Genomic DNA, 57,671 nt, shown 5'->3' with positions numbered 1-57,671 from the left:
AAAAGTTACGGGGATAAACCGATGACCATATTATGGAAACTCAAACATAAAATACCTCAGGAACTAATATATGATTTATATGAATAAATATAAGAATTTTATTATTTTTAAATGATTTGAATAAAAAATCTTTTTAAAATTAAAAAATATTATTTTCCATAAAATTAAAATGAAAAATAATTTTAGGCAAAATATATAGAAAAAGGATTATACGTTATCTTTAATTAACGTAAATTTATTGTATAAAGGAGAAAAACGGTTTTAAAGAAATTCTTATTTTCAAAACTGTTTAACAAAAAATTGAAATTTGAAACATTTTTAATAATATGTAATTATGTAGGAACTGTAGCGTTTGCAGCTTCAGGAGCATTAAAAGGAATAAAACATAATCTTGATATATTTGGTATAACTTTACTTGCTATACTTACAGCTTGTGGTGGAGGGATTTTACGTGATATATTAGTAAATCAGATTCCTGACGCTCTTGTAAATCCTGAGGCATTATACATAGCTGTCATATCTTCAGGAATAATTTGTGTATTTATGAATAAAATAAAAAAACGAATAAAAATATCTTGGCAGAAAAAAATAAAACTTTACAGGTTAGTTATTATTTCAAATCTTATATTTGATTCAGTAGGGCTTGCTGCATTTACACTGATAGGTGCAAATAAAAGTATAAGTATGGGGCTGAATATAGTAACAACTGCTACTTTAGCTGTACTTACAGGAGTAGGAGGAGGAATAGTCAGAGATTTACTTGTCACCGAAATTCCTATAGTATTAAAAGAAGATATTTATGCAGTATTAGCTTTTGGCGGAGGAATAGTTTATCATATATTTGTAATAAAATTTAAGTTTTTAAGAATACCGACAATGATAGTTTTATTTATTATAATTTTAGTAATAAGATTGATAGTTATAAAATATAAAATAAATTTACCCAAAACTAAAATAGAATAATTTAAAATATAAAATATTATCGGACTTAAATAAATGACATAAAACTGGAGAAATAAATTGGAAATCAAAATAAGATACACAAAAACAGGAAAAAAAATAGAAATATATAAATTTTATGCTAAACTTCACACCGAAGTTATATTAAATAAAAAACAATTTGAAGAGCATATTTTAAAAAAACATTCTAATATAACACTTGAAATTATAAGTAATGTTTTAATTAATCCTGATTATGTGACCAAACGGTCTAATTCTAAAAAAGAACATTTTTATCAAAAAAAAATAGAAAAAAATTATTATTTTGTAGTTGTATCAAATCAAAAAAATGTACGTCGTACAAGATTCATTTTGACAGCATTTTCTGTAGATGATATAAATTTTTTAAAAGAAAAAAATATTTATTATAAGTATATAAGAGATAGCAAAATTAATTTATAAATTATTTTTTACATATTTTTAAAGATACAAACGACATATATTGAGAAATTTAAAAGGCGAATTAGAATTTTGGAATTAAAAAAAATTTTATATTTTTATATAATATTTTTGATAATATGATAAATTAATTTCCAAAATGGACAGATATAGTTTTAAAATAAAAATGAATGTAACTAATAAGAAAATATTATAAGAAGTCTTTTATATTTAATGTTAATTGAGTAAATATGATAAATTGATTGTTAATATAAAATTTTTATTTTAGGTCCGATAATATATGTTATGTATAAAACGGATTTAAAACTAAAAATATAAATCAAAATATCTATATAAAATTACTACCCTATTTCAATAAATTATATTTCTACCGGAATACTATCAGATTCCAAATATAAAACAAATATCTTCCAAAGTGGAAACTAATTGTAAAACGTTATACTTATGTTGACCAAAAGCAATATACTTTTTTCTTCATAAACTCCTTTTTGAGCCCTTCGGGGCTCTTTTTTCACTTTTAATTAAAAATTGATAATTAAGTTTATATTGTTATTGCTTCATCTTTGTGATATAATAACACTTGTTATACTATAAGGATGAAGGATAAATATGACTAATATTAACCTATCTAATTTTACTTATAACAATTATTTCATATAAATTGAAATTATAAAGTCTGTTAAATAATAAAATTTACTTATTAACTTAGCAGATACACTATTTGTACAGGGAGGTAATAAAATGCTTAATTTAATTGATGAAGCTCTTGTAAAAATGAATACTAATGAGTTTCTGAACAATATAAAGAAAGCTTTTAATGATATATTTTCAGCGGAAAATATGGAAAAAATAAATTTAATGAACTATTTACCTGAAGATAAATGGCTCTATATAAAAAAACATGGATTACTTTTACCCTTTTTGACTGAAAAATTTGGAGGAAGAAAAGCAAATCAATTTGAAATTCAGGAAGTATTGAGAATTGCAGGAAATTATGGAGTTCCTGTAACATTAAGAACCGGAATTGAAGGGGCGTTGGTTCTTCAACCACTTACCGAATTTGGAAATTCTGAACAGATCACAAAAGGACTTGAACTAATATTTAACGGTGAAGGTGGCGGACTTGCCATAACTGAACCAGAAACATCAGGCTCTGCCATTGCTAAAGAAATGCAGTCATATTATGAATATGTTGATGAAAATACTGTTCGTTTAAAATCTACTAAATATTGGCAGGGTAATTCCCAAAGTGATTTTCTTCTTGTTGCAGCCAAAGAAAAAAAAGACGGGAGAATTTCAAAGGCTATAAGCCTTATATTTGTACCTAAAAAATATATAAAATATGATGTACTGAAATCGGAAGGTTTGAAAGCTGTAAGATATGCCGTAAATAAAATTGATGCTCTTATACCTTCAAAATATATTATTCAGCTTTCTGACTCTAGAGCTAATTCATTAAGGGAATTTCAGAATATATTTATAAGAAGTCGTCTACAGCTTATCGGAATGACACATGGAATAATGGAATATATTTTAAAAAATATAAAAAAATATTCAAGAAGTGAGATAAAATTTGTAGAAAGAGAAATTGAAGAAATTCGAAAAAAATATGCTGCTTCTCAAGTTTTATATAATTATACTTGTAATAATATTTCTCCTGATAAGTCGGTAGCTGATAAACTTATGGAAGCAAATATAATTAAAAGCTTATCAACGGATTATACTTATGAAGCTGCAAAAACAGCTCAGAAATTATTAGGTGCCAAAGGATTTGAGTATGGCCATCCGATGAGTAACATTGCAATTGATTTTAGGCCTTTTACTATTTTTGAAGGTCCTAATGATATGCTATATGCAGAAATTTATGATCAATTTTCCAAAGCTACTGCCGAAGAAAAGAAAATGGGAGTAAAAATTAACAAAGAACTGACTATTTATGATAGATTTATATCTGATAAAAGATTTAAAGTGCTTTCCGTTTCTACAGAAAATATAATTCAAAAAATAGATGACATTATATCTTTTATGAAAAAATATTCTTTAAATGAAATAGACCAGATAAAGAAAGTATTTACAGGGAAAATTATATCCAAACTTTTTGTTCTAATTCAAACAGAACTTCCAGATTTATCAGAATTTCTTATTAAGGATATAAAAAAGGATATTTTAGATTTTGAATATTGCTAAAAATTTAAGAAAAAAGCTATGCATAATCCGGTTTATTATAAAAAATACTGTTTTATAAGTGAAAAATAATTTTCCAATTTTAATAACATATTTTTTAAGTTACATTTGAATAAATATAAAATTACAAATAGGAAAACTGTTTAATTTATAAAACAGTTTTTTTATTTTTTAAAATTTATATTATTAAATATCAATTTTCACCTCGCAAAGAATTTGAAATCATATTTCCGATGATTTTAAAATTAAAAACATTTCTATATATTTTGCCTTATAGATATTATAAAAAATAATTTTATTAGATTAAAAACACTTCTCTAATTATATATAAAATTAAAAACTTAATATTTTTACTAATTTTATAAAAATTAAAAAATCATAAAATTTATAATATATTTTTTTATTCAATAACTTGTTGAATAATTTTTTAAAATTCAGATTAACATTTTATTTTAAACTTGTACTGTAATTTTTTAACCTTTTTTATTTTGAAAACTATTCAAAAGTTTTCCACATTTCCTACATAAATATGTTGCTTTTGTTTTTTTAATACAGGAAAATTTAAAGTAAACAAATAAATGCAGTGTATTTTTTAAAAAGACACACAAAAAAAATATCTACTTTTCCACATTTTTAAAATAAACTATAATCAAGATTAAAATAAACCGTTTAAAAGTTTATTGAATAAACCGGAAACAAGTTTACCCCTTTTTTTTAAATAATCTTCTGCATTTATTATCTGTATTTTTTATTTAACTCAAATATTAAATGTATATTTTTTCAATTTATTATTTTTTCTTACTTTTACAATTATTTGAAATTTAAAAATACTTTGTAAAATAAAAAATCACTGCTCTCATAAACAGTGACTAAGTTTCATATTTTATTTTCTTTTTGATCTTTTTATCATTATTAATATTATCCACATACTCAGATATAAGACAGCAAATGCTGCTATATTAATTAAAATACTGAATTTTCCTAAATAAGGGGTATTTATCTTATTTGAAATATAATAAGCAGTAAGTGATGTTACTGACGAGAGAAAAAGAAATTTCAAATAAATCATTTTATTCAACTTAATATGCCTTTTATTTAAAGAAATAAGTAATATTATATAGTTTATCATAGCTGAAAAGGAGGTTGCAATTGTAAGTCCCACATGGGCATATTTTTTATATAAGAGAAAATCCAATAAAATATTTATAAAGATTGCGGTAAATGATGAAATCACAGGTAATATTCTGTCTTTATATACATAATGGCTTCGTGTCAGCAAATGTATTGTAGAAAAAAATAAAAGCCCTAAAGCATAAAATTGTAGTGCCTCTGAAGTTATTACAACTCCTTTATCTGAAAAATGTCCTCTTTTATATATAAGTGTAACTATAGGCTCAGCATATCCCATAAGTATGGTCGAAGACGGAATAATAAGAAATGCCAACATATTCAGGCCTTTTTGTATAGTGTTTTTTACTTTTTTTGTCTGTTTTTTTACTACCGCTTGTGATAATGTAGGAAAAATTACGACCGATAATGATATTGCAAAGACACCTATTGGTAATAAATAAAGTCTACTTGCATAATTTAAAGCACTTGCAGTTCCCGGAGGAAGAGTGGTAGCAAATCGATTATCTACTATTTCATTAATTTGATATCCAAATATTCCTATTAATGTAGGTATCATGAGTTTAAACATTTCCTGAACATATTCATCTTTGAGATTAAATAGGAATTTATATTTTTTCATTATTTGAAAAAACTGGGGAAGCATCATCCCAAGTTGAAAAACTCCAGATAGCAGATATGCTGTTCCCAAACCATAAATTCCCCATTTTTTTGATGTAAATAAAGTTCCTATTATTATTGTCAAGTTAAAAACAAGTCCTGTAGAAGCTGCAATAGCAAATTTTTTGTAGTTATTTAAAAGTGAGGCAACTACCCCTGAAAGAGCAATAAATAAAAAATAAAATGCCACTATTTTCAGTAAATTATTTGCTATTTCAAACCTCTGAGGATCATTAAATCCTGTAGTCACTTTTAAAATTGGTCTTGAAAAAACTATCATTATAATTGATAAAGTTGATGTAAAGGCAATGATAAGGTTCAATAGGGAAAAAACAAAATCATCGGTTTTTTCTTTTCCTTTTTCTTCAAGGCCTTTATTATAAATTGGAATAAAAACCGTTCCAAGTGAGCCTTCTCCAAACAACGTTGTAAAAAAATTAGGAATCTTAGTAGCACTGACATATGCATCAGTAAATCCGGTAGCTCCAAACATACTTCCTATTATCATTTCTCTTATTAGACCGAGCAGTCTACTAAGCATATTTATGGTCATAACAATAAAACTTGATTTAAACATTAATAAAATTTACCTTTCTGTTATGATGATAACTTTTGTATATAAAATTCTTTTTCATCACTGACTATATCTATATAGCCGCTTTTAAACATTTCGAGTATACATAAAAATAACGAAACTATTCTTGATTTTGTAAATTTATTTTTCAATAATGTACTGAAACTTATCCTATTTTCAGTAATCATAATTTCATTTATTTCATCCACCGCATCTTCTGTGGAATAATCCTCTTCCAGATTTAAAATAAGCTTTTCCTTATCTTCCTCTTCCAATAACGCTTTAAAGCTGTTCAATAAAGTTTCCAGAGTCAATTTTGAGATATCGTATTCTATTAAGGCAGTTTCAATATTTTTTGTTCCTGTTCGTTTATATGGCACATTATATTCATTTTCGTATTCTGAAAATAATTCTGAAATTTCCTTAAAAAGTTTGTACTCCATAAGTTTTCTTTCAAGATCTTCTATTTTTTCATCCTTTTTTTCCTTGTTTAATATTGAATATGCCTTTATTTCAATAAGATCTGTTGCCATAATCAAAAATTCAACTTTTATTTTCAGATTTTCATTTTTTTGTTGTTTTATATAAATCAGGTAATCATCTATTATTTGTGAAATATTTATTTCAGTAATTTTCATCTGTTTTTTTTCAATTAAATGTATAAGAAGGTCAAGAGGTCCTTCAAAATTATCTATTTTTACTTGTATCGTAGTATTTTTCATCTATTCTTTTTCTCCAAGTATGAGTAGTATCCTCAATTTTTTTCATAAGTTCATCTAAGGAATTGAGTTTTACTTCATCCCTTATTTTTTCAAGAATTTCGATTAATATAATTTTTCCATATATATCTTTGTCAAAGTCAAATATATGCGTTTCTACATTCAGGCAATCACTTTCTACAGTGGGATTTTTACCGATATTCATTGCACCATGGTAAATTTTATTCTCTCCTTCGATGTGAATATATACTCCATATACTCCAAATTCAGGATAAATCCTATTTTCAAAAGTCAGATTTGCTGTAGGAAAGCCTAGAGTTCTTCCTAATTTTTTTCCATGTATGACTTTTCCCATAATAATAAAATTATGTCCTAGCAGCTCTTTCATTTTAGTCAAATCAGACTTTTCAATATACCTTCTTATCCTTGTACTGCTTATTATTTCGTTTTCATTGTCTAAGACAGGTGGTTGAACATTAAGTGCTATACTGTTGTTATACTTTTCTCTAATTATATTGTCAAGAACTTTAATATTTCCTGACTTATTTTTTCCAAAAGTAAAATTGAATCCGCAGTATATTTCTTTTGTATTTAATGTTTTAATTAAAATTTTATCTACAAATTCTTCAGGTGAAAAATTTTTCACATCTTCAAATTCATCTAAATATATGTAATTAATATCAGCTCCACTTATTAATTCCAGTTTTTCCGAAGGTGTAGTAATTCTACTTTCCTTTTTTTGAGGATATTCAGAAAAAGTATAAACTACGCTTTTATATCCTTTTAAAAGAGATTTTTTTACAGCACTGTCAAAAATTTTTCTATGTCCTTCATGGACTCCATCAAAATTTCCCAAAATAACAATATTCTGACTTTCCTTTATATCATCAGCATTTGAACAATTCATATTTCTAAATTTTAAAAATTCTTCTATATTTTTCTGATTTTTTGAAATTATTTTTATACTCATTTTCTTCAACTTCCTAAATAAAATTTATTCTGAACTATATTATATATATTATTTCCAATATTAGCAAGTATTTTATATAAATAATTTTCTCATATATTCAGGAAGAGTTTGAATTATGTGAGAAGCATTTATAATATATTGTTTTTTCAGCAATTCGTCAGCAATATATCCATGAAGAAAAGCACCTATATTGGCACTTTCTATTAATCCGTAATTTTGTCCTATAAGAGATGCAATTATCCCGGTTAGACAATCACCCATTCCTCCGTTTGCCATATGAGGATTTCCGGTACTGTTTATATAAGTTTTTTTTCCGTTAGTTATTAAAGTATTTCTGCCTTTTAAAAGCAATATAACCCCTTTGGATAAAGCAAAATTCTTACAAATTTCAAATTTATTTTTTTCAATGTTTTCAGGAGTTATTCCTGTTAACCTTGAAAATTCAACTAAATGAGGTGTTAAAACAGTTCTACCTTTAATTTTTTCAAAAATTTTTTTATTTTCTGAAAGGAGATTCAATCCGTCAGCATCTATAACTAAATTTATTTTATTGCCTTTATTATTTTTTTTGTAATTTATAATTTTTTTAAAAATATTAAAGGAATTTTCTGTCTTTCCTATACCCGGTCCAATGGCAACAACATCAGAATTTAAAATTACTTTTTCTATTTCTTCAAAGTTTTTTTTAAGGCAGCTATTATCTATTTCGATTGTCATTGCTTCTATGATAGATGAACTGATATTGTCAACAATATCAATATAAGTAAGTAAAGTGACTAGTCCTGCACCACTTCTGACACAAGAATTTACAGTTATTTTTGCAGCACCTGAAAAACCTTTACTTCCTGCAAAAATTAGTACTTTTCCAAAATTTCCTTTATGAAAATCTTTATTACGTCCGATAATATATCTTCTAATGAATTTTTTGGTAAGATAATAATCATCTGTCAATTCTGAAAAAATATTTTCATTTATACCTATATTTTCTATTTCTATATTCCCGAAACAGCTTTCATTTTTTTTATTGAAAAATCCTTTTTTATATGTAACAAAAGAAACGGTTTTAAATGCTTTTACCGCTTCTCCCATTATTTCTCCCGTATCGCCGTTAATTCCTGAAGGGATATCTACTGAATACACTTTTGCTTTAACGGAAAATTTATTTATTTTTTTAATTATATCTTTAAACTTTCCTGTAACCTCAGAATTTAATCCGGTTCCGAATAAAGCATCTACTATTATTTTACTGTTGATAAGGAGATGTTCCAATTCTTTAATATCATAATATATTTTCATATTTAATTTTTTACATATATTATAATTTATTTTACAGTCATTACTCATATTTATATTATCTACACAGAAAATAGATACATTTTTTTCTGAAACATGAAGTTGTCTTGCAATAGCATAACCGTCACCACCATTATTTCCTTTTCCACAAATTACAAGATAACTGTCGGAAGTCATATCCATATGTTTTATAAAAGAAACTGCTGCATTTTCCATAAGAACATTTCCCGGCACTCCTAATACAGTTATAGCATAATTATCAATTTTCTTTGTTGTATCATTTCCTCCTATTAACATACCGCCTCCTATTATTGATCTTTTAGTTGATAAATAACTCCGAAGTTTATGACATGATTGTTATAAAGTCTGTTTTTTTCAAAATTATATCCAAATTTGTATGTCAATGAATCATTTTTTTCATATTTTACATTTCCTCCTGTTACAAGTGTTCTATGTTTATAGGTATCATTATTGAGAGTTTTGTTATAGTTGCCTTTATCAGAAAAGACATTTTTCATATTCTGTTTATATTCAGTTCCTATTTCCCATCTGATTTTATCATTGTATTTCTGCTGGAGTTTTACTCCCGTGGAAGCTATCACATCGGAATCGGAATTTGATGAATAGCTTTTGCCGTTTTTAGATGCCATTTTTTCATTTATATTTTTCCATTCAACTCCTGCAGATGGCACGAGTTCTATATTATTTCCCAAATCTTTTTTTACTGAAATATTTCCTTTGGAATTTATATAATCATAATGACTTGAAGGGGTGTTATTTTTTATTCCTTTTTTATAAGAATGTCCTGTTCCATATTCTACCTTTCCTTTATAAATTATACCGTTTTTTTCATATTCAGTATTTACTGATACATTATTATCATCAATATTTTTTTTATGTTTTGTTTGTGCTATGTTTTGCCTTATTTCTTTATCTTTATGGTTTAGCCCTATTCCTACTTTAAGCTTTTCATCAACTTTATGATCATAGCTTGCTTTATATTCTTTTGTTCTTTTATTAAATCCATTTGAATTCAAGTCTTTACCTTTATCGCTTTTAGTATTTGTTTCCGCGATAATGGGTATCTCAAGTAAAGGTTCATTTTCAGGAGAATATACTTTTAATATTTTATTATTTTTATATGTAGTCGTATTTCTGGAAAAAGTTGTTGAATCTTTACATAAAGGTAAATTACTTTTCTTTTTTGAATTTTTGACAGTACATTTTGTTGTTTCAAGCTGTCTATCAAGTTTTTTTTCTTTTTCTTTGGTGGTTTCAAGTTCTTTTGAGACTTTTTCATAGTTTTTATTATTTTGATTTATTTTTTTAGATATATTTGCTCCGAAAGAAAAACCTTGGGTAGAAAACAGAGCAAGAAGTATATAAAATAAAATTATATTTTTCATTATATTATCTCCATAAAATTATAATTATTTTCAGTTTGACATTAATTAAAATAAAATTTATTTCTAAATAGTTGTATTATATATTATTTGAGTTCTATTTTTAAATATTTAAGTTTTATAAAAAAAACAATCATAATTTATTTAAAGCAATAAAAACTTTTTAAATATATAAAACTCAGATAAGACTGATTTTTGTAAGTTTTAAAAAAATTCAAAAATAAATCATTTCTTTATTATACCGTATTTAACTATAATGATAAACATATTTTTTTCTTATTTTTATATTTTTTATGAAAATTATATTAAAAAAGTTCCATAAAAACCTTTTTTATTCCACATTTTTTAACTTTATAATGATTCAGTACAAAAGTATGGATGCAAAAATAGAAATTTTTATGAAACATTAATAAATTTATTTTATTTTTTCATATAAATTTTTTAAATATTCTTGGGCTTTATCTTTTAATTCAGGATGACGTAGCCCGAATTCAATGTTTGCTACAAACATGCCGAACTTATCGCCTGTATCATATCTCAATCCTTTAAAATCATAAGCATATAATTTATTTCCCGATTTTTTCATATCAAGTATGGCATCTGTCAACTGTATTTCTCCACCTTTTCCGGGTTTTGTATTTTTCAAAAAGCTGAAGATTTCAGGTTCTAACACATATCTTCCCAGTGCTGCCAGTTTGCTCGGTGCTTCTTCCAGAGATGGTTTTTCAACAAAATCTGCAACTTCTACAGTAGATTCGTCTATTTTTTTTAAAGGAGAAATAATTCCATATTTATTTACATTTTTTTCAGGAACTTCTTGTACTCCTAAAATAGTCCCTCCATTTAATTGCTCGTATTTATTTATAAGCTGTTTAGTTACAGGAATTTCACCTTTAGCCGAATCAGTGTATATTACATCATCTCCGAGCAGAACTACAAAAGGTTCATTTCCTACAAATGCTTCAGCACAACCGATAGCATGCCCCAGACCTAGAGGCTTTTTTTGTCTTACATAATAAATATTTGACATTTTTGAAATATCATGTACTACTTTTAACAAATCTTTTTTCCCGTTTTCTTCAAGAGTTTTTTCCAATTCATAAGAATAATCAAAATGATTTTCAATGGAAACTTTATTTCTTCCTGTTACTATAAGTATTTCTTCTATTCCTGATTCTACAAGTTCTTCAACCAGATATTGCAAAGCAGGTTTATCCACTATTGCGAGCATTTCTTTAGGTTGAGCCTTTGTTGCAGGCAGCACTCTTGTGCCTAATCCTGCTGCCGGAATTACTGCTTTTCTAATTTTTTTCAGATTCATTTTTTCACTCCTGTTTTAAATTTTTATTTAAACAATAATTTTACGTGTTAAATTAAAATATAATTTCATCGGAATATTCTACCTGAATTCCGTTAAAAAGACCCATTTGCTCAAAAATCTGTTTTCCTTTTAAATTCACTATCATTTTATATTTGTCCGTTTTTCTGTCATATTCATATTTTCCTATGAAAAAGAAATTTTTATTAGGCTGAATTTGACCAAAAAATCTTAATACTTCCTTATCAGGTAGAGGCAAACCGTTTAAATTTTTTCTGTCAACTGTTTTTAGAAGTTCGGTATATTCAGATAGTTTTTTATAAAAATCATTTTTGAAATCATTATTTGTAGTTTGTTCTCCTATTCCGATATTTATTCCGATATTTAAATTATAGTCTCCGTTTTCTACAAGATAATATGCCATTTTTATTTCTTCACTGTCACAGAATATGTCTTGTGTTTTTTTCCCCTGTTTTATTTTTGTAATTATTCTTCCCAACAGAACATCAGGATTATTCATAAATTCACAACTTAATGATTGAATTCCTAGTACCAAAAATGCTGTTAATAATAGTTTTTTCATTATTTTCCCTCTTATTTTCCAAATTTATTTTATAATATTATTATACCACAAATATTTTATTATTTTATATTATTTTTTTTAAAATAATATTTTATTATTGCTGCAAATTCCCTTATATGAGATTTCGGAACAGAAATTAAAGGAGTTTTGGCACTCAGACCATAGGCTTTAATTCCTAATTTTTCAGCAATTTTTTTTGCCCTGTATAAATGATATTCGTTAGTTACGATAAGTATTTTAAAATTTCCATTTTTATTTTCAGTTGAATTTATTTTTTTTATACTGAATTTTAAATTTTCCACAGTTGTACGGGATTTATCTTCAGATAAAATACTGTTTTCATTTATTCCTCTTTTAATTAATTCTTTTTTTATTACTTCAGCTTCTGAAATATCTTCCCCTTTTCCTTTTCCCCCTGAAGCGACCGCTTTAACCTCAGGATGTTTCTTTAAATATTCCGCTGCTGTTTTTATTCGTTCTTTCAAAGAGGCGGAAGGAACATTTCCGTAAACTCTTCCTCCTAAAATTACGACATAATCAACTTTTTCATTACTCTCATCTTTCATTCCTGAAATAATAAGAAACTGTATAAAAACAAAGAGTATTAAAAATAAAATAAACATAATTTTCAATATTTTTTTACTTTTCGATAGCATTATAATCCTTTCATAAAGTTTTGTTATAATTGATTTGAAAAATACATAAATTTCTAATATGCTTTTATGTTTTATTCAGTGTTAAATCCTCCCGTGTAAAGTTGATAGTAAGCTCCTTTCTGTTTTAGAAGTTCTTCATGATTTCCTCTTTCAATTATTCTTCCTTGTTCAAGAACCATTATTACGTCAGAATTTTTTATTGTAGAAAGTCTATGTGCTATTACAAATACAGTTCTACCTTTCATCAATTTATCCATTCCTTCCTGAACTATTTTTTCAGTTCTCGTATCTATACTTGATGTAGCCTCATCCAGTATAAGCACAGGAGGATCAACTATTGCCGCTCTTGCTATTGAAAGCAATTGCCTTTGACCTTGGGAGAGATTTGCTCCTCCATTATTCAGATATGTGTCATATCCTTCAGGGAGATGTTTTATAAAATTATGAGCATTTGCAAGTTTTGCCGCTGCAACTACTTCCTCTTGGGAAGCATTAGGTTTTCCGTACTTTATATTATCTGAAACTGTCCCTGAAAATAAATGAATATCCTGTAATACTATTCCAAGTGATTTTCTTAAATCAGATTTTTTAATTTTTTTAATGTCTATATCGTCATATTTTATTTTTCCGCTCTGAATATCATAAAATCTGTTTATAAGATTAGTAATAGTAGTTTTTCCGGCTCCGGTTGCACCTACAAAGGCTATTTTCTGACCCGGTTCGGCATATAAATTTATATCATGCAAAATAATTCTTTCATTATTATAACCGAATTTCACATTTTCAAATACAACATTTCCAAGAAGTCTTTTGTATGTCGTATTACCATTTTTATGAGGATATTTCCATGCCCATACACCGGTATGTCTGTCAACTTCCATAATATTGTTTTTTTCATCATATTCTGCATTTACAAGAGTGACATTTCCTTCATCAGATTCAGGTTCTTCATTGAGCAGATCAAACACTCTTTGAGCTCCCGCTGCAGCCAACATAACGGAATTTATTTGATGAGTTGTTTGTGCTATAGGCTGATTTAATGTTTTTGTAAACTGTAAAAATGAAGCAAGTCCTCCTAAAGTAAATTTTCCTATACCTGAAAGAGCTAAAAATGATCCTATTGAAGCAGTAAGTACAAAATTTATATTCCCCAAATTACTTACAATAGGAGCTAAAATATTTGCATATTTATTCGCGTTATTTGAACTTATGAATACGCTTTCATTTATAATGTCAAATTTCTTTTTTATTTCCTCCTCATAAGAAAAAACTTTGACTACTTTCAGACCTTCAAGCATTTCTTTTATATAACCATTTGTAATACCTATATTCTGTTGTTGTTTCCTGAAATTTTTTCCGCTTTTTCCTGAAATTATTTTTGTAACTGTAATTATGAGGATTACCATAAAAATAGCAAAAATCGTTAAAGGAATATTTAATAAAAACATTGAAATTAACACACTTAAAATAGTTACTGCTGCTGATATTATCTGTGTAAGACTTTCTGTGATCATATCCCTTAATGCATCAATATCACTTGAATAGATACTCATTATATCTCCATGAGCATGAGTATCAAAATATTTTATCGGAAATTTTTCCATATGAGAAAATACATCATCTCTCAACTGTTTTAATGTGCCTTGAGCAGTAACTATCATAAGTCTTCCTGTAAAATAGCTGAATCCTATTCCTGCTAAATATGTTATTATCATTGAAAAAATGATTTTTAATAAAGGAGTATAACTGATATCGGGGTTTCCTATATTTGGAACAATATAACCGTCAATAAGCCGTTTTATATAAAGAGTTCCTCTGACCATGCATAAAGAGTTCAGAAATATGAATATAAGTATGGCGATAAAATGAAATTTATATAATCTGAACATATATTTTATTAAAAGCAGAAGAGCTTTGAAAGATTTTACTTTATTCATTTTTTTGTCAGTTCTACTCATTTCCGCTTCCTCCTTCTTTTTGAGAATCTAACACTTCTTTATATATTTTGCTTGATATCATTAATTCTTCATGAGTTCCCATATTGACTATTTTTCCATCATCCAGAACTATAATTTTATCAGCATCTTTAATTGAAGAAATCCTCTGGGCAATAATAATTTTTGTAATATGGGGAATATTATTTTTGAAGGCTTCCCTTATTAATTTATCCGTTTTTGTATCAACTGCACTTGTAGAATCGTCCAGAATAAGTATTTTAGGCTTTTTAAGTAAGGCTCTGGCTATACATAAACGTTGTTTCTGTCCTCCCGAAACATTGGAACCGTTCTGTTCTATATGAGTATTGTATTTATCGGGAAATTTTTGAATAAATTCATCTGCCTGAGCAAGACGGCATGCATTTACAATTTCTTCTTCCGTTGCTTTTTTGTTACCCCATAAAAGATTTTCTTTTATAGTACCTGAAAATAGTACATTTTTCTGTAATACTATGGCTACATTATCTCTTAAAGTTTTTATATCGTATTTTCTTACATCTGTTCCTCCTACTTTCACTTTACCGCTAAGAACATCGTATAATCTTGGAATAAGCTGAACAAGAGCGGATTTGGCACTTCCTGTTCCTCCTATTATTCCGACAGTTTCTCCTTGCTTTATATTCAAATTTATATTTTCAAGGTTTAATACTTCCGAATTGTTACTATAGCTGAAATTTACATTCTTAAATAAAATTGAACCGTCTTTTACTTCAAATACAGGGTTTTCAATATTTTTTATAGCAGGATCTTCATTTAATACTTCCACTATACGCTTCCCGGAAGCTTTTGAAATACTCAGTCTTACAATTATCATTGCTACCATAAGTATACTTATGAGTATATTGGAAGTATATGAAAATAAGCTCATAAGTTGTCCTGTAGTTAAATTTCCTATAACTATCATTTTTGATCCGAACCATGAAAGTAGAATAATACATGAATACATACAGAATAACATTGCAGGAGAAACAAATATTGTAATTTTTTCTGCACTTAATAGCATATTTTTTAGTTCACTTGTAGATTTTTTAAATTCATTTGTTTCATGACTTTCTCTTACGTAAGATTTTACAACCCTAATTCCGTTAATATTTTCCCGTAATTTGGAATTTAATTTGTCATATTTTCTCATTACATTGGAAAATATAGGATACACTTTAAAAATAACTACAATCATTACGATTCCTAAAATTGCGGCTGCTCCGAGAAATATAAGAGATAATCCTGCATTTATGTAAATGGTCATCATTATTGCAAAAATAAGCATTAAGGGAGCTCTGACAAAAATTCTCAGAATCATTTGATATGAAATTTGTAAATTTGCAATATCTGTGGTAAATCTTGTTATAAGTCCTGCGGTAGAAAATTTGTCTATATTTCCAAAGGAAAATTCCTGTATTTTGTAAAAAACTGCCTGTCTTATATTTTTTGCAAATCCTGCTGAAGCTTTTGCGGCATATCTTCCGGCAACAAATCCTGCAAAAAGGGATATTATAGCTACTATAAAAGTTATAAATCCTATAAAATATATATGTTTCATATTTCCTTTACTAAGTCCGTCATCTATTATTGATGACATCAGGAACGGAATTAATATCTCCAGCATAACTTCCACTGAAATGAATAACGGGGATAAAATTGATGCTTTTTTATATTCTCCTACATATGAAAATAATTTTTTCAACATATTTTCATTTTCCTTTCCATAACATAATTATTTAATATTATGCCTATATTTTATTTATCAGATTACTTTTCATTTAAATTATTCAAATTTTTTTGAAAAATATAGTTTCATTGAATAATACTGAGAAATATTTATTTAGTTAACAGTATTGAAAAAAATTATAAGACATATAAAATTAAAAGCACAACAATTTCTTTCAAATTGAAAGATTTGTTAATGCTTTTAAGATTTTCTTATATAATTCACAATTAAATTCAAATTTCTGAATTTATAATAACATAAAATAAATAATATGTCTACTTTTTAATATAGACCTATATATTTTGATAATTAAAGAATAACCTCTATTTCTAATATCTTAAAATCAAAATTTTAAAGTGACTGTAATTCGTTAAGTTGAATTATTTTTATAAATAAAACTATTATCATTTTATATTAAAATTTATTTATTGAGCACTTTTTCTATAAAGTATTTTATTTGTACTTGCCACCAATTCCAATCATGAGCTACATCATATCCCCAAAAATCAACCCATGCAGGAACATTTTTTTCTTTAAGTATTATTTCCATTTCCTTATTTCCGGGTATAAGATCTTCTTCCCATGCTCCCTGACCTATACAGATTATTATGTTTTTTTGTCTGTATAGATCCAGGTAATAGTGATCTGACGGCATATTTTTTAGAAAATGAACGGGAGAATTATCATAAATAAGATTATCCATATAATCTCCAAAAAACATTGACGGATTATAAGCCCCACTTAATGAAATAAGAGTATCAAATAAATCGGGCCTACGGAAAAATAAAATTCCGGCATGAGAACCGCCCATGCTGCAGCCTGTTACTATAATGTCCTTTCTTCCTGTCAGATTATGAATTTTCGGAATAAATTCTTCAGATATATATTTAAACCAATTTTCTTGTTTTTCAATTCTTGCTCTCGGGTTTCCATTCCTATCCGACCATGTTTCACTGTCAATACTGTCTACACAGAAAAGCTGTATTTTCCCTTGTTCAATGAATTCTGATAATGCTTCAACCATTTTAAAATCTTCATAATCATGAAATTTCCCATCTTGGGGAGGAAAAACGAGACACGGTTTTCCAATATTTCCATATCTCTTAAATTCTGTTTCTTTATTTAAGTAATTGCTGTATTCTTTTCTATATTCAGTGTACATTTTTGCCCCTTTCTAATAACTTTAGTTTTATATTTATTTTGAAAATATTATTGGATTTTATGTACAAAATCTACAAATTCTTCCATTTTTTCTTTTGATAAAAATTTTGCAGTATACATGTTGTTTCCCATTGCTGCTGAATAAAGTTCAGGCATTCTCTCATACATCACAAGATTGCTGTTATATTTTTCAATGATTTCTTCGTGTGTATGGATATAATTTTTGCTGTCTCTTCTGCTTACGTACACACAATAATATTTTTCAAGTTCGCTATTGGCAGGAACATTAACAATTTTTCCAAATGCTATCATATCTGCCCATATTTGATATACATCAGTGTTATTGGCATAATTATACATATCAGGAGTGTACCCTCCTGCCGGTCGCATATTTACTTCAAGACCGATATAATCTCCCTTTTTCCCCAGTCCTTTTTTGTCTTCAAGAAGTTTGAAAAATTCCATATGAATAAAACGGCTTTTTACTCCAAAACCTTTGACAGTTCTTCTTCCTGCATCAATTAGTTTTTTCGGGAGTTCCTTTCTTACATAATAATACAAATCAAGTCCTTCATTTACAATATCCATAATTGTAGGTTCCCATGTTATTCCCGATTCAAAAATAGGATTTCCCTCGGCATCTATAATTGCATCATAAGAAACAAGATCCCCTGAAACATATTCCTCCATAATATATTTCATGTCAGGAAGATTTTCATAAAATTTTTTTAATTCTTTTTCATTTTTTATTCTGTAAGTGTTACTTGCTCCTACTCCGTTATCAGGTTTTACAACTACAGGAAACCCCACTTTTTCTATAAATTTCTTGCCTTCTTTCAATGTAGAAACTATATGATAAGCCGCCGTTCCTATTTCAGCTTTTTTATAAGAATTTTTCATAAGTGACTTTTCTTTTATATTAAGAATTTCATCGGACTTTATTCCTGAATTTATATTAAAATCAGTACGGAGTTTTGAGTCCTGTTCCAGCCAATATTCATTATTTGACTCCAACCAGTCTATTTTTCCGTATTTAAAAGTAAAATAACCTACAGCTCTGAGTACTTCATCATAATTTTCCAATGATGAAACCTTATAATATTCAGTTAGAGAATTTTTCAGTTTTTCGTCCAATTCATCATAAGATACATCTGCGATTCCCAATACCGTTACCCCGTTTTGTTTAAGTCTGTCACAAAAATTCCAGTTTGTTTTTGGAAATTGAGGTGAAATATAAACAAAATTCATACTATTTATCTCCTTTCATTTTTTAATTAATGAATTATAGCATATATAATATATTTTTTAAATAATTAATTATTTCGATGAATTTAAATTTTGCAATCCATAAAATATGTAAAATAAGCATAATAAAATATTTTTTACAGTGAACGGGCATTTTTACTTTTCAGTGAAATTTGAATTAGTTTTTAATTAAAAATTTATAAGAAAGGTTAAATGTATTTTTTCAAGAAAATCGTGAAAAATATAGCTATTGACTATAAAATTCATATATAGTAAAATAAATTATATTATATTAAAGAGGTGGAATTTGTATGAATATTGAAGATGATATAAGAAAAAAACTGAATGATGAAGAAGGTGATTCAAATGAACTGATACAGAAAGCGGAAGAAACAATTTATAAATATGATAATTTTCATTCGGAAAATAATAATTCCGATAATATTACTTTTAATTTAGACAGTATTACAGTTAAAAATTTAAAAACAATTATACTGACTAATAAGATAACAGGTATATTGAATATGATTTCAGGTATTTTAGCATCACTTACAGTAATCGGATTATTAACGGGAGTTCCGACTGTTTTAATAGGACTTAAACTCCTTGAATCTTCAAAGGTTCTTGAAAATCTCCAATATAATAAAAAGGGAGAAGAATTGAGACAATATTTTGAATCTTATGGAAAAGCCTGTAAATACACTTTAATTCTTATGATAATAGGCATAATATTCTTTATTTTATATATAATTTTTATAATTGTAATTTTCGGATTTTTTATATATTATATATAAAAATAGTTAATGAGTTAATAAAAAATATCAAGGTAATTTTTACATTCCGATATTTTTTATTAATTTAAGTTAGTTGAGCAGTTTTTTGAATATAATACAGCATAATTTATCCGATAATGAGGTCATCATTATTAACAAAATTTTCCCATTTTTCTCTTTCATATCTGTCTCCTTTACAAAGTAAGTATTGTTGCGTTTCAATTATATAATAAAGAGTGTATACCGTGTTGTAATTTAAGTTCAGATTTATTTTTTCGGGTTTGGTTTTAAAAAATTTTTGGATACTTTGTGCCCATTCCGCATAGACAATTAATTCATTTTTACCCGGATCTAAATAGATAGCAGGTCTTGTTTTATAAAAAAAACAGTCAGCTTTTTTTCCATTAACTTCCATTACTCTTACCTGTTCGGCAAAATCATTATTAAATGAATTTTGCTTTTTTAATATTACAAGAGCCGCTCCTTCAACTTTATTTCTTTTGGCATTATTCTTTTTTACTTTAGCATTTACAATTAAAACTATAAAACCGATAATTAACACTGTTGTAACTATAGTAAGAGGATTGACAGGATAAGTCCCGATCCAGTTACTAAATCCCATTTTCCTGATTAAGTCGATTTGAGAAGTAAAGATTTCCATGTAATTTCCTCCTTAAAACAAATAACGTTCATTTTTAAATTTTACATAGGTATGTTTATATCCATATTAATACTTTTTCCGGATTTTTTCTGAGGTGATAAAAAGCCTCTTTCTATCCATTCATCTTCAGATGGTCCATGAGCCCATATTGTATATTTTTTATCAGATTTAATTCTTAGTCTTGTTCCATATACTACCAGATAAAAATATTTTATGTATTTTATTTCTTTTATCTCTTTCAGTGGAATTATATTGAGAAAGCCGTCCCAGTTTATTAGAAAATTTTTAGTAAAGACATATCCATGTCGTTTTTCCTGTATACTGTCTAAAATCTCTATTTCTTCTTGTGTAGCTGTATCATAAATTTTAAAAAGAAGTTCTATATTATATTTCTGTATCAAATAAATTTTTAAAAACAGGAAAAAAGATAAGATAATAATAACCATAAAAAAATCTTTCGGAATAATTGAAAATATAAAAGTCCAAGAATGAAGCATTTCTCTTCGGGAAAATATTTGATTAGCGAAAATAAGGAATGTTAATAGAGTAGCTAAAATCATTGCTAAAGGAAGTATCAATGCTAAAAACATCCTTCTCAGGCTTAATTTTTGATACATTTTCATAAAACTGCACTCACATATAAATATTTCTTCTCTTTCTTCTTTATAATATAAATAAATTTTTTTAATGTTTTTAAATGTCGGATTTATATTTGCTATGATAAATAATCCTATTACTATAAGAAAAATATATTCTTCCGGAGTATTCAATCCTTTATTTATATATCTTAATAAAAAGTATATAAATAAAATTATTACGATACCGAACAGTGTCAAATTCCAGATAACCGTACTCCATAAGCCCATTTTTTTATTTTTCTTCATTTTTAACCTCCTGAAAATTAATATAAGATTTTGCCGAGTTATTAATCATATAATTCGACTTCTTCATTCAATTCAATAACAGCAAGAATAAATTGTTTTTTTAGATTTTTTTCATCTATTTCATCAGCCTTTAATAAACTTATATCAATTTGTAAATCTCCTGTCACATGAACAGGATTTTTTCTTTCTCTTATCAGACAGGTTGCAAATTTTCCTTCCGGTATGGTAATTACACTGTTGTAATCAATATAATACGGTGTATTATCAAAAATTTCAGGAGTACTTATTCCGAGCATTATTTTCAATTCATAGAAAGAAACGATAAATTCTCTTATTTTTTTACTTTTTTTATTTTTTTCATAATACCTCAGCTTATCTATTGCAATGTCAAGCGAAAGGTCAAATTTCTTATTTTTATTTTCTTTCCATTCAATAACGGAAGTACATAACTTGATTTTTCTTTTTTGTATCTTCAGTATATAAAGAACATACCATTCCAAACGGGGAGCCATAAATTTTATATTCAGTTCACCCTTATTAATTTTTATTTCTTGATTACGGTAATATAAAATTGCAAAATCATCATAAAGTTTGACACTTCCCTCTTCTTCCTTACTTCCCCAACATTTAGTTGCAATCCATGCAGGAAAAAGCATAAAAATTGGAATCAATCCAAATATTAAATAAACAGCATATTCTTTATGTTTTCTAAAATATACAGGTGTATATTCCGTACCTTTGGCAATTCCGGAATAATTAATTATCACGACATAAATAAAAAAACCTGCAATTATACTTGAAATAATCATAAAATATAATATAAATTCTGAATATTTATTATATCGAAATTTTACTTCAGACATTAGAAAACTCCTTTTTCAAAATTTTTACTATCGGATTTTATCTATAAAAAAATGATAAAGTATTATAGCAGGAACAATATACGATGTAAATAAAATAATAAATGCTGTCAATCTTTTAGGAGTTGGTCCCGGATTATGTGTAGGATCATCGTTTTTCAGAATAGTTTTTCTTATTATTATGAATACAGGAATGGCGATAATAAGCGGAGGAATGAGAAATATACTCCACGCAACATTAGCAAATATTAACATTTATCTAAGACTTCCTTTCAGAAAAATAATTTTTACAATATTTTTTTATAAGAACTTATATCAGGCTCTTTTCTATTTACACACCATGATTTCATAAGTTTGGTAAGGTTATTTTTGTTTTCAACTTCTATCTGATATAATTCATCCTCTTTCATAATTTCAAATAAATATCCTTTTATTATGTTCTTATTCCTTTTATTGAATATATTTTTCATAAATCCTTTTTTTTCATAATTTGGTGTACACTGGATATAATTTTTCTCAGATTTTCCGTTTTTCTCAAACCATACTGTAATAAAAGCATTATTACAATGAGAAGTACCTCTTTCTATACTGTCTATTGTCTGAACTGACATTTGTATATTATTCCAGTCACTAAACATATCTTCCGTACTTTCCGTTTTGTATTTTAAAATTTCGATATCTTTTCCATATATTGCTCCATAATTTTGAAGATTGTACATCCCTATGTTATATTCATCTAAAATTGAAATTATGTAATTTAAAGCCTCTTCGGCAACTGAGGGCGAAAATGAACAATAAACTCCATATTTACCAAAAGAATAGTCTGCTAAATAATTTTCTTCCACAAATGCTAATTTATTTGGTAAAGTATGTTTCCCGTTTAATGGCGGAAATTTTTCAAACATCTTTCTGCTCCAAGCAGAAATAATATCAGAACAGCCGAGTAATGAATTATAATCTTTATTTTCACTATATTTAGTAAATATTTCCAGAAATCTTATTACATCTTCCGAAGTTCTTATATCTTCTCTTCTTTCAAATACAAATAAATCAAAACTCATAAAAATTACTCCTTTATTCTATAAAGTTAAATTTGTTTTATTTTCTAAAAAATCTGTAAGTTCTTTCTTTTCTTTTGTATCGGAAAAAATTCTAATTGGAAGAATTATTGCTATTGTGGGTGCTGTAAAAAGATATACTGCTTCATCAGACAACTTTATTTCAGTTATTTTTTCATACATTATAACATTTTCCTCATATTCCATCATTATATAAATTTTTTCTTCGTCAAATATTATATTTCTCTGGCCTAAAATATTAATTTTTCCCTCTTTGAAAAGAATTTTTTTTACATTTCTTTGACATATTTTTTCAAATAGTTTTGAAAAGAAAATAAAAAATAAAAGCGAGATTATAACCATGGTAATAAACATTATTAATTTTATTTGAAATTCTTTTTTATCAAAAATAAAAAAATATAAACCTAAACTCACAGGTATTAGTGTATATAAAATTTGAAAGAGTTTTTTTGTTTTTTATAAAATCTATAATTTTTCATAACAAATATGTTGAAACCCAGATAATCCTGCTCTGTTAAATTAAATTTAAATTCCATAATTTTCCCCTTTTCGTATATTATAAAAAATTATTTTTAATTAAATTTATATATTAAATTATATCCTAGGTTTTCAATTTGTCAATAAAACAAATAAGATTTATCTTTTACAGCTTACGGAAAAGTCTATAAATATATTTTAATATTAATATTGCAGTGAGTATAATATTCTTTATTTTGTATATAATCTTTATAATTGAGATTATCGGATTTTTTACATATGAAATAAAGAAATAAATTAATGAGTTAATTGAAAAATACAGGAATAGTTTTCGTATGCCGGTATTTTTTAGTTAAAATAATTTGGAGATTAAAAAAATTGAATTATACTTCATTAATTTTTATTTAAATATTTCAGTAAATTTAATTAAATCTATCTTCTTCTACTTTAATTTCAATTCAAAAGCTTTATAAAAAAATCCAGTGCTTTGACATATCTTCCTAATCAAAAAGATTTTTACCGTAATGTTGAAATCCTCATTTCCTGATTTTTCATAATACTTTATAACTTCTGTTAAATACTTCTCCCTTTTATTTTATTATATCGTTCTGTTTTCATACCATGAAGCCTGTGCTTTCCACATATCGGCATATTTTCCTTTACGTAAAAGCAGCTCATCATGAGTACCAATGTCTTCTATTTCTCCGTTATTCATAACTGCAATACGGTCAGCAAGTTTTACCGACCCTAAACGGTGAGTTACAATAATTGAACACTTATTCCGAACAATTTGCTTAAACTGATTATAAAGCTTTGCTTCTTCAATAGGATCAATTGCAGCTGTCGGCTCATCTAAAACTATAAAGTCATTAGTACGGTAAAGTCCACGAGCTATTGCAAGACGCTGCCATTGCCCACCTGACAGGTCAATACCGTTAAATTCCGGAGAAAGCATAGTTTCTAAAGTAATTTCATTTTTATTAAATTCGGCTTCTCGGAGTGCTATGTAAATTTTTTCTATTTCAGGAGAGCTTTTTGTATTACTTATTGCCACGTTTTCCGCCAATGTCATTTTGTAACGCTGATAATGCTGAAAAACTCCTGAAATATTTTTAAAAATACTGTTCGGATGAGTTGTTTTAGTATTTTGTCCCCCGATTTCAATATTTCCGGAATCAGGGGTATATAGCCCGATAAACAGTCGTACTAATGTAGATTTTCCGGAGCCGTTTTCACCTACAATTGCGATTGTTTCTCCTTTTTTAATAGATAACTTTATGTTATTTATAGCTGCTTCATTACTGTTCGGATAAGTAAAACTTACATCGCTTGCCGTAATCCCGTCATTAAAATCAGGAGTTTCTCTTTTACCCTCCATTTCAATCATATCCATTAATTGATAATAATTCGCTACTTGTCCTAAAGTTTCACTTCCTTCACTAAGATGAGAAGACACAATTTCATCCATAATGGAAAAAATCTGCGATAAAGCTATAAAAACAGATACAAAAGCACCAATACTTATATTTCCTGTCATAACGGTATTAAACAGAATTAAGATAGAAACTCCTAATCCTACAAAAGAGATAATATTCAGTAAAATTTTCAATACAGCTGCTTTATATTCCGTTTTCCATGTATTTTCCGTCATGTTTAGCAAAGCATTAGTAAAAAGATGGTGAAAAAATCGGAATCCTCCCAACATACGGGTTTCTTTATAAAATTCTCTACCTGTGATTGTTTTTCTGTAATATTCACAACGGCGGCGTAACGGAGCATTTTTTTCTTCCAAATCTGCAAAGATTTTTACTTGTGTTAATTGCCCTAGAACTGCAGGGATAAAAGCTATTAAAATTATTAAAGGTAGTATGGGAAAAAGCCGGAACAGGTATCCTCCGACTGATAGAAAAAACACCAAATAATAAGTAAAAGTCTGTAAACAGATAGAAGCAAAGTGTCCGAGACTTTCATATTCCAGACATTCCTTTGCTTTATTTACATTATTTAAGAAATCGGTATTTTCAAAATTTACAGCAGGTAAACGTCCGAGTTTTTGCTGAAATTCTACCATAAATTTTCCCATATTTGTATATGAAACTTTTTTGAATAGATATTGCCCGATACCGCTTAATACTTGCTGTCCGATTACTACTACTGCAAGAATGCCAAGATGAATGACGACTTTCTGAAAACCTTGATTTTTCATATAAACATCAGTTACAGCATCAAAAAGATTTTGTGTAGCTATTATTCCTACTGTCCATGACAATGCACGGAAGAATGCAACTCCCTGTTCGATTATTCCCCAACCTTTGGATTTTTTAAAATATTGAACAGAATTCCGCAGTATGATGGATAAAACTCCGTATTTATGTATTTTTTTCATTCGTACCACCTCTTTTGTGTTTCAAACATTTGGGCATAAAGTCCCTTTGCCTTCATTAATTCATTATGGTTGCCTTTTTCAGATATTTTGCCTTTACTGATTACTAAAATTTCATCTGCAAGTTTAGTGGAACTTAAGCGATGACTTATAAAAATTGTGGTTTTGCCTTTCATAAGCTTTTCAAATTCCTGATAAATCTGATTTTCGGCAATCGGATCAAGTGCTGAAGTCGGTTCATCCAGAATTTTAATTGGAGCACAGCTTAAAAGAGAACGGGCAATAGCTACTTTCTGCCATTGCCCTCCTGAAATATCTACTCCTTCTTTATTAATTTTACCAAGTGGAGTATTTATACTGTCAGACAGTTTATTTATCGTTTCATCTAACCCTGTTTTGGAGGCAGTTTCCAGAATCCGTTTTTTGTTTATTTTACACGAAGTGTCTCCGAGGGCAATATTATCCGCCATAGAAATCTGATAACGTGCAAAGTCCTGATATACTACTGAAAATAAAGCTTTTATAGCAGATGTAGGATATTCACAAAGTTCTTTTCCGTTAATTAAAATTTTCCCTTCATATTCATCATACAGTCTTGTCAAAAGTTTTGTAACGGTAGTTTTTCCTGCCCCATTTTCACCAACAAAAGCATAATGTTTTCCACTGTATAACTTAAATGATAAATCATCTAAAATATACTCATTTCCTTGAGGATACTTAAACCGTACATTTATAAATTCCAGACTTTCAAAAGAAAGAGGTTCTTTATCCGGTAAATCAGTAGCACCGCGAGTTTTCTCGAGCTCTACAAGAGTTGTTAAATCATTCATATACTCTTTAGCTTCTGATATATTTTTTGCCGCATCCTGTAATTGCCAACCGAGTGTCTCTACCATTCCGAACAGTGCTGCAATAATTCCCATAAACATACCAGGACTTACATCTCCTGAAATAACGGAATTTATAAAAGTGAAAGCTGTAATAAGAGTGATCAGAACTAATGAAATGCTTGTAGCTTTCATTGTAATTCGTGTTTTTAAAAGCACTTTTAACTGTATTTTACGTGCAGTTTCAAAATGTTTGTAATAACATTGGGTAATGTTGTCCGCATATCCGAAAAGTGTACGTTCTTCTGTAGCTTCACGATTAGTTAATATTTCATCTGAATAGTAACTATAACGCCGCTCATATTTCCGAGTTTGTACTTTGGCGGCATAATTTTTTTCTCCTGCTGCAAGAGAAATCCAAAAAAGAGGAATACTGAAAGCGGTAATAATCAACGCTACCCACCAGACCTGCATTATAATCAGACCTGAAATGGAAATAACGGCAATAATACTACGGATTACCGCTCCATAAGAGCGGATACCGTCCAAAAATGTTTCTGTCATTTCATCTGATACACGTTCAATCAGTTCCCAACTATCAGCATTTTCAATATGTTTATAAGCGAGGTTTGCCTGAATATCTAAAATAGCAGGCATAAGATTACGTTCTAAAGCAAATTTCAGTCTAAATTCTATAATTTGTAATAAATTACTTAAGACACTGACCATTCCGACAACAGCCAATAATATTCCTAAAGGCAAATAAATTTCATTTGCAGCTGCTCTATTTTCAAATACGCTAATAGCAGTATCTACAAAAAATGCTGTAGCAAACGCTGTTACAGATGTTGGAAAGACAGCTTCGGCAACGGTTAAGCCCATATGTAGTATTACAGTAAAAGGAGCAGCTTTAAAAGATAACTTTAAAATATCAATTCCTTTATATTTTCGTTTTTCTAATTTCATTTTCTCAGACTTCCTTAAAAAATAATATAACTTTTATATATCTAAAGATAATATATTTCTGTAATTAAAAATTTTTAGATAAAATACTCATATATAAAATTTCTATATTATTAAAATTTTTCATAAAGATTTATTTTAAACATAACAAATGGAATAATAGATCTAATGTTGATACTTACCCATAAATAGTTCTTCATAAGTTGTTTTTTTATTACTATAACCACATCTTATACCAAATTCAAACATTCTTTTACTAGCTGATATTAAAGGGATATTCATTTTTTGAATATCTCCTGTTATTATAGTCCTAGCAACTTTAATATTCATACCGGGTTTAGTTAATTCAACATAATAAACATCTCCACCAAGTTTGTCTTTAAGTAATTTAGTAACATTTTTAATAACTTGATATGAACTATTTAATTTGAAAATTGGTTTGCCGATTATGGTAGTTTTATTAGTTTTACCTAGGATATCTTTATTTACTAAAAAATGTTGATTATATAAGTTTACTAAACTTTCAGATAAAACAGAAAGGGTTATCATATCAGAGTCAATATCACCACCAGAATCAGACCAATCATCAACTTGAACTGCTTCAGTAATAGAACGTTCAAGTGCTATTTCAGGCGAAATATGACAACCAAATCCATTGTATGCATAACGAGAATAATCATTTTTATTAATTATCCAAGTTCTAAATACTGGAATTTCCAAATCATTAGTATAATCACGAGTTATGATGTCATATCCCATTTGTCTAATCTTAGATATAATTTCTTTTATTTTTATATTGGTTATACTTGCATAATCAACTGTAGGCAATATATAAGGATTAGACTGTCCTATGAGCCATGCATCACGTTCAATGGCTTCAAATAGCCCATGTAATATAGCATCTTCTAAAGTTGCTGCAGCTGCAGCACCATTAGAAGAAGAGCCAAATAAAGTTCCTTTAAGTTCAACATCATACATAAATACTAAAAAAGCTGGAACTAGTTTTTTACTTTTATCTGTTAAAGATGTGGCAACAACCCAATCTATCTCAATATTTTCATCAAAATTGTCAAAAGCAGTATTTTTATTCATTATTGTATTAGCTAAATAAGGCATGTCTATAGCAATTTCTTTGATATCCTTATATTTAGCACAAATAATAGGAATATCTCCAGTATATTGTAAACTCATATGCTCAAATAATTCAAATGCAGCTGAAAAGTAAGATTGAGATTTGGTAAGCCCTTTACCTGCGGATGTATTTTTTCTAAAAAGATATGGTATTTCATTATTATTAGTTTGTTCAATAGACGCATTATAACAATGAATTGTATCATTGTCATTAAAAGGATTTCCAAACGCAGGTTCGATTTTAATTTTTGTATTCAATTTATTAAGTTCTTTATCAATCAACTCCTTAGTTTCATTTTCAGTTTTTGAACGGAGACCTCCAATTTGATATTTAATATCAGTTTCAGTTAAGTCAGTTAAATTTATATTTGTATATTTATTGAGTATAAATTTAAAATCCATAAGATTTGGATTGAATTTAATATAATTTTTATTAGTAGATTTACAAAAATCACAATAAGTTGTAAGAAGTCTTTCTTCCTTAATATAATCTAATGAATTTAAATCAAGAAAATACTGACAATCTAAAAATTTAGATGGATAACCATTAAAAAAATTAATTATGTCTTTATATAATATATCCACTATATATGTTATATTAAAATGTTTGAATTCTTCTGGAACATTACAAGAATATTTTAGATTTTTTAAATCTTCAATTGTTATTTTTTTATTATTTGAAATTTTTGAATTTAATCGCTTAAGCTCATAATTAATTCCACATTTCAAACAGGCACTTTTATCAGGAACAACTAAAGGACCTATTGTAATATTTAGTCCATTAAAACTAATTTGAATAAAATTTTTTTTAAATTGATATAATTTTTCATTTACTTTAAACATATTAGAGTATGTAAGAACAGATGGTGCGAATATGGCTATATCAAAGTCACAAAAGAAATTTGCCTCTAAAAAGTGATTAGTTGAAATATATTTGTAATTTTTAAAAGCTTCAGCAATAGTTCCTTCACCTATTATTAAAATTTTCGGAACTTTCTTAATTTTATTTTCAGTGTGTTTCTTTTTAATTATGCCTTCTTTTAGGATTTCTTCTAGAAAATTTCTCACTTCATGTATAGGATATCTGTCAATAAATTTTTCTTCAATTTTACCAAAAGTATTTATTTCATTGACATAAAATAGTACTTCTTCTAAAATATCAGGATTGCAATTTAAGATTTTAATTTGTCCAGAAGAAGAACATATTACTCTATTATTGATTTTATCATTTTGATAACCGTATAACTCGCTAATAAAAGGTATTTCATTTAATTTATACACCACACAAAACCTCCTTTATAATTTTTTAAATTCTTAAATAAGGCTATCTCATAAGATGTTAAAAAATATTAAAACATAGACTTATATTATTTAATTTTCGTAAAATTTAACAAAAATAGTAATTTTTGTTTTTTAAATGTACATTATTTATGATTAACAGAATTATTTTTAATTTTTGAGATAACTTTGAATAAATATTTTGGTATTTAATTATGTTGAAAAGTTAAATTAGCTAAATGATAAATTATTGTAGAATTTGAGAATAACATTTATATAAGAAAAACAATGAAGAATCTACTTTCTAATGCAAATGCATAAAACCAAGGGGGTAAATTTAATTTCATATAAATATTTATAGCATTATCCTTCTTGTATGTTGAATTCAAATACTACTCCCTTGATTGATATTAAAAAATATTAAAAATTAAATTAGCTTGCTGAATTTAATTTTTCGCTACCTTTTGCTTGAGTTCGAATAGTTTTTACATTTAATATTTTAACAACAGATATATTCATAAAGATATCCTCCTTTCATATAATTCTGTTGTAAAATATATAATTTTACAACATTTTATTTTTATAGTGTTAAATTATATTTGAAATTTATTAATATCAACTAATTATATCATAAATTAAATTTAGAATAATTAATTAAATTTTCAAAATATATTTTAACATTTAAATTCTATCATTTTTTTTTATATATGTAAAGTCAATTTTATAATTTTTTTATTAATATTATATTGTTACCCTAATTTTTTGATAATTTAATTATTATTTAAATGGTGATGTATAAAAATTTTTATTATTTTGTTATTTATGTATTTAAAAAAATTTTAAATATCTTGTTTTGCTAATAATCCTACTACTTCCACATGTGGCGTCTGAGGAAACATGTCCACAGGACATACTTTTAGAAGCTTATAGCCATTATTCTGAAACGTTATCAAATCCTGTACCAGTGTTTTTGGATTACATGATACATAAATAATATTTGAAACATTATATTTCATAAGTTTTGTAACAGTTTTTTCTCCTACTCCCGGACGGGGAGGATCAAGTATTATAATATCAGGTTTTATATTTCTTTCTTCCAGTTCATCAAGTTTTTCAAACACATCTCCTGCTATAAATTCAGTATTTTTTACATTGTTCAGTTTTGCATTTTCATTGGCTTTTCTTACCGCTTCTTCAATTAATTCTATTCCATATACATGTTTTGCTTTTTCCGATACTATCTGACCTATTGTTCCCGTACCGCTGAATAAATCAAAAATTATAGGCTTTTCTGAATATAAAGTATTATTCTGAACATTTTTTTTATTCATTGAAGTTATTTCTTCGATATATTCAAGGACTTTTCCGTATAACAGTTCCACTCCATCAGAATTAGTCTGAAAAAATGAATAAGGACTTATTTTAAAATTAAGATTAAAAATTTTTTCATTTATGTCACGGTTTCCGAATAATATATTCTCCTTATCAGATTGAACAGAATCTGACAAATTGTCATTAACAGTATGGATTATACTGAATATTCTATTTCGACATTCCAATTTCAATAATTTATTTTTCCATTCGGATAAATTAATATTCAATTGAGAAGTAGTTACTAAATTAATGCTGATTTCTCCTGTTTTTTCTCCTTTTCTTATTACAAGATTACGTAAAAAACCCGTATGCTTCAATCTATGATAAAAAGGAATATTTCTATCAGAAAAATATCCCACTGTCATTAATAAGATTTTTCTGAAATCACTATCCATAATTTTACAGTCACTAACTGTAATGATATCATGAAAACTCCCTTTTTTATGCATTCCCAAAGTAAGAGGACCATCAAGAATTTCATTTCCGAAGCTGAATTCCATTTTATTCCTGTATTCAAATTCTTTTGGGCTTTTTATAATATTTTCATATTTAAAATGATAGTCTACAGCATTTTTTAATATATTATGAACAAGATTTTTCTTTAGTTCTGTCTGTTCATTGTAATTCAAGTTTTGAAATGAACAGCCTCCACACAAGTTAAAATGAGGACATTCAGGTTCTATCTCATTATCCGCTTTTTTCAAAATATTTATTTTTTTTAATTCCACTTTTTTATTTCTTATTTTTGTAACAATTCCTTTTAATTTATGTCCGATAATATAATTGCCAATCGGATAAATTTTTTTCTCATCATAATATCCATAAGGTTTATTAGGAAATTCTATTCCTATAACTTCTATTTCAAGCTCCTGTCCTTTTCTCACGAGTCATTTTCCCTTTCAAATTTAGTTATTCTGAATTTCTTTCATATATTTTTTTAGTCTTTTAACGGCTTCTTCAAGTACAGGTATATCATGTACGAGCGAAAATCTTACATATCCCTCTACTTGAAATGTTGAACCGGGAACTATTGCAAGTCCTGTTTTATCAAGCAAATCAAAAGCAAAATCAAGTGATTTTAAATTTTTCAGTTCCTTAATGTTCTCATATCCTGCAAAAATGTAAAAAGCTCCTCCGGGTTTTAAACATTTAAATCCCATTGCTTCCAACTCACTTAAAAAATAATCCGCTCTTTTTTTATATATTTTAGATATTTCTTTTCTGTTACTGCATTTTTCAAGAGCCGTCAATGCTCCATATTGAGATAATGTAGAGGTACTTGTTACATTGTATTGACTGACTTTTTTAACTTGCAGCTGTAACTCAGGGTTTGTAATAATATAACCTATTCTATATCCTGTCATAGAGTGGGATTTTGAAAATCCGCTTATTATTACAAGTTGTTTTTTCAGTTTTTCCGAATATTTCCCAAAAGATGTATACTTTTCAAAAACAATTGAAGCATATATTTCGTCACTTAACAGATAAATTTCTTTTTCTTTAAGCAATTCAGTTATTTTTTCCATTTCTTTTTCATTCAATGTCATTCCTGAGGGATTATCGGGAGAAGTTAGTATTATCATTTTTGTTTTATTGGTAATATGTTTTTCAAGTATTTCCGCTGTTAAGATAAAATTATTTTCTTTCAAATCAATATATACGGGCATTCCTCCTGTCATTTTTATCAATGCCCCATACCCTACATAAGAGGGAGTCGGTATTAACACTTCATCTCCTTGAGTAATAACCGCTTTCATAAGAGAAGCTATTCCTTCAGTTGATCCTACGGTTATTAGAACATTATCTGAAGTAAAATTCCCGTCAAAATTTTTGTTATAAAAATCGGCAATTTTCTTACGTAATTCAAGCATTCCCCCTACAGGAGAATATTTGATTTTGGTATTTAAAGCATGATATGCCACTGATTTTTTCACTTCTTCGGGAACATCAATATCAGGTTCTCCTAAAGACATATTTATTGTATCTTCATATGTTTGCATTTTTTCATATATTTTTCTTATATCTGATATTTGAATCTCTTTAATAGTATTATTTATATACATTTTCTATTTTATATTTCCTTCCTAATATATCTTTTATTATTTTATTTTTTATTGTTTTATTTTACCATATTTCATTTTGAAAAAACAGATAGTCTTTATGAATTTTTGACTGAAAAAATTAGTTTGTATTATACTGTTTTTTCTGATAAAATCTGTATTGTAAATTAAAGTAAAGAAAGGAAATATTTATGGAAAATGAAAAACAGCAATCAATAAATTTAAGTATAATAGTAAAAATTCTTTATAAGAATATTTTTTTAATAATGGGAATAACAATATTATCTGCTGCTCTTGGGGGATTTTATGCTTTTACGAATAAATCTTTCAAATCTGAAATTATTTTATACGGTAATGACAGAATTCTCAATGAAATAGGAGAGACTTCACAATATTCACTAAATTCCTTTGATTTTCTCCTATTTATAAAAAATAATTCAAAAACATTGAAAAATAAAAATTTATCTGATGAAAAGTTTTTGAAAGAAATGTCTTCAAGACTTACTGCACAGTCTGAATCAAATAACCCTACTATTAAAGTTAAATTTTCTACAAAAGATAAATCTGAAGGAGAAAATTTTTCCCAAGAATATGTAGTACTTGCTTCAAGATACCTCAGAAATAAAAAAGAAACTTTTTTAAATAACCAAATTAAATTATTGGAAGAACAGTATAATTTCCTTACACAAAATGTCGATATACGTACAACGAAAGATTCATTAAGTGATAGCCTTGTTTCAAGGCTTGCATATTACAGATTATTAAAAAATGACATAAATCCTGTAGTAAAACTTATATCATTGCACACAAAACCTGCATTAAGCAAAAAAATTATTTTAATAGGAGCCTTGTTTTTAGGTTTATTTTTGGGAATATTTATTGCTTTTGTAAAAGAATTTTCAAAAACTTTGGACTGGAAAGAGATAAAGTCAAAATAAACACAATTTATTTTTGATAAAAATATTTACGGAGGAAATTTAATATGAAAAAAATTGATTTAGGAAAAAGCGGATTAAATGTTTCTGAAATTTCATTAGGATGTATGAGAATTTCAGATATTCCTTATGAAGATGCAGAAAAAGCTGTATTGACTTCTATTAATTCAGGAATTGATTTTTTTGATCATGCCGATATTTATGGCAAAGGAAAGTCGGAAGAAATTTTCGGTCAGATTATAAAAAAGAATGACATTAAAAGAGAAAATATAATTATTCAGACAAAATGCGGAATTCGGATAAATGATTTTCCTGATAAAATGTACAAAACTTATTTTGACTTTTCAAAGGAATATATTATTAATTCGGTAAATGAAAGCTTAAAACGCTTAAATATTGACTATATAGATATATTGCTTCTTCACAGACCTGATACTTTAATGGAACCTGAAGAAGTTGCTGAAGCATTTAATATCCTCCATAATAGCGGAAAGGTAAGAAATTTTGGAGTAAGTAATCAAAATGAAGGACAAATAAAATTGCTTCAGAAATATATAAAGCAAAAACTTATTGTAAATCAACTGCAATTTGGAATTATGCATTCAGGGATAATAGACAGTGGGTTGAATGTAAATATGAAAAATCTCTCAGGAATAGATAGGGACGGAAGCATATTGGAATATTGTCGTTTAAAAGATATTACAATTCAGGCATGGTCTCCTTTTCAATATGGATTTTTTGAAGGAGTATTCTTAAATAATCCTGAATTCAAAAATGTAAATGAAGTTATAAATAAAATAGCCGAAAAAAAGAATGTATCGAATAGTGCCATTGTGATTGCATGGATATTAAGACATCCTGCAAAAATACAGCCGATAATAGGAACTATGAATTTCAAACGTATATCGAAGATATGTAAAGCTTCTGAAATTCAACTTTCAAGAGAAGAATGGTATGAAATATACTGTTCTGCCGGAAATACTTTACCTTAAAAATATATTTTATGTAATGAAAATTTATTTATTATAAATAATATATATAATATTGAATTTACCAAATTAAAATACCTTTTTTACAAATAACTTATAATTATTTTTGAAATTTATTTATTTTTTATTTGACATTATTACAAATAATTCATAAAATATATTATCAAATTATTAGGAGGTATATTTAATATGAAAGGAAGCATTTTCAACAAATTACAGGCAGTAGGTAAGGCTTTTATGCTACCCATAGCATTATTACCTGTTGCGGGGCTATTTTTAGGAATCGGGGCATCATTTACTAATCCTACAAATATCTTGACTTATAACCTACAAGGAATTTTAGGAGTTGTGGATACTACTACTATGGTTGTTACAAAACCTACAATTTTGTATCAAATTCTTAATGTTATGGCAAAATCCGGAGATATTATTTTCGGTAATTTACCGTTATTATTTGCAATAGGTGTAGCACTTGCTTTGGCAAATAAGGAAAAGGCAGTTGCAGCATTGGCAGGAGCGGTATTCTTCCTTATTATGAATCAGACTATCAATACTTTATTGGGAAGTGCAGGAAAACTGGCTGCTCCTGAAGATATGACAAAATTGGGACAAGGTATGGTTTTAGGAATACAGACATTACAAATGGGAGTATTCGGAGGTATAGTTGCAGGACTGATAACAGCTTCTCTTCACAATAAATATTACAAAATTGAATTACCTGCTTCATTGGCATTTTTTGGAGGGACAAAATTTGTAGCTATTGCTGCTGCAGGAGTCGCACTGGTGACAGGAATTGTTTTATATTTCCTCTGGCCAATTGTTCAAGTAGGGATAACTCATTTAGGTGCTCTTGTAAGAGGTTCAGGATATGCCGGAACATTTATATACGGATTAATAGAAAGATCACTCATACCGTTCGGACTACATCACGTTTTTTATCTTCCGTTCTGGCAAACGGGTGTAGGGGGAGAAATGGTAATTGCAGGAAAAACTGTACAAGGAGCGCAGAATATATTTTTTGCTCAGTTAGCTGATCCTACTACTAAGCAGTTTTCAATAGAATATGCAAGATTTATGGCAGGGAAATTTCCATTTATGATATTTGGACTTCCGGCAGCTGCCCTTGCAATGTATCACACTGCAAAACCTAATAAAAAAACAGTTGCAAAAAGTTTATTGTTTGCTGCTGCATTTACTGCTGCTTTAACAGGAATTACAGAACCGATTGAATTTTCATTTTTATTTGTTGCACCATTCTTATATGCAATTCATGCAGTTCTTGCCGGAATTTCATTTATGATGATGCATATACTGAATATACCTATCGGTCAAACATTTTCAGGAGGTCTTATAGATTTTTTCCTGTTTGGTATTCTTCAAGGGCAGTCAAAAACGAACTGGCTGACTATGATACCTTTAGGAATGGTTTATTCAGTAGTATATTACTTCCTTTTCAGATTTCTTATTATAAAAATGAATTTGAAAACTCCGGGAAGAGAAGATGATGATGAGGAAATGAAATTATATACTAAAGCAGACTATCAAGCTAAAAATTCTGAAAATAAAAATACTGCTTCGGGAAGTTTAAAAGGCAGTGAAAGAGCAAATGCAATTATAGCTGCATTAGGAGGAGCGGATAATTTAGTAAGAGTTGATAACTGTGCTACACGTTTAAGACTTGAAGTAAAAGATTCATCTGTAGTTGATGATGCTGCATTAAAATCTACCGGAGCTCTAGGAGTGTTAAAAAAAGGCGAAGGTGTTCAAGTGATTTACGGTCCTTCTGTAAGTATTGTAAAAACTGAAATGGAAGAAGCACTGGGAAGAGACTAGTACATATTGATTAATAAAATAAAAAAAATTTTTATTAAAAATAGGAGATTTAAAAAATTCGGTAATCCTAAAAATTTCTAAGTTATATTGATTTTTTAGGTTATCGGATTTTTTTATCCTGCAAAAATATCTTTTTATCTAATTTCTATAAATCTATTATTTATATTATATCTTTGTATATTTTTTATTCTTTCATTCTGATTGGAATACCGTTTCTACCATTTATACATTTTTTTATTTCCAATTGTCTCAGCTCTAATATTTATTTATATAACTCATAATTAAATACAATTGTGTGCCTTTTTTGAAATATATTGAAAAATTTCTTTTTCAATATATATATACTTTAAAAAAATTAAAATAATTTTATCCGCTACATTTTTATTTTTTTACTTTACTTGAAATGATATAATTTTTAATTATAATATTTATCTTTGAAGTAATTTTATTTTTTACATTTGAAATACCGTTCATAGTGGATTTGTTATTTATGCTATTTTACTCTACATATTATGGTAATTTCTCTATAATAATATAAATAAAAAATCTCTTCGTACTGGCTTTTATTATCTACCGCATAAAGAGATTTAATTAATTTTTTAGTAAGATTTTACACATTTTATTTTTTTGGTATCTGTTGTTTTTTCAGCTTTTTTCCATCTTTTTTTATATCTTCTATGTTTCCGCTGCCAACATATTCTGTGAAATATTTACTGTATGGATTCATTCTACTTATAACAGGTATTACAGCAACCATTAAGTATAATTAAAAATTTAAAAATTTTATTCAGTTTTTCAGAAAAGTATAAAATATTTTTTACAGATTAATTTCCACTATGTTATTTTCCATTTTTTTATTTTCTAAAAGATTTTCAAGTATATCTATACCTTTTCGTGATAATTCTAAAAAGGGAATATCATATGATATTATTTTTTCATCAATAAATTTTATTATTTCATTATCTTCGAAAGTTGCTATTTTCATTTCTCTTGAATTTATATTAAGTTCTTTCATTGCTTTTAAAAACCCTAAAGTCATTGAGTTATTGGAAATATAAATTGCATCTATAGGATTTTTTAATATTTTCTTTCCTAAATTATAACCGCTTTCTAAAGTAAAATCTCCATAAAGAACCAATTTTTCATCATATCCGATATTGTAATCGGAAAGAGCTTTTTTATAGCCCTCAAGTCTTTCCTTGGCTGTACTTATCGTCTGAGGGCCTGCTAAAAAAGCAATTTTTCTTTTATTATTCTTTATAAATTTTTCTATTATCTCATAAGAAGAATTAAAATTTTCAAAAAAAACTCCCGGCATTTTACTGTTTATTTTTCTGTCAATAAAAACTAAAGGTATTTTACTGGAAATTTGTTCAAAAAAATCGATTCTATCATATGAATTTTGTGTGACTGCAATTATTATACCTTTTACTCTCTGCTCTAAAAAAAGTTCTATATATTTTTTTTGCATTTTAAAACTTTCGTTGCTGCATCCCAGTATTATATTCATTCCTTTTGTATTTGCTTCATTTACTATTTCGTTCATTATACTGGCAAAATATAAATTTTTTATATCTGGTAATATGACCCCTATTATATTATTTTCATTTTTAGAAAGATTTCTTGCTATCAAATTAGGATAATAATTATTTTCTTTTATAATTTTATTTATTTTTTTACGCGTTTCTTCTTTTACATTTTCATTATTGTTAATCACTCTTGAAACTGTTGCTACCGAAACATTTGCAAGTTTCGCTATATCTTGTATTTTCATAATATCACCATTTCATTTTTTAATTTATTTATATTATTTTATATTTTAAATGGTGTATTGTCAATATTAATCATTTGAAGAAACCCATTTTATAATATTTTGCCATAATTTATTATAATATTTCCACTCAACAAATTCCTTCGATCCCCAATGAGGTGCACAATCAGACGTAAATGCCACACTTCTACCCTTTCCGAAAGTTCCGACAGCTATAAAAGGATCTTCATTTATTGATGCTATTACCTCACCTTTTGTATCATCTTCTATTGTTTTATTATAACCGAGAAAAAATGGAAATTCTTCATCTATTCCTTCAAAGATTTGATGATTTTTTGAAATTTTAGGTACAATTCCTTCAGGTTTTTCAACTCTGTCATCGTATTTCAAAAGGTTTACAGGTAATATATCTTTTACTGCTGTTTCACCATATCTTGTTTTTGCATCAATTCCTGTAAATGACATATAACCTCCAATCATGCAAAAACCTCCTCCATTTTGTACATATTCTTTTATCAGTTCACATCTGTTTGGTGTTTTTTCACTTCTTGCAAAAGTCGCTACAGGAAGTAACAATGTATTTGAACCTATATCTGACAGTATTACTACATCATATTGAGAAATCTCCTCCATTGTTACGGGGAATTTTTCACTTGCATAATGATTTGGAATAAAAGTCACTTCATGGCTATCTTTTTCAAGGGCTTCTTTCAGCCATCTGACTCCTTCTTCATAAACACTTGTAGTGAAAGTATCAAATCCTTTTATATGTATAGTATGGCTTGTCCATGATTCTCCTGCTATTAATATTTTTGACATTATATTTTCCTCCTTATATTTTAATTAAAATTTTAATATAATATTTGCATAAGTAACGATGTATTTATAATATTCACCTATATCCAATTTTTCATTTACAGTGTGACAATCTTTTAACAGTCCGGGTCCTAATATTACAGTAGGAATTTTTGCTATATTTGAAAAAATTCTTGCATCATTTCCTGCGGTTCCTCCTGAAATTTTAATATTTTTGTCATATACAGATGAAATTTCCTTTATGTATTTTACAAATTGGTTTTCACTGTCTATTTCAAATCCGTTTCCCATTTGATATATTTCCATTTCAGGCACATTATTTTTTAAAAATTCATCACCTTGTGCCCTTTCAGTAATTTTATTTTTAAATTCTTCTGTAACCTGTTCAAATGACATTTTCCCCGGAATATAGTGAATACATACATCAAATTCACAGTAATCGGGAACTGTAGACCCTGCACTTCCTCCTTTTACTACTCCTACATTTATTGTCGGAGGAGGCAAAAGTGGATGTTTATATGTCAGAATCCATTTTTTCTCAAGTTCATTAATTGCATCTATAAGATATATTGCCTTTTCTATGGCATTTACCCCTTTCCACTTTTCAGCAGAGTGAAGAGCCACACCTTTGACTTTTATTTTAAAAAATACAAATCCCATATGTGCAGTCAATATTTTATTATCTGACGGTTCACAAACAATGACACTGTCACCTTTTATTCCATTAATTGCAGAAACTATGCTTCCGTTTCCTCCACCCTCTTCATCGACAACGGCGTTTATAATCACGTTACAAGGTAGTTCAAGCTCAGCATCTCTAAAAAGTTTTATTGCCATTATTGCTGCCATCAGTCCACCTTTCATATCTGTAGAACCTAAACCGTATATAAGCTCATTTACAATTTTTCCTTCAAACGGATTGTATTTCCAATCTTCAAGATTTCCGAAAGGCATAGTATCCACATGACCGTTAAATATCAATGTTCTATCTTGTTTTCCTTTAAATTTTGCAGTTAGATTATATCTATTTTCGTTGTTATGACCCAGGTTTCCCTCGTTATAATTTTTCAGAGCAATTTTAAGAATATTATCATCTAAAGGCTCTTTTATTATTTCAGAAGCTTCTAATTCCTTAAACAGATTTTCTAAATAAATTTGTCCGTTTATTTCATTGCCTCCTTTTATCCCATGTCCTATTGTTTGAGTATCAATCTGGATGAATTCCTTTAAAAAATTTAAATATATCGTTTTATTTTTTTCAAATATATTAAGTAGCTTTTCCATTTTTAATCACATCCTATACACCGGTTCCATATAATTTCAAAGTATCATAAACAACATTCCAAAACTTTTCAAAATCAAGTTTTACTGCAACATCAATATTCGGTTCTTTTTTTAGGATACCGAAATAATCACATAAAGTTCTTCCATAGGATCTTTCACTCCATAACTCTATTTCACAGAACATTGGCTTTGTTTCTATACATGAAGGTTCTATTAAATAAGCTATAGTCGTAGGATCGTGTACAGGAGGTGCATTCCAACCAAAAACATCTTTCTGTGAAGCTGAAAAGAATTCCATTAAATCTGCAAACAATTTCGATGCTTTATTATTTAAACTTTTTATTTTATTTACTACTTCGGTTGTTGCGAGAGCTTGTCTTGTTAAATCCAGCCCCATCATAATGGTTTTTACTCCTGAACTGAATACGACATGAGCTGCATCAGGATCGGCCAGAATATTAAATTCTGCAGCAGGTGTCATATTTCCGAGTTGATAAGTGCCTCCCATCAGTACAATCTTATCTATTTTTTGTATTATTTCAGGTTCAAACCTCATTGCCATTCCGATATTTGTAAGAGGACCTGTAGGAACTAATGTTATTTTTTCATCAGAATTCATTAAAGTATCAATAATGAAGTTTACAGCATGTTTCTTTTCAACTTTAATTTTTAATTCATCAAAGACAGGTCCGTCCAATCCCGTTTCTCCATGTATATCATCGGCAATCATTTGTTCTCTTATCATAGGTCTTGTCATTCCTGAATATACAGGAACTTTTAAGTTCAAGTGATTACAGATTTTTAAAGCGTTATTAACCGTTTTTTCCAATTTCTGATTACCTGCAACAACTGTAATTCCAAGAAGCTCTATTTTGGGGCTGATTGCCGCCATCATTATGGCAACGGCATCATCATGTCCCGGATCACAGTCCAGAATTATTTTTTCTTTTTTCAATCTTAGTCACTCCTTTCTATTTATAAGTTATGCTTTTATTGAACTACGTCTTTTTTTATCTTTCTGATACTGTTTTATCATGGATATACTTAATATCAGTATTGTTATAATATAAGGCAGCATTAAGATAATTTGCGATGGAAAGCCGTATGCCTGTAATCTTGCTCCTACTGAGTCCGTAAATCCGAAGATCATACATCCGACAGCTGTAAAGATCGGATTTGCCGCTCCGAAAAACATTGCTGCAACACCCATAAATCCACGTCCATTAGTCATATTTTCAGTGAACAGATTGGAATATCCTAAAGAAAGATGAGCACCTGCTAATCCTCCTATTATTCCTGAAATCAGTATAACTTCAAATTTTCTTCTATATACATTTATTCCTGCGGTTTTTGCCGCTTCAGGATTTAGACCTATACTTCTCGTTCTAAGTCCCCATACTGTCTTATAAAGTAGGAACCAGAAAAATATAATAAGTGGAATGCTTAGAATTTCAAATAATGAATAGTCATTAAAAAGGCTGTTCAGTATTTTATTACTTTCAAATATTTTAAAATGTATCTGTGGAATTGCAGTTCCTTCTTTAAGAGTGTAACTCCCGGACACTCCTAAAAGTTTTTGAAGTAAAAATCTTGTCAATGCCAATACAAGCAGATTGACAGTCGTTCCCACTGCAAATATATCTCCCTTGTATTTCAGATGTGCTACACCCATTATTGCAGCTATTACAACACCTGATATTACAGCGGCTATAACTGCTATTATCCAGCTTCCTGTCAAAACACTTGTATAAACTGCTATAAAAGCCCCCATAAGCATTATCCCCTCCACTCCTACATTTAAGATGTCCGCCTGCTGTGTAATAACTGCTGCGAAAGCTGCCAGAAGAATAGGCGTAGTTGCTCTTATAGTAGCATGAATAATAGTATAGTCAATTACCGATAAAAATTTTCCCATAACTACACCTCTTTTCCTTTTTTCCTTTTTTTGCTGAACTCAAAAAGTTTTTCCATTGTCACAAGTAAAATAAATAGTGCTATAATTACATCTATTAATGATTTAGGAATACCTGTATTTCTCTCCAATCCTAATGAACCTGATTTCAATGCTGCAATAAACAGGCTTAAAAACGGTAAAGCTCCAATACTTCCCTTAGCTATAAGTGCTGCAAGCATTCCGTCAAATGCTATATTTGAAGAAAAATTATCAAGAAACACTCCGTAAATTCCCATTACCTCAATTGCTCCTGCAAGACCTCCTATAGCACCGCTTAGCATCATACCTGTTATCATTATTTTCTTTGACTGTATCCCTACATATTCTGAAAAGAACGGATTCATTCCTGTAGAACGTATCTGGAAACCGAGTTTGGTTTTTTTCAGTAAGTAATATATAAGAATACATACTGCTATTGCTATAAAAATACCTATATTGGCTCTGCTCGGTTTTAATATTTTCAAAAGAGCGGCACTTTTTTCAATAGGTTTTGTTTGTGAAATTCCTGTTTTTCCCGACAATGGTCCGCTTACAAGATAGGAAGTAATATGAATTGCCACATAATTCATCAGTATTGTTACACAAACTTCATTTACCTTGTAATATGCCTTCAGAAACCCCGGAATAAATGCCCATAAAGAACCTACAAGCATTGCAAAGAAAATACATAAAAATATGTGAACTAAAGAAGGTAACCCTTTAAATGTATATCCTACATAAGCTGCGGTTATGGCTCCCAAGTATAGTTCTCCTTCCACGCCCACATTAAAGACACCTACTCTTGATGATACTATAAAAGCAAGTCCTGTAAGCAGAAGAGGAACAAATTTTTCAATTGTTGTACCGAGATTGAAGTTTCCTATAAAAGCACTTTTAAACAACTGTGCATAAACGGTAAAAGGGTTTTCTCCCATCAGTGCTATAATAATTCCGCTTAAAACAGTACAGACCAGTAGAGAAAGGAATGCACTCGTATATTTACTGTTCAATATTTTTTTATATGGCATTTTTTTCTTTACCTCCTGTCATTAAAAATCCTACGTTTTCTTCAGTAGCATCTTTTGCATCAAGATTTCCGACTATTTTTCCTTCATACATTACTAAAATTCTGTCTGAAAGTGTAAGAATTTCCTCCAGCTCGGCTGAAACAAGTAACACACCTTTATTTTTATCACGGTATGAAACTATATTTTTTCTTATAGTTTCTATGGACCCGATATCTATACCTCTTGTAGGTTGAGAGGCTATAAGCAAATCCGTATTACTTTCCAGTTCACGTGCTACTATTATTTTCTGTGCATTTCCTCCTGAAAGATTTTTAGTAATAATTTTATAATCTCCGGGTCTGATATCAAATTTTTTTATCATTTCCTCTGAAAAATCAATAATATTCTTTTCTTTTAAATTAACTGTACCTGAAAATTCAGTTTCAGAAAATTTAGTAGCTATCATATTTTCCTTTATACTCATTTCTCTGTTAAGTCCCCTTACATTTCTGTCATCGGGAATATGAGCAATTCCGGCTTCTCTTATAGATTTCGGAGTTTTATTTGTTATTCGCTTATCCTTAAATATAATTTCTCCTTTTTCAGTTTCTCTCAGTCCTGTAATGGCTTCTACCAGTTCTTTTTGTCCATTTCCATCAACACCTGCTATTCCTAAAATTTCTCCTCTTTTTAGAGAAAAGGAAAGTCCTTTTATCTTTGAAAGTTCTCTGTCACTTGGAACATAAATGTTTTTAACTTCCAAAATAGTTTCCTGTACATTGATTTTCTTTTTTTGTACATTTAGTAGAACTTCTCTTCCCACCATCATTTTAGCAAGTTCAAGAGGAGAAGTCTTTTTTTTGTCTACAGTTTCTATGTATTTGCTGTCTCTCATTACTGTAATTCTGTCACTTATTTTCATTACTTCATTTAATTTATGAGATATAAATATGATGGATTTTCCCGCCTGTTTTAAAGTTTCCAGAATTTCAAACAACTTTTCAGTTTCCTGTGGAGTAAGGACGGCAGTCGGCTCGTCCAGAATAAGTATATTTGCTCCTCTATATAGAGTTTTTATTATTTCAACTCTTTGTGCTTCACCGACTGATATATCCTTAACTTTCTTGTTTATCTGTATATTCAAATTATATTTTTCTACATACTCCAGAACTTTTGCTCTGGCTTTGTTGAAATCAATCATAACCATAGATTCCACAGGTTCAAAACCGAGAATTATGTTTTCAAGAACTGTCATTTCATTTACCAACATAAATTCTTGATGAACCATACCTATTCCAAGATTTATAGCATCTTTAGGAGTATAATTTTCGATTTTTCTATTATATATTTCTATACTTCCGGAATCAATGGAATATATACCGTATAAAAGTTTCATCATTGTAGATTTTCCGGCCCCGTTTTCTCCGATTAATGAATGGATCTCACCTTCAAATAAATTAAAATTTCCATTTTTTATTGCTTGAACTTCTCCGAAAGTCTTTACAATATCCGTCATTTTAACTATTTCTTTCAAAACAACTCCTCCTGCTTAAAAAAATTTATTCAACTTTAAATCCCGGATAAGATTCTACTTTAATTTCGCCTTTCTTAATTTTCTCTGTCAATTCGTTAATTTTTTGAAGAATATCTTCAGGAAACTTTTCCTTCAAAGCATCTTTCATGATTTTCATATCAGTTAACCCTACACCGCCATTACTTGCATTCATTTTTACAACTTCTCCACCTTTAAATGTATTTTCATGAACCTGTTTTATTATGTCATATGTAGCAACATCTACTCTTTTCAGCATTGAAGTAAGTATAGTTCCCGGATATATATCATCCTGATTGATATCTACACCGATTGCGTATTTTTTAGTGTCTTTTGCAGCCTCGAGTATTCCGTTTCCTGTGTTTGAAGCCACATTCATTACAATATCCGCACCCTGACTGTATTGAGCAAGAGTAAGTTCTTTACCTTTTAAAGGATCATTAAATGTTCCGGCAAACGAAACAAGTACTTTTGTTTCAGGGTCTATATAAATCGCACCTTGTTTATATCCTGTAAGGAAATCCTGTAACACCGGTATATCCATTCCGCCTACCCATCCAATTGTTTTATCTTCATTTACATTAGGAATATCAGTTTTCTGTGTAAAGAGTGCGGCAGCTGCCCCTGCTAAAAATGAACCTTCATTTTGAGCAAACACTACTGAAGCTACATTAGGTTTTTTTACAACACTGTCGATAATTCCTATTTTTTTATCTTTAAATACATCAGCATGATTGTTTACTATGTCAGTAAATTGTGAAGATATGGCAAGTATTAAATCATAACTGTCATCAGAAGCTGCAGAAACAAAGTTTGTTTCCCAGTCGGAAGGAACTTTTGATTCAAGTACTTTAAATTCTATTCCAAAATCGGATTCAGCTTTTTTAAGACCTTCAAATGCAGAATCATTAAAGGATTTATCTCCTAAAAAACCTGCAAAAACTACTGCTACTTTTAATTTCTTTCCTTTTTCTTCACCGCCTTTATTTTCTGCATTTTCCTTTTTATCTGAATTTCCACATGCAATTAATATCAGGCAGCTCATCATTACTAATAATACTTTTAAAAATTTTTTCATTTTAATTACCTCCAAAATTTATTTTTTAATTTTTATGTTTTTCCACAATCATAATTTTTTCATAATAAAGAAAAACTGACTTATAATTAAATTTAGCTTTTAAATTTACTTTATTTCTTATTTTTGTTTTTCAATTTAAAATCCACTCTAATCTAAATTTAAAAGTAAATAATTTTGTATCTTAGAAAGTCTTTTAAATATCGTTTTTAATAGTATTTTTTATTGTTCCAAACTATACTGAAACTAATTTTTTCTGTTTCATAAATGTAAAACTGATAACCTTTGCTTACAGATAAAACTATTTTTATGACTATAATCCTACCTTTAAAATTGGTTGTATTGTCTTTAAGCATCCAAATATTAATTAATTCCTCTAAAACTATTTTTTGTATTTTTACCTTAGAATTTATAATTTTTTATAGCTGTTTCAAAGTTGCTGTTTACTTTAATATTAAGTATTTAAAATTTTCAAAATATTTTTTTGTAACCGCTTACATTTTCTTTTTGAAAAAAATCAGTTTCTATGATTTTCAACTGTTCAACTCCATAAATTTTTCAATTTCTTCAACTGTAGGTATAGAATCCTGAGCTCCTTGCCTTGTAACAACAATAGCAGAAACAGCAGTTGCATATTTTATTGCAATATCAGGGTTATTCGTTTCGCATATTTTAAGTGCAAATGCTCCGATAAATGAATCTCCCGCAGCAGTAGTGTCTACAGCATTTACTTCATAAGCATCATATTTTCTGACACTGTCATCCTTATCAAATAAAATACTTCCTTTTTCTCCCAGTGTGAGAATTATATTTTTAATGTTATGCTCCTTCTTTTTATGAAATATTTTTCCAATGTAGACTTTATCATTTATATTTATCCCAAAAATTTCTTCAGTTTCAGTTTCATTTAGTATCAGATAATCAGTATTTTCATAAATTATAGAAGAAAGTTCAGTTGCGGGAGCAGGATTGAATATAGTAATTTTATTCAATTCCTTTGCTTTTTTTAAAGAAAATTCGACAACATCTATAGGAATTTCATTCTGTAATATGACTATATCACTTTCAAATATTATTTTTTCTTTATTTTGTATATGTTCTTTTGTAATTTTAAAATTGCTGCCGGGAATAACAATGATATTGTTATTTCCGTTTTTATCAACCGTTATGACAGCTCTTCCCGTCAATTCATCACTTTTTATTATGTTATCAGCCTTGACATTATGTTTAATAAGATTTTCAATAAGTTTTTCTCCTTGAAAATCATTTCCGACCATTCCTATCATAGTGGTATTCATTCCTAATTTTGCGATTGCGACTGCCTGATTTGCTCCTTTACCTCCGCAGCTTTCATAAAATTCATTGCTGAAAATAGTTTCTCCCAGTTTAGGAAGCTTTTCAACTTTTGCAGTCATATCCATGTTTAGACTTCCTATTACAAGAGCTTTTTTCACTTTATCACCTCCATTTCTTCAATAAATCTAAAAATGTAACCGCTTACATAAGTTCCTTAATATAAATATACCTCATTTTTTCAAAAAATCAAGAGAAATTATAAATTTTTTTGCAAAAAGTTTAACAAAAAATTTCCCAACATAAATCATTTTATATTCAAAAATATTACTCTCCCTAAAAAATCACAAACCTATTTTATCTAAATACGGTGATTTTTTACACTCATTTTTATTTTTTTGTTAAAATAATTTGAATATTGAGGGATTTTTTTCTGTCCGATTACATATATAACTTTTATTATTTTCCGGATTATCCATTTCTACTACTCATATTAATTTATTATAAAGTAATCCGTGTTTTGTTTAGAACTCTTTTATTTGTACAATTACCCAAACAATTAAAATTTATGAATAAATCCATATTCTGTTTTTATATCTATAACACTTCCCCCTTTTTGATTTATAGACGTTTCTTAATACAATATTAATTTTATTTCTTTACATTAAATTTTATTACTACTTGCTGCTTAAATTGATGGTTAAACTTCCCTTTTGTTTCCCTCTTATCTCTTATTTTTAATTTTTTATATTATTTATTGAAAGTTACTCTCTTCTTATTCTCTTTTAGTTAATATTTTTTTAAACAGCTTATTTTATTTAACTGAATCTGCATTAAATTTAGTTTTTATAATTAATCTTCTTTTTAGATATGTATTTGTTAATTTGATTTTTATTAATATAATATGTTTTATTCTAATTTTCAAAGAAATCAATAATAAATTTAAAATTATTAGAATTTTTAATTTATTTTTTAATATACCTCTATCACTTCAAAAATAATATCCCAAAATTTATCCAGATTTATTTCAATTCCTGCATAAATTTCCGATTTTTCTTCAAATATTTCTTTCTTTTGACAATCATATTTACGACATACAGTCTGACCGTATTTTTTGTCATCTTTTAATTCTATTCTACAGTTAATTTTCTCTAATTTTACTACACTTTCATCAATTAGATATATCAATGTCACTACATCATGAAGAGTATGATATAAAAATTTTCCATTTTCATCATATCTTTTCGGAAAATGTAATGCTTGATTCAGGAAATTTCCCTCTTTTGTATTTATGTTTTGTATTTTACTTATGATATCTTCATTAGGCATTGTTTTATTTGTAATATCAAGTCCCATCATAATTATAGGAACTCCTGATGAAAATACAATATGTGCAGCTTCAGGATCTGCATAAATATTAAATTCTGCATAAGGAGTTACATTTCCTTCTGAACAGCTTCCTCCCATTAATATTATTTTTTCAATTTTTTCTTTTATTTCGGGTTTTATTTTTAATGCCATAGCAATATTTGTCAAAGGACCTACAGGAATTAAAGTAATTTTATCATTTTCATTACTTTCTGAAAGAGAATTTATAATAAAATCAATTGCATTTTCTTTTTCTATTTTTCTTGAAGTTTCAGGAAGTTTTATCCCGTCAAGTCCTGTCTTGCCGTGAAAATCACTTGCAATAATCTGTTTTCTTATTAATGGACCTTTCATTCCTCCATAAACGGGAATATCAAAATCAAAATAATCACATATTTTAAGTGCGTTGTTAGTGACATTTTCATATGTCTGATTACCTGCTACTACTGTAATACCCATTAAATCAAATTTTTTATGTAGTCCTGCTACCATTATTGCTACAGCATCATCATGTCCCGGATCGCAATCCAGAATTATTTTCTTTTTTTGCATTTCTCGCTCCTTAAATAAAAAAGTTTAATTTCATTATATAGAAATTATACCTTATTTTTTTTTATATTTCATTAAAAAATCAGAATAACTTTTATTCTGATTTGTAAAATGTTTAGCTAATCAACTCTTAAAGCTTCAATAGGATCAAGATTTGCAGCTTTTTTAGCAGGATATACTCCAAAAATTAGTCCGGTCATAGTTGAGACAATTAAAGAAACTATTACAACTACAGGACTTAAAATAGGAGCTGTCTTTATGAAGAATCCAATGAGGAGTGCTCCGCCATATCCTGTAAAAATTCCCATTATGCCTCCAAAAAAAGTCAGAATAACTGCTTCTATAAGAAATTGAGAAAGAATATCTCGTGTTTTTGCACCTATGGCTTTTCTCAAACCTACTTCCCTTATTCTCTCGGTAACACTTACAAGCATAATATTCATTACTCCTATACCTCCCACAAAAAGAGAAATTGCTGCAACTCCGTTTATAAAGAGAGAAAGCATATTAAGTATGTTGTTAAATTCGTCTAGTCCTTGAGCAATATTTTGGACATTGTAAATTTGACTTTTACTTCCTCTTTTTTCAAGAAAATTTTTTACCCTTTCCATAACTATATTCAGTTCTTTAGGATCAGCTGCTTTCAAATCAAGGCTTGTAAATTTATTTCCTTCATTGCCGTTTAAGTGGTTTATATAATTATTTGGAAGAAGTCCGAATACAGGCACATCTTCACCGCCACCACCTAAGTTTTCAAGAGGATTTTTATATATTCCGATTACAGTTACAATCTGTCTGTTTCTCCTGAAATTCAAAACAATCTTTTTTCCAATAGGATTTTCTTCCTGAAATATCTCTTTAGCAGTAGTATTGTCCAATATTAAATATTTACCGTCTTTTTTATATTCTGAAGGCAAAAATTTTCTTCCTTTAAGTATTGTATAATTATAAATTTTAAAAGAATCTTCAGTTACTCCGGTAGCAATAAAAGTTTTTCTTTTTTTTCCTATTTCTATTCTTGCAAATGCTTCAGATGTGGGAGAAGCCCCTTCAACACCTTCTATTCTCTTTAAATCTGAAATATCTTTTGGAGTTAGTAAATCACCGCTTTTATATGTTTGCCCCGGTGAAGTGTCTATAGATACTTGAAAGTTTCCTAATCCAAGTTTGTTTAAATCACCTACTATATTCTCTTTAACCCCTGCACCAAGAGAAGACATCATAACTACAGCTCCGATTCCGATTATTATTCCGAGCATAGTCAGAAATGATCTTATTTTATAACTGAAAAGATTACCTACAGCAAGTTTCAATGATTCAAAAAAATCCATTTATTCCCCTTTCCTATCAGTAACAATATAATCGGATTCAATAACTCCGTCTTTTAACCTTACTATTCTTTTACAGTGTTGAGCCACATCTTCTTCATGAGTTACCATAACTATTGTCGTTCCCTGTTCATTTAATGTTTTGAATATTTCAAGTACTTCTTCTCCTGATTTTGAGTCAAGGTTACCTGTAGGCTCATCTGCAAGAAGTATTTTGGGATTATTTATTATTGCTCTTGCTATGGCGACTCTCTGTCTCTGTCCTCCTGACATTTCATTAGGTTTATGATGAATTCTTTCTCCCAAACCCACACTTTTTAAAGCATCTTCAGCTCGTTTGTATCTTTCTTCTCTTTTTATTCCTGCATAAAGTGCCGGAAGTGCTACATTTTCAAGAGCGGAAAGTTTGGGAAGCAAATTAAATGACTGGAAAACAAATCCTATTTTTTCATTCCTTACTACTGAAAGCTGATCACCTTTCATTGTTGAAACATCAACTCCGTCAAGTATATATTTTCCTGAAGTTAATTTATCAAGACAACCGAGTATGTTCATAAATGTAGATTTTCCACTTCCTGAAGGACCCATAAGTGCTACATATTCATTTTTTCCTACATAAAGATCAAGACCTTTAAGAACTTCCAATGACATATTGCCGTTTTTATAAATTTTAACTATTTTTTTTACGTCTATCATAATTATTTTCCTTTTAAAAATTTATTTTTATTGAGGAGGATTTCTTTCCGAATCTTTGTCTCTATTATTATTTTTATTAGGCTTGCTATTTCCTTTTTTATTGCCTTTTCCATTCGTTTTTTTATTCGGATCTGCTATTTTTATTTTTTCTCCGTCTTTTAAGTTTTCATCAATTACAGCAATAATTTTTTCCCCGCTTGAAATTCCGCTTACAACTTCATAATAGGAATCGTCACCGTTTCCTAAAATTACCTCTTTTTTGCTTATTTTATTATCATTTCCAACTAAAAATACATAAAATTTATTATTTTCATTTATTACGGAATTATACGGTATTTTTAACACATTTTTACTTTCTTTATAAAAAATAGTTGCATTTATGGTTGTGCCGGGTCTTAAATTTCCGGAATTATTTAATTTTATGCTTACAGTAGTATTACTTTCATCTAAATTTGTACTTTTGACCGACACACCTGAAATTTGAGAAACGACACCGTCTATTTTTTCTCCGTCAGGCAATGAATCCGAAGTAATTTCAACTCTTTGTCCCGGTGTTATATCTTTTATTTGTGTATCGGACAAATTTACTTCGACTTTCATATTTTTTACATCTGATACTTTAAACAAAGTAGTTTCCGTATTTACACGATAATTTTCATCAGCAGTCATAGCTGTGATAACCCCGTCAACCGGACTTTTTATATGATCTACTATTAAAGCAAAATCTTCCTTTAGCGATAAAAGCTCAAGTTGTACAGTCTGTAAGGCAATTTTGGCATCATCTACAGATACTGCAGAAGCTCCTCCAATTTTTTTCAGTTCTGAAACATTTCTCAAATCTCTCTGCTTTTGTCGCACTTCAAGACTTTTTATCTGTATTTTTCTTTGAAGTTCATTTTTATCCACAGGATAAAAAGTCAGTACAATATCGCCTTTTTTTACATTATCCCCGGCTTTGAAAAATACTTTATTCACTCTCTGATTTGCAGTAGTGTAAACAGAAACTTCATTTTCAGAAACTACTTGTCCGGTTTTTTCGATAGAAAGACTTATATCCCCTTTTTCTACTGTTGTAACCTCATATACATTCTCTTCTTTCTTTTTTCCGCAGGCAATTAAAAATATTACTCCTAAAATTAAAAAAACTATCGTCTTTCCTTTAAGATATTTATAAATTTCTTTCATCTTCTTTTTTAGCACAAAATCACCTCATATTATTTTTCTTTCAACTTATTCTATTTGTAATATTTAATTTTTCTTGTAAATGCCGCTAATTCATTTTTAGCTATTTCATAGTCTATAACCGCTTTTTCATATACGTTTCTTTTTTCTACATAGTTTGCAAATGTGTCTGTACCGAGCTCGTATTTTTTAAAAAAGATTGCATAATCCTGCTTTGAAATCTCCAAATTTTTTTTACTGATTAATACATTTGTCTGATAAGTTGTATAATTTAGTATTTCCTGCCCTGCATTGGAAAGTATCTCATTTTTTTTCCGTTCATATTCCAGCTTAAGTTTTTCAGTTTCATTCTTTAAATCTTCTATTGTGTCATTATATAACTTAAAAGTTTTTGTAATCCCCAAACCTACTGTGACAGAATCATTTTTAAAGGAATAACCTGCATCCGCGGTAATTTTTGGCACATTATAGTCAAATTTTTCTTTTTTCATTCTTTCTTCATATAAGTTTTCATTTAATTTTATTTTTTGGGCTTCCGATAATTTTAATCCATAAAAATCTTCCTTTTTCAATTCAATAGCTTTTATGTCCTCGAGCTTTTCAGTTTTCGGTATTGAAACATTATAAATCATAAATTTTTCATTTAATATCTTTAATTCCCTTTCGGTATTTTCATATTTCAGCTGTGCAGTTTCATATTCTGTTTTTGCCAAGTCATAATCAAATTTTGTAGCCGTACCCAATTGATATTTTTTTGTTAAAATATTATAATCTTTCTTTTTTCCTTCAACGGATATTTTATTTTGCGATACTTCTTTTTCTTTATTTTTATATTCTTTATATAAGTCAATCAAATTACGTATTTCATCGTTTTTAGATGTTTCATTAATAATTTTCTGTATGTTTCTGGATATATTATTTACATTTGTATTATGTTTCGTATCACTATAAAAAAAATCATTCAGAGTTTTTGATATTCCAATTTTATTTTCTGTAAATTTTTTATCTGTAAAATTATATCCGTTTTTATAATACAATATTCCGAAAGTTATACTGTTATTTATATTTATTCCATCATAGCTCCTGCTCTTTTCATAAGCATTTTCGGTACTGAATTTTATTGCATTCCAATCTCCTTTTTTTAGCGCTTTTTCTTTAATATCATATGTTTTCAAATTTGCTTCATTGATTTTTGTTGTGTATGATTTTTTTTCATATTCGGAAATTACATCATCCAAATTAGCTCCGCATACTGAAACACTTATAAGAAATAAAAACAAAAACCGACTTTTACTGATTTTTCTTTTATAAATCGATTTCGGCATAAGTGTCCCCCTTTCTCTTTAAAATTACAACTTACTCTACTCCTGTATACTTAGAAAATGTTTTTTATTATATATAAATTTTATTATACATTTTTTTAAGTATAAATAATTTAAAAATAGTAAATAAAGATTTTTTAAATTTTATTAACATTTTTCAATTTGAGAAAACATAAATTTTACATTGTTATATTTTCTATATTTTTAATATTTTAATATCACCTTTTTTTATGTTTTTCTTGACTTTTTTAAACCAATTTACATAAAACTCTGTTGTATCAATTCCTAACTGAAGTGTCAAAATTTCATATTGATAAATTTCAGAAATACTTTCATCTATTGTTTTACTTTGATTGGCTTCCATTATTTTTTCACTGTATTCTTGATTATTTTTAAAATATTCTGTTAATTTTTCTCTTTCCTTGAATTCTTTCTGTTTTTTCATTATTTTTTTTAAATAGAAAATTTCTTTTTCTAAATTTTTTATGATTTCTTCTATTAAAAGTAAACGTTTTTCCTTAGGAACTAATCCCATAAATAAAAGTTTTCCCAATTCTATATTTTTCATTTGTCCCATATTTAAAGGTGTTTTTATCCATTCTAAAAATTCTTTTCTGCCTATTTCAGTAATGTAATAAACTTTTTTATTTATATTCCTTTCAGTGTACTTCTTAAAAATTATCATTTCTTCTGAAAGAAGTTTTTTCAATGATGCTTGAATACTTCCCATACTGTCACTGCACATTGATTTAAAATTTTCTTTGATTATATTTCGTATTTCATAAACCGTACTTTTTTTCAGTATTAGTATCCCTAATACAATATATTTCATAACACTTTCTCAACCTCCTTAATCTATTACTGGATTTTAAAGATTTACCTTCGGTAAATATTTATTTACAATTTAATATTACTATTAGACATATCTTATAGTATCATTTTTTTAAAATTATGTCAATTTTAATTTGATCTATAAAGATTTTTAGATATTGTGAAAACATTAAAAAAAGAAAAAATCTGTATTACAAATTAAAGTAAAAGTATTTCTTTTCGTATATGTAAAAAACTGTACGAAAAGATATAACAATAATATACAACGCTATTGTAATCAATAAAAGAAAATATAAAAACAAAATATCAAATTATATTTACAATTTTAATTATATAGTCTATAATATAACATACACAATTTTATTAAAGGGGTAATTATGTCTGAGTATAAAAAATTTGATTTTAAAAAACTTTATTTTATTTTATATATAGTATTAGTACTTTTGGTAGTACTTTTACTTTTTAAATTAGGGATATTTCTTTTTCCTTTTGTAATAGCTGTATTTTTTTCAATAATAATTCAACCTTTCGGAAACTTTCTCCGACGAAAATTAAAATTTTCAAAAAAAATAGCTACCATTACTTCAATAGTAATATTTTTAATTTTTTTTCTAAGTTTTATAAGTATTGTTTCTCTTCGTTTATTCGGAGAAATTTATAAACTTTCAAAAAATATAAATACTTATACTGAAGATTTTAAAAAATTATGGACAGCTGCGATTGATCAGGGATATATTTATTTAGGATATTTGCCTAAAGGATTTACAAACCAGATTAAAAATTCCGTGACAGGAGTTATTTCGCTCGGTTCTTCCAAAATAGGAAGTTTTATAAACGGACTCATCTATTTTGTAACTTCCATACCCACAATAATAATATATATATGCATTACTGTACTTTCAACTTTTTTTATAAGTCTTGATAAAAAAGAAATTTTAAAATTTTTGGAACAACAACTCCCTGAATTATGGCTAAAAAAAATATATAATATAAAAAAAGAAATGTTTACAGTTTTAGGTTCTTATATTAAAGCACAGATTATTCTTATGACAATATGCTTTTTTGAACTTTTGATTTCTTTTAATTTACTGTTTTTTTTGAAGTTTAATATTCCCTATCCTCTATTAATATCAATTGTAATTTGTCTGATTGATGCTTTACCGATACTGGGAGCAGGAGCGATCTTACTTCCTTGGGCGGGAATATCATTTTTATTGGGAGATATAAAGTTAGGACTGGCTTTGATTTTGATTTATCTTCTTGTGTTATCTGTAAGGCAAATAATGGAACCTAAACTTATAAGTCAAAATATAGGAGTTCACCCTCTAGTAACATTGATTTCTATGTATTCGGGATTTAAATTTTTCGGAATAATGGGATTTCTCATAGGTCCCGTTGTTATGATTATATTGAAAAATGTATTTTCCAGAGAACTTGAGGTAGGCTTTTTCAGAGAAATATTCGGTAGCGATATTTCTGAAAATAAAAATGACCGAAATTCAGATAAAAATTTCAAAAATAACAGCAATAAAAATAGTGAAAACCCTTTAATTGAAAATATGCCCGAAAGTCTTAAAAAGTTTATTGATGATGAATTTATCGATGACAAGAAATGTTAATATTACAAATTATTTTGAAAAAGGAAGCTATTTTAAAAATAAAAAAATAATTATTTTTAAAATACTTCCTTTTTTAATTTTATATTTATTACTCTAATTAAAAAATATTAATTTTTTAAAAATTAATAAATTTTTCCAACCTTTTTTATAAAAAAATTACACTAAAAACTATCCAACTTAAATTATTTCATATTAAAAAACATTTCATGCACTAAAAAATCATAAACTTGTTTTACTCAAACAATAATTTTTCTTTATGTTTATTCCCGTATTTTTTTGTTGAATAATTTGAATGTCCGATTTTAACTTCTATTTTAGTTTTACGTATCTATTTAACTATATTTTTAATTCTTATTTGAAATCATTTATATTATTTTTATTCTCCGATACTCAAAATTTTTCCGAGAAAATACAGTATTATCCTGTTCAAAAAAACTGATGTCTATGTATAGTAAGTTTGCAGTTTTTCAAATATAACAAACATTTTTGAGGATTAAAAAAATTTTACAGTCAATAACAGAAATATGAGGGTGACAATGAG

The 57,671-nt window shown here is 27.8% G+C and carries 48 protein-coding genes (1 of these 48 running past the window's edge); 9 read left to right on the top strand and 39 right to left on the bottom strand.

Going from position 1 to position 57,671, the window contains the following annotated elements; all coding sequences use genetic code 11:
* From EII29_RS00235 to EII29_RS00220, 4 genes are all read left to right on the top strand, one after another.
* Positions 1–87, top strand: partial view of a DUF3427 domain-containing protein gene (locus EII29_RS00235; protein WP_125235534.1) — the final stretch only. 3,009 nt of this gene lie to the left of the window's left edge; the window shows 87 of its 3,096 coding nt (coding positions 3,010–3,096); its start codon lies off the left edge, out of view; it ends in the stop codon at positions 85–87.
* 213 nt (positions 88–300) lie between these two features.
* Positions 301–963, top strand: coding sequence for a trimeric intracellular cation channel family protein (locus tag EII29_RS00230; RefSeq protein ID WP_125235533.1), 663 nt, complete (start codon positions 301–303; stop codon positions 961–963).
* 57 nt (positions 964–1,020) lie between these two features.
* Complete coding sequence (locus EII29_RS00225) at positions 1,021–1,401, top strand: helicase (protein ID WP_125235532.1); 381 nt, start codon at positions 1,021–1,023, stop codon at positions 1,399–1,401.
* A 738-nt stretch (positions 1,402–2,139) separates the two neighbouring features.
* Complete coding sequence (locus EII29_RS00220; protein ID WP_125235531.1) at positions 2,140–3,585, top strand: acyl-CoA dehydrogenase family protein; 1,446 nt, start codon at positions 2,140–2,142, stop codon at positions 3,583–3,585.
* An 880-nt stretch (positions 3,586–4,465) separates the two neighbouring features.
* On the opposite strand, the gene murJ is transcribed toward EII29_RS00220, so the two are convergent.
* The 12 genes from murJ to EII29_RS00160 form a co-directional block, all read right to left on the bottom strand.
* Positions 4,466–5,947 (bottom strand): murein biosynthesis integral membrane protein MurJ, encoded by a 1,482-nt coding sequence (gene murJ / locus EII29_RS00215; protein ID WP_125235530.1) that lies wholly within the window; start codon positions 5,945–5,947, stop codon positions 4,466–4,468.
* A 20-nt stretch (positions 5,948–5,967) separates the two neighbouring features.
* Complete coding sequence (locus EII29_RS00210) at positions 5,968–6,666, bottom strand: ScpA family protein (RefSeq protein ID WP_125235529.1); 699 nt, start codon at positions 6,664–6,666, stop codon at positions 5,968–5,970.
* Entirely contained in the window at positions 6,632–7,633 is a 1,002-nt protein-coding gene (ribF, locus tag EII29_RS00205) for a riboflavin biosynthesis protein RibF (RefSeq protein WP_125235528.1), read from the bottom strand. Before ribF ends, EII29_RS00210 begins: the two co-directional genes overlap by 35 nt.
* 72 nt (positions 7,634–7,705) lie before the next feature.
* Positions 7,706–9,223 (bottom strand): NAD(P)H-hydrate dehydratase, encoded by a 1,518-nt coding sequence (locus EII29_RS00200; protein ID WP_125235527.1) that lies wholly within the window; start codon positions 9,221–9,223, stop codon positions 7,706–7,708.
* Positions 9,224–9,234: 11 nt separating this feature from the next.
* A complete protein-coding gene (locus EII29_RS00195; RefSeq protein ID WP_125235526.1) occupies positions 9,235–10,332 on the bottom strand; it encodes an autotransporter outer membrane beta-barrel domain-containing protein in 1,098 nt (365 codons plus the stop codon).
* Positions 10,333–10,744: 412 nt separating this feature from the next.
* Positions 10,745–11,650 (bottom strand): UTP--glucose-1-phosphate uridylyltransferase GalU, encoded by a 906-nt coding sequence (gene galU, locus EII29_RS00190; protein WP_125235525.1) that lies wholly within the window; start codon positions 11,648–11,650, stop codon positions 10,745–10,747.
* 52 nt (positions 11,651–11,702) lie between these two features.
* Positions 11,703–12,230, bottom strand: a complete 528-nt coding sequence (locus EII29_RS00185; RefSeq protein WP_125235524.1) for a hypothetical protein — start codon at positions 12,228–12,230, stop codon at positions 11,703–11,705.
* Between the two features lie 59 nt (positions 12,231–12,289).
* Positions 12,290–12,886, bottom strand: coding sequence for a YdcF family protein (locus EII29_RS00180; protein WP_125235523.1), 597 nt, complete (start codon positions 12,884–12,886; stop codon positions 12,290–12,292).
* A gap of 71 nt (positions 12,887–12,957) precedes the next feature.
* Complete coding sequence (locus tag EII29_RS00175) at positions 12,958–14,844, bottom strand: ABC transporter ATP-binding protein (protein WP_125235522.1); 1,887 nt, start codon at positions 14,842–14,844, stop codon at positions 12,958–12,960.
* Positions 14,837–16,570: an ABC transporter ATP-binding protein gene (locus EII29_RS00170; RefSeq protein ID WP_125235521.1), complete on the bottom strand. Its 1,734-nt coding sequence runs from the start codon at positions 16,568–16,570 to the stop codon at positions 14,837–14,839. Before EII29_RS00170 ends, EII29_RS00175 begins: the two co-directional genes overlap by 8 nt.
* 442 nt (positions 16,571–17,012) lie before the next feature.
* Positions 17,013–17,753, bottom strand: coding sequence for an esterase family protein (locus EII29_RS00165; protein WP_125235520.1), 741 nt, complete (start codon positions 17,751–17,753; stop codon positions 17,013–17,015).
* 47 nt (positions 17,754–17,800) lie between these two features.
* A complete protein-coding gene (locus EII29_RS00160) occupies positions 17,801–19,000 on the bottom strand; it encodes an acetyl-CoA carboxylase biotin carboxylase subunit family protein (RefSeq protein ID WP_125235519.1) in 1,200 nt (399 codons plus the stop codon).
* A gap of 308 nt (positions 19,001–19,308) precedes the next feature.
* On the opposite strand from EII29_RS00160, the gene EII29_RS00155 reads away from it, so the two are divergent.
* Positions 19,309–19,791, top strand: coding sequence for a DUF5362 family protein (locus EII29_RS00155; protein ID WP_125235518.1), 483 nt, complete (start codon positions 19,309–19,311; stop codon positions 19,789–19,791).
* Between the two features lie 106 nt (positions 19,792–19,897).
* On the opposite strand, the gene EII29_RS00150 is transcribed toward EII29_RS00155, so the two are convergent.
* The 11 genes from EII29_RS00150 to EII29_RS00100 form a co-directional block, all read right to left on the bottom strand.
* Positions 19,898–20,431 carry a hypothetical protein gene (locus EII29_RS00150; protein WP_125235517.1) on the bottom strand — a complete coding sequence of 178 codons (534 nt, stop codon included), beginning with the start codon at positions 20,429–20,431 and terminating at the stop codon, positions 19,898–19,900.
* A gap of 41 nt (positions 20,432–20,472) precedes the next feature.
* A complete protein-coding gene (locus tag EII29_RS00145; RefSeq protein ID WP_125235516.1) occupies positions 20,473–21,315 on the bottom strand; it encodes a hypothetical protein in 843 nt (280 codons plus the stop codon).
* 41 nt (positions 21,316–21,356) lie between these two features.
* Complete coding sequence (locus EII29_RS12635) at positions 21,357–22,178, bottom strand: hypothetical protein (protein WP_199725994.1); 822 nt, start codon at positions 22,176–22,178, stop codon at positions 21,357–21,359.
* Between the two features lie 27 nt (positions 22,179–22,205).
* Positions 22,206–22,430 (bottom strand): hypothetical protein, encoded by a 225-nt coding sequence (locus tag EII29_RS00135; protein WP_125235515.1) that lies wholly within the window; start codon positions 22,428–22,430, stop codon positions 22,206–22,208.
* Between the two features lie 32 nt (positions 22,431–22,462).
* On the bottom strand, positions 22,463–23,236 hold the full coding sequence (locus tag EII29_RS00130) for a hypothetical protein (RefSeq protein ID WP_125235514.1): 774 nt from the start codon (positions 23,234–23,236) through the stop codon (positions 22,463–22,465).
* Between the two features lie 18 nt (positions 23,237–23,254).
* On the bottom strand, positions 23,255–23,443 hold the full coding sequence (locus EII29_RS11975; RefSeq protein ID WP_158612438.1) for a YcxB family protein: 189 nt from the start codon (positions 23,441–23,443) through the stop codon (positions 23,255–23,257).
* Between the two features lie 886 nt (positions 23,444–24,329).
* Entirely contained in the window at positions 24,330–26,117 is a 1,788-nt protein-coding gene (locus EII29_RS00120; RefSeq protein WP_125235512.1) for an ABC transporter ATP-binding protein, read from the bottom strand.
* On the bottom strand, positions 26,114–27,907 hold the full coding sequence (locus tag EII29_RS00115; protein WP_125235511.1) for an ABC transporter ATP-binding protein: 1,794 nt from the start codon (positions 27,905–27,907) through the stop codon (positions 26,114–26,116). Before EII29_RS00115 ends, EII29_RS00120 begins: the two co-directional genes overlap by 4 nt.
* A gap of 162 nt (positions 27,908–28,069) precedes the next feature.
* Positions 28,070–30,319, bottom strand: coding sequence for a YcaO-like family protein (locus tag EII29_RS00110; RefSeq protein WP_125235510.1), 2,250 nt, complete (start codon positions 30,317–30,319; stop codon positions 28,070–28,072).
* 833 nt (positions 30,320–31,152) lie between these two features.
* Positions 31,153–32,571, bottom strand: a complete 1,419-nt coding sequence (gene rlmD, locus EII29_RS00105; protein ID WP_125235509.1) for a 23S rRNA (uracil(1939)-C(5))-methyltransferase RlmD — start codon at positions 32,569–32,571, stop codon at positions 31,153–31,155.
* A 21-nt stretch (positions 32,572–32,592) separates the two neighbouring features.
* Positions 32,593–33,750, bottom strand: a complete 1,158-nt coding sequence (locus tag EII29_RS00100) for a pyridoxal phosphate-dependent aminotransferase (RefSeq protein WP_125235508.1) — start codon at positions 33,748–33,750, stop codon at positions 32,593–32,595.
* Between the two features lie 188 nt (positions 33,751–33,938).
* Between EII29_RS00100 and EII29_RS00095 the strand changes: the two genes are divergently transcribed.
* From EII29_RS00095 to EII29_RS00085, 3 genes are all read left to right on the top strand, one after another.
* Positions 33,939–34,685 carry a lipopolysaccharide biosynthesis protein gene (locus tag EII29_RS00095; protein WP_125235507.1) on the top strand — a complete coding sequence of 249 codons (747 nt, stop codon included), beginning with the start codon at positions 33,939–33,941 and terminating at the stop codon, positions 34,683–34,685.
* 44 nt (positions 34,686–34,729) lie between these two features.
* Positions 34,730–35,674 carry an aldo/keto reductase family oxidoreductase gene (locus tag EII29_RS00090; RefSeq protein ID WP_125235506.1) on the top strand — a complete coding sequence of 315 codons (945 nt, stop codon included), beginning with the start codon at positions 34,730–34,732 and terminating at the stop codon, positions 35,672–35,674.
* A gap of 186 nt (positions 35,675–35,860) precedes the next feature.
* Positions 35,861–37,504 (top strand): PTS transporter subunit EIIC, encoded by a 1,644-nt coding sequence (locus tag EII29_RS00085; protein ID WP_125235505.1) that lies wholly within the window; start codon positions 35,861–35,863, stop codon positions 37,502–37,504.
* 619 nt (positions 37,505–38,123) lie between these two features.
* Here EII29_RS00085 and EII29_RS11970 read toward each other — a convergent pair.
* The 16 genes from EII29_RS11970 to EII29_RS00010 form a co-directional block, all read right to left on the bottom strand.
* On the bottom strand, positions 38,124–38,261 hold the full coding sequence (locus EII29_RS11970) for a hypothetical protein (protein WP_158612437.1): 138 nt from the start codon (positions 38,259–38,261) through the stop codon (positions 38,124–38,126).
* A 60-nt stretch (positions 38,262–38,321) separates the two neighbouring features.
* On the bottom strand, positions 38,322–39,278 hold the full coding sequence (locus EII29_RS00080) for a LacI family DNA-binding transcriptional regulator (protein ID WP_125235504.1): 957 nt from the start codon (positions 39,276–39,278) through the stop codon (positions 38,322–38,324).
* A 66-nt stretch (positions 39,279–39,344) separates the two neighbouring features.
* A complete protein-coding gene (locus EII29_RS00075; protein WP_125235503.1) occupies positions 39,345–40,094 on the bottom strand; it encodes a glutamine amidotransferase in 750 nt (249 codons plus the stop codon).
* A 24-nt stretch (positions 40,095–40,118) separates the two neighbouring features.
* Positions 40,119–41,375, bottom strand: a complete 1,257-nt coding sequence (locus EII29_RS00070) for a M20 family metallopeptidase (RefSeq protein ID WP_125235502.1) — start codon at positions 41,373–41,375, stop codon at positions 40,119–40,121.
* Positions 41,376–41,388: 13 nt separating this feature from the next.
* Entirely contained in the window at positions 41,389–42,330 is a 942-nt protein-coding gene (locus tag EII29_RS00065; RefSeq protein ID WP_125235501.1) for a nucleoside hydrolase, read from the bottom strand.
* A 27-nt stretch (positions 42,331–42,357) separates the two neighbouring features.
* Entirely contained in the window at positions 42,358–43,290 is a 933-nt protein-coding gene (locus tag EII29_RS00060; RefSeq protein WP_125235500.1) for an ABC transporter permease, read from the bottom strand.
* 2 nt (positions 43,291–43,292) lie between these two features.
* Positions 43,293–44,336 carry an ABC transporter permease gene (locus EII29_RS00055; RefSeq protein ID WP_125235499.1) on the bottom strand — a complete coding sequence of 348 codons (1,044 nt, stop codon included), beginning with the start codon at positions 44,334–44,336 and terminating at the stop codon, positions 43,293–43,295.
* Complete coding sequence (locus EII29_RS00050; protein ID WP_233573205.1) at positions 44,326–45,849, bottom strand: ABC transporter ATP-binding protein; 1,524 nt, start codon at positions 45,847–45,849, stop codon at positions 44,326–44,328. The genes EII29_RS00055 and EII29_RS00050 overlap by 11 nt, the downstream gene beginning before the upstream one ends.
* 25 nt (positions 45,850–45,874) lie before the next feature.
* The gene (locus EII29_RS00045) at positions 45,875–46,945 is read right to left on the bottom strand and encodes a BMP family protein (protein WP_125235498.1); all 1,071 of its coding nucleotides are present in this window, start codon (positions 46,943–46,945) and stop codon (positions 45,875–45,877) included.
* A gap of 530 nt (positions 46,946–47,475) precedes the next feature.
* Positions 47,476–48,396 (bottom strand): ribokinase, encoded by a 921-nt coding sequence (gene rbsK / locus EII29_RS00040; protein WP_125235497.1) that lies wholly within the window; start codon positions 48,394–48,396, stop codon positions 47,476–47,478.
* Between the two features lie 811 nt (positions 48,397–49,207).
* On the bottom strand, positions 49,208–50,155 hold the full coding sequence (locus EII29_RS00035; protein ID WP_125235496.1) for a nucleoside hydrolase: 948 nt from the start codon (positions 50,153–50,155) through the stop codon (positions 49,208–49,210).
* Between the two features lie 116 nt (positions 50,156–50,271).
* Positions 50,272–51,483: an ABC transporter permease gene (locus EII29_RS00030; RefSeq protein ID WP_125235495.1), complete on the bottom strand. Its 1,212-nt coding sequence runs from the start codon at positions 51,481–51,483 to the stop codon at positions 50,272–50,274.
* Complete coding sequence (locus EII29_RS00025) at positions 51,484–52,176, bottom strand: ABC transporter ATP-binding protein (RefSeq protein ID WP_125235494.1); 693 nt, start codon at positions 52,174–52,176, stop codon at positions 51,484–51,486.
* Positions 52,177–52,203: 27 nt separating this feature from the next.
* Positions 52,204–53,376: an efflux RND transporter periplasmic adaptor subunit gene (locus EII29_RS00020; protein WP_233573204.1), complete on the bottom strand. Its 1,173-nt coding sequence runs from the start codon at positions 53,374–53,376 to the stop codon at positions 52,204–52,206.
* Positions 53,377–53,411: 35 nt separating this feature from the next.
* The gene (locus EII29_RS00015) at positions 53,412–54,683 is read right to left on the bottom strand and encodes a TolC family protein (RefSeq protein WP_125235493.1); all 1,272 of its coding nucleotides are present in this window, start codon (positions 54,681–54,683) and stop codon (positions 53,412–53,414) included.
* A gap of 193 nt (positions 54,684–54,876) precedes the next feature.
* A complete protein-coding gene (locus EII29_RS00010; RefSeq protein WP_125235492.1) occupies positions 54,877–55,512 on the bottom strand; it encodes a PadR family transcriptional regulator in 636 nt (211 codons plus the stop codon).
* 376 nt (positions 55,513–55,888) lie between these two features.
* Between EII29_RS00010 and ytvI the strand changes: the two genes are divergently transcribed.
* Entirely contained in the window at positions 55,889–57,130 is a 1,242-nt protein-coding gene (gene ytvI, locus EII29_RS00005; protein WP_125235491.1) for a sporulation integral membrane protein YtvI, read from the top strand.
* Positions 57,131–57,671: the final 541 nt, after the last annotated feature.

The sequence above is a fragment of the Leptotrichia sp. OH3620_COT-345 genome (assembly GCF_003932895.1).
In the GTDB taxonomy this organism is placed as follows: domain Bacteria; phylum Fusobacteriota; class Fusobacteriia; order Fusobacteriales; family Leptotrichiaceae; genus Pseudoleptotrichia.
This window is presented reverse-complemented; position numbering and strand designations above follow the sequence as displayed.

What these genes read in the sequence shown, in the direction of transcription:
- EII29_RS00220 (WP_125235531.1), top strand. Translation starts at nt 2,140, where the DNA reads ATGCTTAATTTAATTGATGAAGCTCTTGTAAAAATGAATACTAATGAG.
- murJ (WP_125235530.1), bottom strand. Translation starts at nt 5,947, where the DNA reads ATGTTTAAATCAAGTTTTATTGTTATGACCATAAATATGCTTAGTAGA.
- EII29_RS00210 (WP_125235529.1), bottom strand. Translation starts at nt 6,666, where the DNA reads ATGAAAAATACTACGATACAAGTAAAAATAGATAATTTTGAAGGACCT.
- ribF (WP_125235528.1), bottom strand. Translation starts at nt 7,633, where the DNA reads ATGAGTATAAAAATAATTTCAAAAAATCAGAAAAATATAGAAGAATTT.
- EII29_RS00200 (WP_125235527.1), bottom strand. Translation starts at nt 9,223, where the DNA reads ATGTTAATAGGAGGAAATGATACAACAAAGAAAATTGATAATTATGCT.
- EII29_RS00195 (WP_125235526.1), bottom strand. Translation starts at nt 10,332, where the DNA reads ATGAAAAATATAATTTTATTTTATATACTTCTTGCTCTGTTTTCTACC.
- galU (WP_125235525.1), bottom strand. Translation starts at nt 11,650, where the DNA reads ATGAATCTGAAAAAAATTAGAAAAGCAGTAATTCCGGCAGCAGGATTA.
- EII29_RS00185 (WP_125235524.1), bottom strand. Translation starts at nt 12,230, where the DNA reads ATGAAAAAACTATTATTAACAGCATTTTTGGTACTAGGAATTCAATCA.
- EII29_RS00180 (WP_125235523.1), bottom strand. Translation starts at nt 12,886, where the DNA reads ATGCTATCGAAAAGTAAAAAAATATTGAAAATTATGTTTATTTTATTT.
- EII29_RS00175 (WP_125235522.1), bottom strand. Translation starts at nt 14,844, where the DNA reads ATGAGTAGAACTGACAAAAAAATGAATAAAGTAAAATCTTTCAAAGCT.
- EII29_RS00170 (WP_125235521.1), bottom strand. Translation starts at nt 16,570, where the DNA reads ATGTTGAAAAAATTATTTTCATATGTAGGAGAATATAAAAAAGCATCA.
- EII29_RS00165 (WP_125235520.1), bottom strand. Translation starts at nt 17,753, where the DNA reads ATGTACACTGAATATAGAAAAGAATACAGCAATTACTTAAATAAAGAA.
- EII29_RS00160 (WP_125235519.1), bottom strand. Translation starts at nt 19,000, where the DNA reads ATGAATTTTGTTTATATTTCACCTCAATTTCCAAAAACAAACTGGAAT.
- EII29_RS00155 (WP_125235518.1), top strand. Translation starts at nt 19,309, where the DNA reads ATGAATATTGAAGATGATATAAGAAAAAAACTGAATGATGAAGAAGGT.
- EII29_RS00150 (WP_125235517.1), bottom strand. Translation starts at nt 20,431, where the DNA reads ATGGAAATCTTTACTTCTCAAATCGACTTAATCAGGAAAATGGGATTT.
- EII29_RS00145 (WP_125235516.1), bottom strand. Translation starts at nt 21,315, where the DNA reads ATGAAGAAAAATAAAAAAATGGGCTTATGGAGTACGGTTATCTGGAAT.
- EII29_RS12635 (WP_199725994.1), bottom strand. Translation starts at nt 22,178, where the DNA reads ATGTCTGAAGTAAAATTTCGATATAATAAATATTCAGAATTTATATTA.
- EII29_RS00135 (WP_125235515.1), bottom strand. Translation starts at nt 22,430, where the DNA reads ATGTTAATATTTGCTAATGTTGCGTGGAGTATATTTCTCATTCCTCCG.
- EII29_RS00130 (WP_125235514.1), bottom strand. Translation starts at nt 23,236, where the DNA reads ATGAGTTTTGATTTATTTGTATTTGAAAGAAGAGAAGATATAAGAACT.
- EII29_RS11975 (WP_158612438.1), bottom strand. Translation starts at nt 23,443, where the DNA reads ATGATGGAATATGAGGAAAATGTTATAATGTATGAAAAAATAACTGAA.
- EII29_RS00120 (WP_125235512.1), bottom strand. Translation starts at nt 26,117, where the DNA reads ATGAAAAAAATACATAAATACGGAGTTTTATCCATCATACTGCGGAAT.
- EII29_RS00115 (WP_125235511.1), bottom strand. Translation starts at nt 27,907, where the DNA reads ATGAAATTAGAAAAACGAAAATATAAAGGAATTGATATTTTAAAGTTA.
- EII29_RS00100 (WP_125235508.1), bottom strand. Translation starts at nt 33,750, where the DNA reads ATGTATATAAATAATACTATTAAAGAGATTCAAATATCAGATATAAGA.
- EII29_RS00095 (WP_125235507.1), top strand. Translation starts at nt 33,939, where the DNA reads ATGGAAAATGAAAAACAGCAATCAATAAATTTAAGTATAATAGTAAAA.
- EII29_RS00090 (WP_125235506.1), top strand. Translation starts at nt 34,730, where the DNA reads ATGAAAAAAATTGATTTAGGAAAAAGCGGATTAAATGTTTCTGAAATT.
- EII29_RS00085 (WP_125235505.1), top strand. Translation starts at nt 35,861, where the DNA reads ATGAAAGGAAGCATTTTCAACAAATTACAGGCAGTAGGTAAGGCTTTT.
- EII29_RS11970 (WP_158612437.1), bottom strand. Translation starts at nt 38,261, where the DNA reads ATGGTTGCTGTAATACCTGTTATAAGTAGAATGAATCCATACAGTAAA.
- EII29_RS00080 (WP_125235504.1), bottom strand. Translation starts at nt 39,278, where the DNA reads ATGAAAATACAAGATATAGCGAAACTTGCAAATGTTTCGGTAGCAACA.
- EII29_RS00075 (WP_125235503.1), bottom strand. Translation starts at nt 40,094, where the DNA reads ATGTCAAAAATATTAATAGCAGGAGAATCATGGACAAGCCATACTATA.
- EII29_RS00070 (WP_125235502.1), bottom strand. Translation starts at nt 41,375, where the DNA reads ATGGAAAAGCTACTTAATATATTTGAAAAAAATAAAACGATATATTTA.
- EII29_RS00060 (WP_125235500.1), bottom strand. Translation starts at nt 43,290, where the DNA reads ATGGGAAAATTTTTATCGGTAATTGACTATACTATTATTCATGCTACT.
- EII29_RS00055 (WP_125235499.1), bottom strand. Translation starts at nt 44,336, where the DNA reads ATGCCATATAAAAAAATATTGAACAGTAAATATACGAGTGCATTCCTT.
- EII29_RS00045 (WP_125235498.1), bottom strand. Translation starts at nt 46,945, where the DNA reads ATGAAAAAATTTTTAAAAGTATTATTAGTAATGATGAGCTGCCTGATA.
- EII29_RS00035 (WP_125235496.1), bottom strand. Translation starts at nt 50,155, where the DNA reads ATGCAAAAAAAGAAAATAATTCTGGATTGCGATCCGGGACATGATGAT.
- EII29_RS00030 (WP_125235495.1), bottom strand. Translation starts at nt 51,483, where the DNA reads ATGGATTTTTTTGAATCATTGAAACTTGCTGTAGGTAATCTTTTCAGT.
- EII29_RS00025 (WP_125235494.1), bottom strand. Translation starts at nt 52,176, where the DNA reads ATGATAGACGTAAAAAAAATAGTTAAAATTTATAAAAACGGCAATATG.
- EII29_RS00015 (WP_125235493.1), bottom strand. Translation starts at nt 54,683, where the DNA reads ATGCCGAAATCGATTTATAAAAGAAAAATCAGTAAAAGTCGGTTTTTG.
- EII29_RS00010 (WP_125235492.1), bottom strand. Translation starts at nt 55,512, where the DNA reads ATGAAATATATTGTATTAGGGATACTAATACTGAAAAAAAGTACGGTT.
- ytvI (WP_125235491.1), top strand. Translation starts at nt 55,889, where the DNA reads ATGTCTGAGTATAAAAAATTTGATTTTAAAAAACTTTATTTTATTTTA.